Source organism: Cryobacterium sp. MP_M3 (assembly GCF_015752155.1).
Classification (GTDB): Bacteria; Actinomycetota; Actinomycetes; order Actinomycetales; family Microbacteriaceae; genus Cryobacterium.
This window is the reverse complement of record NZ_JADOVI010000018.1, coordinates 1-55,909: the sequence shown is the minus strand read 5'-3', so window position 1 is coordinate 55,909 and position 55,909 is coordinate 1. Positions and strand designations below refer to the sequence as shown.

Below are 55,909 nucleotides of genomic sequence, written 5' to 3'. Positions count from 1 at the left end.
GGCCACCCATTGAATGTCTGGAATGCAATCTCTGAAAAGGTCGAATCCAACAGGGCCGCGAGGGCTCCAAGAGCTGCAAGAAAACCCAGGACCACCCGAATTGGCACGCCGTAATCCGTAAGAAACGAATTGATCTTTGCTGCCATTGATGCAGGTTGAGTTGTAGTCGAAGTCACGGCTTCATCGTATGTCCCGGTCAAGAGGCAAAACGTCGCCAAAGCGTTGGATGCAGTCATTCGACCCGTTCTGGGGGGATGGCTGTTAAACGGAAGACTGCCGCCTCCGGCGAAAGCCCTGCGGGCCTGGGAACCGCTGCGCGGTCGCCTTCTTGCTTTTTTTATCTGTCTGGCCGTTTCACCGTAGTTCGCTCTGTGCCTGCGTTGCGGGCTTTCGCGGCATATCCTCGCTGCGCTGCGGTATTCCACGACCCTGCACTTCGGCACTCCCGCTCTCTATCGATTTCTCTTGCCAGACAGGCAAAAAAATCAGTTGATGGAGAGAGAACTCAATGACTAACAGCATCGCCACCGTAGGCACCATCGAGCACATCGACCCCAACCTTATCGTCGTGGAAGCGAACGTGCGCACGGAGGCTGCGCTGGGGCGGGAGTTCGTGGCCAGCATCAAGGTAAACGGGGTCCTGACGCCGATCCTCGCCCGCCGCGACGACAAGGGCAACGTCATCGTGCGGGCCGGTCAGCGCCGCACGCTCGCCGCCCGTGAAGCCGGACTGGTGACAATTCCGGCGTACATCGTTGAATCTGACGAGACGACCGTCGAGCGAATCGTGCAGCAGATGGCCGAGAACGATCACCGCGAGGCCGTCACCGATGCCGACCGGGTGGCCGCGTTCCAGCAACTCGCTTTCGAGGGTCTGACGCCCGCTGTGATCGCCAAGCGCCTCGGCAGCAAGCCCGCCACAGTCAAGGCCGGAATCGCTGTCGCAGAGAACGCCGTCGCAGCATCCGCCATCGTCAGCCACTCCCTCACCCTCGACCAGGCGGCCACACTGATCGAGTTCGAGGGTGACGATGAAACCGTGTCCGTGCTCATCGACATAGCAACCACCACCCCGGAGAAGTTCGCCCACGCAGCCCAGCGCGCCCGCGACGAGGCCCGCATCAAAGCGATCAAGGCCACCGCGACCGCCGACCTGATCGAGCGCGGCTACGAAATTCTCGACCGAGACCGTGGATCCTACGAAACCGACTACGTCAGCATCAGCTACCTGAGCACCGCAGATGACGAACAGGTCACCGTGCAGCACCTCACCGATGCTCCGGGCCGGGCCGCGTACGTGTACGCATACGCCAGCAGCGACACAGCCTTCGTGCGCTACTACCTGAAAGACCCCAAGGCCGCAGGATTCCGCAAGTCCAGCGGAAGCGGAGCCACCAGTGGCCCCATGACCGACGACGAGAAGGCCGAACGCAAAACCCTCATCGCCAATAACAAGCAGTGGGCCAGCGCCGAGGTCGTGCGCCGAGAATGGCTGGCCGAGTTCCTGAGCCGCAAGACCCTCCCCAAGGACACTGCCAAGGCCATCGCAGTGGGCCTGACCGTGCACCACGGAGTTGTCGGCAAGGCCATCCAGAATGGCAACGTCCTCGCCCACACCCTTCTCGGATTGGAGCGGGCCAACTACTGGTCCGCTGACAAGCTCTCCGCACTGGTGGATCACTCCCCCACCAAGGCGCAGCACGTCACGCTCGCCATCGTGCTGGCAGGCATCGAAGACAGCACCAGCAAGGGAACGTGGCGCTACCCGGACGCCCACAGCGCCCTCTACTTCGGGCAGTTGGCCGCATGGGGGTACAACCTCAGCGAGGTCGAGCAGATCGTGATTGACACAGTCGCTGAGAAAGCAGCTACCAAGGCAGCCGAGGCCAACGCCGCCACGGTCACACAGGACTAACCTCGCCTCAAGACCCGGCGTGACAGTCCCCCACTGTCACGCCGGGTCTTTCCTGTCCCCTGTCCCCAGGCCCCAGACCCCGGCATGGAAGCCGGAGCCTGAAACAAGCAGGCACACGTTCCTTCGGGCCGTGACGGAACAGCGGCGCAGCCGCCGTACCCATTCCCCCAGGGGAGCCGCTACGCGGCAAGGAGATATCAGAGTGATATCACTCTGAAAGCACGACGGCTAAGCCGTCAGAAGCGATATTGAGCCGCTGTGCGGCGCTGTTTGTTGAGCATTTTTGTCCTATCTGGCCAATCATCGTAGCTCCCTCCGTGCCTGCGTCACCCGCAGTGCCGGACGCGCCCTGCGGGCTTATTTCGCCCGTCACTGCGGGCACTTCGGCACTCCCGGTCGCTATCGATTTCTCTTGCCAGACAGGCCAAAAAAACAGTTGTTCACGAGGAAAGAGAAGCCATGGCTGAGTCGGACTACCGGTACGAGAACACCTACCCGAGGGAGCGCTACGCGGACGGGTGTGCCTGCAGCGGGTGCCGTTCGGAAGGTGCCGTAGATACCCAGCCCGGAGAAACCTGCACCGCGACCCGCTACGCCGACAGCTTCGCCTAATCGAGGGAAAAAAATCATGCTCACCATCACCCACAGCCACGCAGCCGGAACCATGATCGACGGCACCAGCAAAAATGACGGAACCGCCGAAGTCCTCAAGACCGTTGGTTGGCGTTGGGGGCGCAGCATCAGCGCCTGGTTCGTCCCCCAGTCCCGCGACCGCCTCCCCAAGCTCCACACCATCACCCGCACCCAGGAGGCCTTGGAAGCGGCCGGATTCGAGGTCGAAACCGACATCGACCACGAGCACCGCACGACCGCCGAGGTCGAGGCCGGAAAGATCGAGCGTCAGGCCGACCGGGTCGACGCCCTGGCGGCCAAAGCCGACCGCAAGGCCACGGCAAGCGACGACGCGTGGACCCGCGCCCGGAGCGCGCTTGACCGCCTGCCCGAAGGAGGAGAACCGATCAAGGTTGGCCACCACTCCGAAGGCCGCCACCGCAACGCGATCACCAAAGCAGATAACGCCATGCGTAAATCAGTCGAAGCCAGCGCCGACGCTACCCACGCCCAAGCGCGAGCCGACGCCGCCACCCACACCACCGACGCCCGCTACCGGCCCGTCACCGTGGCCAACCGCATCGACACTCTGGGGGCCGAGCTCCGAAAGTTAGAACGACGCATCATCGCCCCGCGCTACGACGACGCACACGGCTACATCGACGCCACCGACGCCCAGAAGCAGGCCCGAGCAGACCACCTCGCACCGAACCTCGCCGAAAAGCGCGACCAGATCGCGTACTGGGAAGCCGTGCGCGCCGCCCAGATCGACAGCGGAACGGCCACCAGTTACGACCGCAGCACCGTCAAGAAGGGCGACCGGGTGAAGATCCGCGGCCAGTGGCGCGAAGTCGTCCGAGCCAACCCCAAAACCGTCAGCGTCACCACCGGCTACAGCTGGACCGACACCGCCCCCTACGCGGAGATCCAGCAGCACCAGCGGCCCGAATAAACGCCGCCCCTCAGGCCGGCCCACCCAGGGCCGGCCGTGAGGGGGGTTACCCCCTCACACTCCCCCACCAGGTGAAGCCAGGCCACGGCAGCACCCGTGCTCGAGAACCATTCCACCCGCGACCAAGGAGAACAGCCATGATCATCACCTACCAGCGACCCGACACATTCGCCCCGCACCAGCTCGATCCGAACGCACCCGCGGCCGACCTCAGTCCCACCGGGGCCGAGTGCGGAACCACGACCTTCGATGTCGCCGGAATCCAGTGGCACTGCACGAGGGCACCCCACCCCGTCCAAGACGCGCATAGCGCCACAATCGCCCCCGGAAGCAACGGCCCCACCGGTGCCATTGCGATCGAGTGGACGTACCAATACGCCACCGACGAGCACCGCACCGACGTCGACGAAGCGCCACCAGCTCACAGCATCACCATCACCCTGTCGTTCCCAGACCGGGCCGCACGGGGCATCGACACTAACGCCGTCATCCGCACCATGATCAACGCCGGGCTCGACCATTTCTGGGAAGGCGACCTCGAGGACGTGACAGCCAGCTCAACCGCCAGGCCATAACCGTGGGGCCCGCCCTCCGGGGACCGCCGCGAGGGGGACGGCGCCCCCTCACACTCCCCCACCAGGTGAATCCGGCCCGGAGGCCGAACCCACACGGAGCCGGCTACGCCGGCCTGCTTGATTCAAGACTTTTCTTCCCTTGGTGGCCAATCATCGTAGTTCGCTTCCGTGCCTGCGTTCCCACAACCTCGCACGCGGTCGCAGGCTCCCTTATTTCGCACGAGATTGCGTGCACTCCGGCACTCCGCTCTCAATCGATTCTCTTGCCACCAAGGGCAGAAAAACGGTGGACGAGCACACAACCACTGCCCCCGAGAGCGCGGGACCCCGTGCAACTCACCGACTGAGGAGAGAGAACCCCATGACCACCACCATCCGCAGCGTCAAGATCAACCCGACCGAAACCATCACCACCCACGACCTGAACGAGAACAGCATCGGGACGGATATCAGCGCCGCCATCGGATGCCGGATGTTCGACGTCGTCGGCCTGGAGGACGAGATCGACCTCTTCGTTGACGATGAAGGACTCATCAACGGGTCAACCCTGAACCTGCCCGCGACCGTGCTCGCCCACCGACTCGGTCGCCCCACCGTTATTTTCGGCACCGCCATCGCCGTCAGCGTCACCGGGGACGGCGAAACCGTCGGCCTCACCGACGCACAGCTCGCCCGGATCCAAGAGTCTCTGGCGCAGAAGCCCGACGCCGGGACTGTCGACAAGCTCGTTGAAACCCTGTCCCCGTTCCCGACCGTTGTCAGCATGCTCCGCAACATCTAGCCGACACAGCCGGCTGGCCTCCGGGCCAGCCGGTGAGGGGCCACCCCCTCACACTCCCCCAGCAGGATCCGGCACGGAGGCCGGAACAACGGAGCCGGCTAACGCCGGCCAGTACCTTCGGATTTTCTTCCCCTTGGTGGCCAATCATCGTAGTTCGCTCCGTGCCTGCGGTCCCACAATCCCGCACGCGGTCGCAGGCTCCCTTATTTCGCACGAGATTGCGTGCACTCCGGCACTCCCGCTCTCAATCGATTCTCTTGCCACCAAGGGCAAAAAATGTTGGGCGAAGCAGGAGAGAGAAATGACCACCATGAGCATCCAGACAATCGAGACGCGAGTCACCAAAGACGACAGCGAAACCTGGGCCCGCAGCCGCCAGCTCGCCAACCGCGCAGAGGACCTGAAAAGTCACGCGCAGATCGGATACCTGCTCACCCACACCACGACCATCGAGGGCACCGACTACGTGACCTTCGTCGACACCCTCACCCGCGCAAACGACTAACGACCGGGAGGGGCGGCCCAGGCCAACCCTCCCCCGCGCGATGAAGGAACTCACCTTGACCGAGCGATTCTCCGCTTGCGCCGACCACCAGAGCTCGCACACCGTATGGAGGACTTTTCCGCGCCGTGTCAATGGCCAAGAACTGCCCCAGTGCCTTGTCGAGGTCGACTAGCCAGCTGTGCGGCCAAGCCGGCTGGCCCCTGGCTGGCCGGCCGGTGAGGGGCGACCCCCTAACACTCCTCTATTGCTGAAATACTTATACGCGCAAACACTGAATTCAGTAAACACGTATTCACGCGAATACGTTTACGCGTAACGTCGTGTTTCAGTAAACACTGAAACGCGTATTTACGTTAGGATAGGAATATGAAAGTAATCACCGTGACCAATCTCAAAGGCGGGTCGGCCAAGACGACCAGCACCGCATATCTTGCGCATGCCTTCGCAGCACAAGGCAAGAGCGTCCTGATTATCGATGCCGACCCGCAGGGATCATCTCTGCGTTGGAGTGAGCAGGGGGAGTGGGAGATCCCAACCATCTCCATGCCCGTCAAGAACCTGCACACCCGCCTCGCAGGCATCGTCCCGCCGACGATTGACATTGTGATCATCGACACGCCCCCGTTGGACGAGCAAGCCGGCATCGTGTACTCCGCACTCCGCGCAGCCGACACAATCATCGTGACAATGGCACCCACCATGCTCGAATTCGAGCGTCTGCCCGACGTGTGGGCGGCAATTGACGAGATGGAAGTGCTTCGAGACACGCCGCCGGTGGTAGCCGTGTTACTGAACCGCACCATCACCAACGCCAATTCGACTCCCATGTTCCGCGACCTCATCACCGACAGCGGCCGGAAAGTCCTCACGACGACCATCCCGCGAAGAGAGCCCATCGCACAGGCATTCGCTGCCCCCGTTACCGACCTCGGCAAGTACGCCGATGCAGCACGCGAAATCGACGCGCTTGGAGTGAACCAGTGAGCAAAGCAGAAGACATGAAGGCACGGGCCACGGCTCTCTCGAAAAGGCGCACAGCGACGCCGCCGACCCTTGCAGAGCAGGATGGACCCGACAACGCGGCAGAGACTCCGACTGCCCGCGCCCCCCAGCGCTCGGCGCCACGCGCCAAGCCAGTACGGGTCACGACCGATCTGGCCCCACAGAGCTACCGGGCACTTCTGGCCTACTGCGCAGAAATGGCGGAGGACTTGGGTCGAGCCAAGGTCCCCCACGTTGAAGTGATTCGAGCGCTCATCTCAGAACTGAACGCCAACACGGAACTGCAGGCGACCGTCCGCCAGGCAGTCACCAAGCAACTAAGTAAATAAGTAAATAAGTAAACGCGTATTCATGCGAGGGGGAACGCATACCGAAGCTGGCCGGCACAGAGGCCGGTCAGCAATTGAGCCGCTGCGCGGCGCTGCAGATCCCTCGATGCCTGCACCTGTCTGGCCGTTCACCGTAGTTCGCTCCGCGCCTCCCGTTCCAGGCTTTCGCGGCATATCCTCGCTCGCTCCGGTATTCCACGACCCTGCACTTCGGCACTCCCGCTCTCAATCGATTCCCTTTGCCAGACAGGCACAAAAAACTGTTGGTGGGGGAGGGTCGGAGAAATGAGCGGGTCAGTGGTCGTCTATACGTTGCCAGAGTGCCAGCCATGCCGGATGACGAAGATGAAGCTTGACCAGGTCGGCGTCAGTTACACGGTCGTCGACCTGTCCCAGGACGACGCCGCGGTCGAGCACATCAAGGCCCTCGGACACCTACAGGCACCAGTCGTCGAGACGGAATCCACCAGCTGGTCAGGATTCCAGCCCGAACTCATCACCGCACTAGCCAGCTAGCTCGCACCGCGGACAACAGCACGATCAACCGAAGGATCAGAAACCATGTCAACACAGCGCACGATTACCGGGAACCTTGCCGCTGACGTCGAAGTAGTGAAGGCCGGCAGTATCAGCATCACGAAATTCCGAGTCATCGAGAACACGGGGGAGTACCGCGCAGGACGGTACCTCGAGCACGTCGACCCAACGACACATTTCGTTGAAGCCAAGTTCGAGCTGGGCGAGAACGCAGCAGCCACACTCCACAAGGGGGACGCCGTGATCGTCGTCGGACGAGAGCACACCAATAGCTGGGGTCCCGAAGGGGCCAAAACCTTTGGCCGCGTCATCGATGCCGACTACATCGGCGCCGACCTCAGCCGCGCCGTGGCGCAGATCCGCCGCAACAGCAAGCCCGACCAGGAGTAGCCACGTCGGCTGGCAACAGCCAGGCCGTAGTCGCGTGACCAGGACGGCCAAGCTGCCGAAAACTGAACAGTCACTTTCTCGATTGACCCGGCTTCACCGGGCCACGAGCCCACAAGCAACGCCCCCGACCGTTTTCTCTCTCCCGGTCGGGGGCGTTATCTCTGCCCAGACTGCCAACACCCAGCGGGACGGTTGCGGGCAACCACCACGTGAGAGGTTCACCATCGCTAGCCCGCCGATAGCGTTCGGCGCTGTGGTGTTGGTAGCGGTACTGGCGTCAGCGCTCACCAGATAGACCCTTCGCAAGGGCGAGGAGCTGCGCGGGGGAGTGCGCGGCGCGCTACTTCCCTGTGGGGCGCGACGCCTGGGCTTCGGCGCGGTCAGCGCGGGTGCGCTCTTCGCGTTCGCTCGTGCGCGACTCATCAAGGTCTGCGCGCAGCCGGGTGAGTTGCTGCTCAAGGGAGTCCCTCACATCGGTGACGCGCTGCTCGGCGTAAGAACGGTCCCGCACAACCTCGGCCGCAGCGTTGTCGCGTTCGCTCGTGACCGTCGCCAGGCGACCCGTGAGCACGAGCGCTTCCTCCCGGGCGCTCTCGCGCTCCTCACGAACCTGGTCGAGCCGGTCGCGGGTACTCGCTGCGTCCGCCTCGGCCCGCTCGGCTCGCGCCACGGCTGCGTCGGCCTTCGCGATCGCTTCGCGCGCGGCCACTAGTGCCTCGTCCTTGGCTCCTGTTGCCGATGTGACGAGATTCCGGGCCTCGGAGAGCTGCGCGGCCATGGCCGTGTTCTCCGCTCTCAGAGCGGCGACCTGTGCCGCGAGGTCGGCGATCTCTGCGGTCGCGCGTACGTTGTCCTCACCTGCCAGGGTGAGGGCACCTTCCAGGCCAGACGCACGTTGCTCGAGCGCGGCCAGGTCGATGCGGAGCTCGTCGACCAGGGCGGTGGACTCCTCGGCTGCCGCGTCGGCCTCAGCACGTTCGGCCTCGGCCTTGCGGGTAGCGGTCTCGGCGCGGTGGGCTCGCGCAGCTGCTGACGCGACCTGCTCGGCCGCGTCAGCGGTGACGGCCTCAATCTGCGCTTCGGCTGCATCGGGGTCCGCGACCGTGCGGAGCTCGTCGACGAGGACGACGAGCTGCTGCTGCAGGTGCTCGACCATGCCGGCGACCTGGGACCGCAGGACGCTTGCCCGCTGGCGTGCGGCATCGACGGGCAGCTTGTCATCCTCGACAGTTCGCTCAACCCGGCCAGCCTCGGCGCGACGAGCACGCCACGCAGCGGCCCGGTTGTGGGCCGGGTTAGTGCAGTAGCCGGCGGGGCGGCCAACGCCGGGCGTGGCGTCCACAGGCTCGTCGCAGCCGGGGAAACCGCAGGTGCGCACATCAGTGATCTCGGGGATGCTCATGCCAATATCGTATCACTACTAACGCAATACGAAAACGAAACACGCAATACGATAACGGAAAAACGAAATAGGGTCATGCAACGGCTGTCATTTTTCGAAGTCGTCTGCACAAATTGAGAATGCTCATCTCGATGTCACTAATCTGCTCATGCTGGTGTCAGTGGACCCATCTGAACTCGACAGTGTGACCACCCCCGCGGGGTCAGGTGCTGGGGTGGCGGCGGCTCAGCTGCTGGTGGGTGATGTGCGCGTAGTGTGACCGGCATGGACGACGACCTGGGTGTGCCGAACTGTGAACGATGCTTGGTCCGCATGGTGATCGAGGGCACCGATGAAGGCCCGTTCTGGTGCTGCCCGGAGTGCGGTGTCGTTCGACTCGTGTGACGGTGCATGTCCTGGCGAAGCTCAGACGGTGACGGGTCGATCCCATTGCTGACGAGGCCCGGGGGAGAGGTAGCTACGGCCTGGGGAGCGGCCGGTAGAGGAACCCAGTGCGGGATGCTTGCCCGAAAGATTCGGTGGCGCCTAGTTGTACTGAGTCATGACGTTGGTGACATTCGGCTGATGGGAGTTGTTCCGATGCCGGTGTGTTCGCAAGCGTTCCTGGCGATGACGTCCAGGCCAGGGCCCAAACCGCTTCAAGAAAGAACTATTGACATTAGCCCTGCGGCTAATTAGATTAGCCGCATGAATACTCAACACGCAACACCGCCACCAGTGACGCGATTCCTTGCCCAGCCGGAAGGCCGAATCGCATACGACATCCAGGGCGCCGGTCCGCTCGTGCTTCTCGTACCAGGCATGGGCGACCTTCGATCCACCTACCGGTTTCTGACTTCTGCTCTCGTTGCCGCCGGCTACACGGTTGCGACCACCGACCTTCGCGGCCATGGGGACAGTAGCAGCGTGTTCTCCAGCTATGGGGATGCCGTTACTGCGAGTGACCTTGTGGCGCTTCTTGACGACCTGGGGAAACCGGCGGTCGTCGTCGGGAACTCCATGGGGGCAGGAGCGGCGGTGATCGCCGCGGCCGATCGCCCGGAGCTTGTCAACGGCCTGGTCCTGGTGGGGCCCTTCGTCCGTGAGCCGGCATCCAACACCCGCTTCAACCGCTTGTTTCTGCGCCTGCTCATGGCGCGGCCCTGGGCTGCGGCCGCGTGGAAGGCGTACCTGCCTAAGCTTTATGTAGGAACGCCGCCGACCGATTTCAGCCAGTACAAGAAGGACGTGATCGCGAGCATCAGGCGCCCCGGCTACACGCGGGCCTTCAGCCTGACGACGCGAACCGACCACGTCCAGGCCGGTGACAGTCTGGACCGCGTCACAGCTCCCGTCCTCATCGTCATGGGTGAGAAGGATCCCGATTTCAAGGACCCAAAGGCAGAAGCTGACTGGATCGCGCGCACGCTGCACGGTGAAGCGGTGATGGTCCCGGACGCCGGGCACTACCCCCAGTCGCAGCAACCGGAACGCACCTCGGCCGCCATCATCCGGTTCCTCAGCACCCTGAAGAACCATGCCTAGGCCCAGACTAGACACGGCCATGGTCGTCGATCACGCCGCTCAGATGCTCGACGAACGCGGCTCAGCCGGGTTCAACCTCGCTGCTCTGGCCGAAAGCCTCGATGTGCGTATTCCGTCCCTCTACAAGCACGTCGACGGGATGCCCGGCCTTCGACGCGGCATCATGATCCAAGCCAAGGCAAGCCTCGCCCACGCCCTCGGGCAGGCGGCCATCGGACGCTCCCGAGACGACGCGATCGAGAGGATGTCGTTCGCGTACCGCCGCTGGGCGCTCGAGCACCCCGGGCAGTACCCGATGACGGTGCACGCACCGGCACCCGGCGACGACGAAGACCTGAAGGTGTCCTCCGCGATCGCCGACGTCGTCTACAACGTCCTCGCCGGCTACGACCTCCGTGACGACGACGCGGTAGACGCCACCCGTTTCCTCCGGTCCGCGCTGCACGGTTTTGTGGCCCTCGAGACCAGCGGCGGCTTCGAGTTGCCGGTGGACCTGGAACGCAGCTTCATGAGGCTCGTCCAGAGCGTCGTCACCGCTTTGGCGAGCTGGTCCGGGTCATGACCAGGAGCGCCGCGCCCAAGGCAGAGCACCGGGCAAAGGCCCCATCCAGTCCGGTGAGCCCTATCCACCGGGTTGAGGGTGCCGCGGTCGCTGCGTCCGCCGCGACCCTTTTCATTCTGGGGGGATTCAGCTGGTGGTGGCTGCCGGTGTTGTTCCTGGTCTTCGACCTTTCCTTCATCGGATACGCCGTCAGCAACCGGGCCGGAGCCTACGGATACAACCTCGTTCACAACTACGTGGCCCCCGCGATCCTGATCGCCGTCTATAGCCTCCTTCACGTGATCGGGATCCCGCTGTGGCCACTGGCATTTATCGCCGGATGCTGGTTCTTCCACGTCGGCGCCGACCGAGCCATGGGCTACGGCCCACGGCCACCGAACTAGGACGATCCAGCACGTCTTCCAGCCGGACTTCCCGCCGAACAGGCACACGCAGCAGGCTCTCCCTCACGCGGGACCCCGCCGTTTCGATCAGAACTGCAACCAAGTTCGGACTCGGACATGGCGCTAGAAACCGCGCGCAACGATTAGCGCTGCCCGACTGTGACGCTGTCAAACGGGAACCTCTTCCGGGCGTGTTCAGGAGTAGAGGCTGAATCCGCCGTCGGTAGTGAGGACCTGGCCGACGATCCACCGTCCTTCGTCTGTTGCCAGCCAACCGATCAGCCGTGCCGGATCGGTTGGCTCGCCGAAGCGCCCAAAGGGCGTGTTCCGCACAGACTCCTGGATCTCTGCGAGTGGCCGATCCGTTGTCTCCGGGTCCAAGTAACCGGTATTGACCGGGCCCGGATTGATCGTGTTCAAGATGATTCCCTGCCGCAGCAGCTCACTGGCCACAGTCGGGGTGAGGCCGGCGAGAGCCGCCTTACTGGCCACGTAGGCGACTTCGCCAGGCATGGCGCCCTGGAGCTGGCCCGATGTCATCCAGAACACCCGACCGGTCGCGAATTCGTCACGAGGCCCCGTCGATGGCGCATGTTCTCCCGGGCTCACTGGCGAGTTCTCTCCCCCGCCCGCGAACTGTTTCGCGAACTCTCGCGTCAGGAGAATGGTGGAGCGCGCGTTCACCTGCCAGTGACCGTCGAGGGCCTCAGCGCTCATGTCAAAAATGGATCCGTCCCCGCCGCTCCTGGCATGGTTGCAGACCAAAATATCGACCCGTCCGGTGAGGCTGCACGCGGCTCGAATCGTTTCGACCGCGGAATCCAGCCCCGCGAGATCGATGCTGGCGTCATCGAACCTGGCCTGGTCGGTTTGGACGACACGGATGCCGGCGCGGACTTCGTCCAGATCATCGGCACCCCAGGGCTGGGAAACATCATGCGACGAGAAGTGCTGAATGAAAACGTGGGCACCGAGTTCCGCAAAACGACGCGCCACGGCGAAGCCAATACCTTTGCGGCGTGACACCCCGGTCACAAGGGCGGTCTTACCGAGCAGCGGCAGAGGCGAATTAGAAGTAGAAGTCATGAGACGGGCTCCAAGAAAGAAGTGAATGCAGCAGGAATGACGCGCTGATCCGCTGGGCAGCGGACTCCCCACTTGATTGCCACGGTCGGCCTCGATTCAACCCAGGCACCAGGGCCTCGCCCGAGCGTCTTCAACCACACTAACGGCGGCGGAAATCAACACGACTCCGAAATGGAACCTGAGGCGGAAGGACATGTGGGACGCCGCGGCGTACCGTAGAAAAGGAGACGAGAACGGGGACTCACATGTCGCATCGCACCACCACACCGCAGACCGCAGTCTGGTACTTCGTTGGCGCGACGTTCATGTTCGTCTCCCCGACGCTCATCTTCCAGGGATCTGATCTTCTGTGGCTGAGGCTGCTCACACTCGGGGTGGGCTTGGTCATATTCACGAGTGGGATCCTGGTGTGGACCCGAGAGCAGCGGCAGCGACGCGCCGCCCGCGACGCTGACAGCCCGGAGCAGCCTGGACGGGCCACCTCGGGATAGCCGCACGGCATGCGTGTCTCGACGGATGAACAAAACTGCCCCACGGGCCTTCGAGACCACGCCGTCGGCGTTCTGGTGACATCTCCGCTATCCGGGTGCCCGATCGGGCGCCCGCAAGGGAAGGCTATGCGGGAAGATGGCTCCCAGCCTCAGCGAGGGCTGGCGGTCACCATCTCAGCCGTATAGCGATGAGGGGGCAGGCCGATGAGCAGGGCGGCCACCAGCGCCGTTTGGCCGGCTATGGCTATGGCCGGCCCGCTGATTGCTGCGTCGCCACCACTGGTCATGAAGGTGTCAGCGAGCGACATGCCCATGTTGAACCCTGCGAACCAATGTAATGAAGCCGTCGCCCCGACCAGGAGCAGGCCCACCACGATGATTCGGCGAGCGGTGAAAAACCACGCGACTCCTCGAATACCGCAGAGGATTGGAAGCGTCACGGCCATGGCTCCCCAGAAGATGGCCCACACCACTAAGAAGACGTTGAGCGGCGCCTCACCGGCGGCAGACATCGCCGAGTAGATTTCGTCCAGGCTGAGGCCTGGAACCTTTGCGAGAGGATTCCACACTGAGATGTGCAGAACGCCTGCCACCACAATCAGTAGGGCGAGCAGTGTGAAGGGAAGAGCCACCAAGACTCGGCTCCGCACTGAAAGTTGCTGGGAGCCCGCCGGTCTTCTCTTGCTGCTGAAGGCAACAATGATGGCTGCCAGGGACGCGGGGACCGCGAGAATGCCGAGGAAGGGCATCACCATCACCATGGCCATGAGCACGAGGATCACACCGACACCGATAGCAAGCGCGAGTCCCGTGCGTCTGCTGGCAGAGTCGAAAGCGACGACCAACGTCCCCAAGCACGCAAAGAGCCCAAGCGTTGCGAGGAAAAAAGCGAGGACCTGTATCCCCAGTCCTAGCGGAGCAATTTCGAGCATTTCGTAGCCGCCCCAGAGAAACAACCCGAAGCCCAAAACTGCGGCGCTTCCAAGCAACGCGGCAGCCCAACGCATCCGATTGGCTACGAGGTTCGCTCTAGTGATGCCGGTCACGCTGGGGTCCGTGCGGTCAATCGTGATCGCGGCCATAACCGCACCACCGACGATTGACCATTGCGATAGCTCCAGATCGCGGGCACCGACCAAGTCGGCCAGCCACTCTTCGCGATAACGCTGGCGCACGAGCCCGGGAAGCGTCCAGGCCACCACGGCTACTAACGAGTCTGCGATGCTCATGCCCGGGCCGCCGATGCTTGTGCTGTTAACCGAGCTTGTCGCTCCCGAACTCCGGCTACGACAGCGAGGGCAGAGGCTTCAGCCCCGTCCGAGAGCAAATACAGCCGACGGCGCGGTCCAGTGCGATTAGAGTCCTCATCCCACTGCGAAGTAGCCCACCCCAAGCGTTCAAGCCTCTCCAAGATCGGGTACACACTTCCCGCGGGCCGTCCTGTCACCTTCACGATTCTCAATCCCCAGACTGGCTCACCAGCATCCAAGAGCACCTCGAGTACATCTGCCGTGGCAGGGGTCATACGACCTAAAGGCTTCATGGCGCTAATCTATCTATATAGATTTGGAGGCGTCAAGGTTTATCTTCCCAAGGACTCCGCCAGGGCAATCCGACAACCCTGGACGGGCGGACCAGCTTGGCCTCTATCGCCGCAGGTCATGCCTGCCTCGTCCCTATTGGCCTGGCCCACTCGATGATCAGACGCAAACCAGCCGCAAAGCTCGGCTCTTGTGGACGGTTGAGGAAGGCGTGGGAGGTCCCGGGGAGCACGTGGTAATCCACTGCGATCCCCGCGGCTGAAAGTTCCTGGGCGAACTGATCGCCCGACGCGCGCATTGAGTCGCGATCAGCGTCGACCATGAGCGTTGGCGGGAAGTCTTGCAGGGGGTGGGCGCCAGGAAATGCGTAGGCTTCAGACAGCGCGGTTCGAGTGCCTGCGTAGTGGAGATTCGTCAGATTGAGAAGCGTCGGCGTGTGGACGAAGCGGCGCGGTCCGCGGAGGCGACCCCGCAATTGGACCGACCGTTTCGGAAGCGCCGCGTGGAACAGCCCGTAGGCGAAGAAGACGCCTGCGAGACCGTCAGCCCCATCGTCCGCTAGACGCAGCACTGCGCCGGCCGATAAACACGCACCGGCACTTGCACCGCCCAGAATCACCCCGTTGGGCGCCCCGCGCTGCACCTCCCGCACGACGGCAACGACATCGTCAACTGGTACCGGATAGTGGACGGCCGGGCTCCACCGAAAACCCCTCGAAGACCGACGGATTCTCGAGACGGTCGCGAGCCGATAGGCAACGGTGACGACTGGAAATCCCGCTGCGGCCAGCGCTCGAGCGACGTCATGCGACTCCGGCTGGTCGAGTCCTCCTTTGAAGAACCCGCCCCCGTGAATCCACACGATCGGCGCGGAACTGACAGGCGTGGTGCCAATGGGCGGTGAATACCATCGCACGGGTATAGGCCCGTGAGGGCCCTGGATCGTGCTTTCGATCGAGTCGCTAGCTTTCGAGATATGGTCGAGCGGCTTCGTTCTCACCGGACTTGCACCGTGTGCGCAACGACTGAGTTTTTACGCGAGCCCGACATCCGCTTGTCAGCAGCACGGTCAACTTTTTCGTCACGACGAGGGCAGAGGCTGGCCCCCACACCATTGGCCGAGCTGGCGGATGCCGCCGGCACGACGAAGAATCGAATCACGCCAGCGCCGGTCGGCGGTTCCTCAGGCTGCGGATGCTGACGGCGGCGAGTGCCAGCAAAGCGACAACCGGACCTACCAGCAACGCAAGACGTTTCCCCATTTGTGCAGAGTATCGCGAGGTTGATCGCATCTGCCGACTGGCCCCACCGCAACATGCAGGAATGATGCCCGCAAGCCGGACGGTCAGCGACGCATGTCGAGCGCGAAAGTCGCCATTCCAGGGTGGAGCTCGTCGAGTGTCACAAGGGAACGGTCTCCGGGCATTTGTCCTTGTTCTATTGCGGCATTGTGAGGCTGAGCCAGCGTTCTTCGATGGCATAGCCGAGATGTTCATTCATGCGGATGCTGCCGGCGTTGATTTGAGCACCACCAGTGCCGAAGATCCTGACGCCCTCGTCGGCTAAGGCCGTGATCGATGCGGCCTTCACAGCAACAGCGAGCCCCCTGCGGCGGTACGAACGGTGGACGGACGTGAACTCGGTTTCCGCGCGCGTGGCAGTCAGGCTAATTACGCTGACGGCCGCGAGTTGTTCGTCAGTGATGGCACCAAATAGGCGGTACCCGGATTTCCACAGTTCGAGCACGTCGGACTCGTCGCGGTGTGGCACGGATGTCGCTGGCGTATACGGGTAGTCGGCGTGGTTCAAGGCTTCCAGGGCCGTGACTCGGGGCGCCCAGCCGGGATCGAGTTCCTCGATCAGGAATCCTTGTTCCGTTGCCGCGACGACGGCCGCGCCCAACACCGATAGGTCGGGTGGATCGCTGAGGCGCAGGCGGGCGCCCCACGATTCGCCCACGACGACGTATCCCGCCTCGGTTAGCTGCTGCAGGCGTGGATCGTTGAATTGGACTACCTGTATATCCGCGGTCACGAGGACAGTTTGTCAGAGTGGCTGTTGGCGAACGGCTATCGGGCGTCACCCTCGGTCGTCCGACGAAACCCTGAGTCGTGGGCATCATCGGTCCTGGCCAGTCCCTCGGAATGTGTTCGGGTAGTTGTCGAGCCAGGACCAGTGACCGACGGGCCAAGTGATCACGAACGCCCGGCCGACGACATTTGCCATGGGCACGAAACCCTTGCTGGGCGTGGTGGTGTGGAGCCTGCTATCCGCCGAGTTGTCGCGGTTGTCGCCCTCGACCCATAGAGAATCTGCGGGGACTGTCACGGTGAAGTACTTCTCAGGAGAACGCGTCGCCCCGGAAGATTTGAGGTAGGGCTCGCTGAGAGGCGCATCGTTGACGGTGATGTGGCCAGTGGCGTCGCAGCAGGCGACTTTGTCGCCGGGCAGGCCGATGACGCGTTTTATGAGATGGTCGTTCGTTTCTTGCGCGCCCAGGCCCACCTCGGCGAAAAACCATCGGATGCCATCGGCTACAGGATTGGCCGCCTCGGCTGTGCCCTGTTCGGTTGCACTTAGCCATCCGCCGGGGTCCTTGAACACGACCACATCGCCACGAGCGATGGTGATGAGGTCGGGGACGAGTTCGTTGACCATGATCCGGTCATTGACTTGGAGGGTGTTTTCCATCGATCCCGAAGGGATATAGAAAGAGCGAATGAGGAATGTCTTGATCAGGAACGATATGAGCAGGGCAACAAAGAATATGACGAGAAGGTCTCGGAAGAAGCGCACGATTCCGCGCTTGCGGTTGCGATCACCCTGGGTACCCTTGTCCCGCCTCAGGCTCATAGAACGTCGTGATCTGTCAACTTTCCCCCTGCGCTGATGCTACTGGGTTCAGTGTCACCCCTCCGCACTCCCCAACTCTTTTGCGGAACCGCCAACGGGAAGGTTCGGTGCGTCCGGTAGCGACGTCGGTCGAGGCACCTCGTCCGTCGGGCCCGGGGCTGGACCGGCGATGCGGCCGACTGCCATACTGGGCTCGGCGGGGAGGGGACCTGATGCCACGACTGGCGACATCCGTTCTGGGGAGCATCGCTCTGGTGCTCGGACTGGTGGCTTGCTCGCCAACTGAGACTCCAGCGGTCGACACGGCCGTTCACACGGATGCGCCGGCCCCGCCCGACCGTGCGGCCGACGTTGTCATCCCCGACGGTGTCATCGGCACGGCCGAGCTCACGTCGGCCTCGGGAGACAACACCATCTCCGGAACCGTCGTCGTCACGGCGGGTGGGGGCGGGTTCGACGTCGCACTGAAGGACTTCCACTCGGACGTCCCCGGAGGCTTCCAACTGTTCTTCAGCCCCTGGTCGGAGACCACGACCTGCCTGGCCGACATGCACAGCTTCTCGTTCGGCAACCTCTCCACGGACGCCGATCAGCCTGGGCTGACCATGGGCCCCAGGGACTTGTCCCGGGGCGACCCCAGCTACTACCTGACCGCCGTCATCACGGAGACCGACCCGACCACGACCGATCCTGACGGCTGCGTGCTCACTCCCCGGGCGGTCGGCACGATCACCTGGGACGTGCCGGACACCCGCCCCGGGCTGCTCGCCGTCGATACCGGCACCCGGTTCGGCGCCGGCGGTGCCACCGCTTCAGCCGATGGTGCCCCGCTCTCCTACCGTGCGGTCGCCGGCGACACGCTCAACGACATCGCCGACCGCTTCAGCATCACGGACGACGACCTCGGCTTCCTCAACCCGCTCACCAGCCGCCAGCTCCAGGCCGGCGACGAGCTGAACCTCCAGGTGGCGCTGCGCGGCGGCGCCTCGGTACCGCCGTCCTCGGGCTGAACGCCGTTCCAGGGACTGAACTGCCGCTGTCGCCCCCTATGGGGAATGACCGTTGAAACTTGTCCCTGTTCAAGCCATGGTTGACTGATCCCCATGGGGAAGCAGTGGAGCGGGGGCACCTGGCTGGCTATGGCTTTCGCGCTTCTAGGCCTGTCGCTGGTGTCGACATACTTTGCATTTATTTCCGGGTTCATTTTTGACCCTGATGATCATCCCAGCTCGTATTACGCTGCCCAGATTCCCAGCCGTCTGGGGGTGATGGTTGCGTCTGTTCTTATTCCGGCGTTTTCTGCGTGGGCATCCGTAATGTCTGTTCTTGCCACACCTCGCAAGACGCTAAGGATTGCGATCTCGGTGATTGCGCTGCTTCTCGCGCTGTCAGCTATCTGGTTGTGCTGGGTGCTTGGGATCGAGGCGATCCAACAGGCCATCGCCTTCGCCGACCATGTACCTTTCTAGGCGGATCGACGGTGGATCTGGTGAGGTTGAAATGACTCAATGACGCGCCATCTTTCCCGCCGAGCCTGACCACGGTTCTTTGCATCGTCCCCAAGTTGCTCCGTTGAAGCCACTGGCAGGAGTAGCTAGAGACGGCCGCGCGCGCGGCTGCACAGGCCCGGAGCATCGATGCTGTCCCTGACCTGGCGAACATCGAGATGCCGCCCGATTGACGGACGTCCACGGCAGCAGATTCGGCGCGAATTCTTCGAAGTTCCGAAGTGTCGGTGGAGTGGCGTTAGGGAACGTTATTCGCCCGCGAAGATCACGATCTCTTGGTTCGCTTTGTCGTAGACGAACTGCAGGGCGGTCGGTCCCGGGAACGCCGATCGCAGTTCGTCGGGAAGGCCCTCGTCGTCCGCCATCAACTGGGTCATCGCCGGAAACGGTCCCGCAGCACAACCGCCTCTGATCTGCCCCGAGAACGAATTTGAGTCGGAGTTCTCGCCGTCCGCCGCCAAGAAGACGTTCAGGCACTCGCCCTTTCCGCCGCTACTGAACCAGCCGCCGTCCGCGACGACCGCACGGAGCCCGTAGAAGTCATGGAAGGCCTGCACAGCATCGCCCTCAGCTGCGATGTTCTGGAACTTGCCGGGGACCTGATAGCTCGGATCGATTGACAGTCGGGCGACCTGGTCGGCTCCGGTCTGGAGGGGATCGGGCTGGACCCGCTCGACAAGAATGAGGGCGGCCGCGATGACGCTCACGATGACGGCGAGACCGAGCGCGATCAAAACGGTCGAGCGGCGGACACGGGCGAGCCAGCCCCCAACGGCAAGAGCGAGACGAGCAAGACGTCTTAGAGATTCGTGAGTCGGGCGGTCCTGCTCATCAGCAACGAGATGGGACTCTTCTTCGCTGCCGGACACGTCGGTCGGATCGATGGTAGGCGCAGGGGGCATAACCGCATCGAGAAGTTTCGGCGCCAGTTGCCGTCTCGAGTCCTCGAGTTCCCGAAGCCGTACTTGTGCTGGAAAGTCGTGACGGATGTCGGCATTAGGACCGTAGGCCCGTGCTTGCAGGCCCCGCAGTTCATCGTCCTGAGTCGCCCCCATACTGAAGATCCTCTCATCAACCACTCCGACGCGTAGACCGCCCCCGGGATACCGACTAGCCCGTCCCGTAAGCCGGACGGTGACCGGGCATTCCCCCACCGTTCCCGCTTTCGTGGAGTTCTGCAATCTCGGGTGACGCGTTTGCCCCGCCCGACATTAAGCCCGATGACCGGGCGTCATACGCACGAGGTTGAGCACGACAATGGATGTCTCGCAACCCATGGGATATGAAACAAGTGGGCTATGAGACTTCAGAGAAGGCGTGTCATTTGAATTCGCGGCCCGTGCGTCGGCAGACCTAGTTCCTTTTCGGTGGCCACGAGTTCGTGCTGAAAGTGGGACTCTGGCTCCGACTGAGCGAAACCGCATGTCGCGTAAAAGGGCGCGTTCCACGGAACGCCGGCGAAGGTTCTCAACGTAACCTGCGGATAACCGCGCCGTCGCACCTCGTCTGCGGCGGCGTGGACGAGCTGTCGGCCATATCCAAGCCGTCCGAATTCGGGCAGCACGGCGATCTGTTCTAGGTGCGCAGACTCATCAGCCTCAGTGACCTGAGCAAAACCGATGGTCCGGCCACCGTCTTCTTCAACGGCGAGCAGAGTGAACCCCGGCGTTTGGGCGCGTTCCTCTGCGGAAGTCGAGGCTGGCCAATTGGTTGCCTGAAGAAAATCAATCAGGAGCTCGTCGGCGCGGTTCTCGATTGCTTCGGTCGTTTGAAAGTCTTGATCCTCAGCCATTCGAATTTGGATACCCATGCCGCGAGCCTAACGACGCGTCTCGGGCAACGTTTGAAAGGGTTGGGTTGCCGCATGTTCCGTTACGAGGGGATGATGCCTTGATCACCAGGTGGCGGGCCCAACACTACGAGTGCTCGAGCTCCGGGGGTCCACCGCCTCGTATCCCATGGGTTACGGCACGCTTAGGTTACGAGACAAGGATGCACGGTGACCAACCCGCATCGCGCGCCTAGTCGAACGACGCGAGCCGATCCTATGTTTGCATGAGCCCGGACGGAGTCGAGCGGCATGTCACAGGTGTGAAGTAGAGTGTGAAGCATGACCGATCGAGAGCGCTACCGCCCGTTCACAGGTGATTCCGAAACCCGTGTCCGGCTGCAGACCGCCCCGCTGGAGCTCGTCCTTTTCCAGCTGAGGTGGCCCGAGCTCGCTTACCTCCAAAGCGAGAATCTCACGCCCATCGCGCAAGCGTTCGGCGTGACACTGTCTGAATATCCCCTCTACTCCTCGACACCAGAGATGACCTTTTCCGTTGGTCCCACAGGCGTGCAGCAGCATGAAGTGGGCACAGTGCATCAATGGAGTTCCATTGACCGAAAGCGGCACGTAAGTCTGGGAAGAACATTTCTTTCCATATATACGCAGGACTACCCGGGTTGGCCTGACTTCGCTGAGCACCTTCGGGTCGTATTGGATCTCCTCCAGGCGAACGTCGACATCCGCTACGTCGAACGCGTGGGAGTCCGGTACCTAAATAGGATCGCGGACCCCGAGCTCATGGGGAGGCTCGGAGAGCTTGTCACCCCTCAGGTGCTCGGGTATCAGTCGCTCCCGACGCCGGCCTCAGCCGACGTGGTGTTGCTTCAGAACCTCAACCAAGCGCAATTCTCCGTCGGCGGTGGGATATTGCAGGTTCGCTCCGGCGTCATGGCGCCTGGCACGACGTTAGATCCCTCGGTAGCACCCGTCCCTGGCCCATCATGGATCCTCGACATTGACGCCATGATCGAAGTCAATGCAGCATTCGACCTCGAAGGGGTCCTCGCGCAAGCGGGCCGAATGTCCGATGCCGCTTACGACTTTTTCAAGTTCATCATCAAGACGGGGTTTATCGACGAATTCGGAACGAGGACACCTCATGCAGACAGCAACCCAGCCTGATTCCCTGACACGTCTCACCCAGAAGCGCCCAAACCTTCAAACAGCTCTGGTCCTCACCACGACGGTCGGACTTGCATTTGTGCCGATATTCGGCATCGGATCCGAAACTAACGCAACCATGTTGCACAGGGCGCTCGAGCCGATGTTTCAGAGTTCCTTCACAAGCGACGGTACCGCAACGCCCATCGCATTCCCCTCTTGGAGCCCGGCCGCCCGTGCCTCCACACTGCCGTCGTTCAGCCCCCTGGAATCCAAGAGTGCCGAGAATTCTGTTGCTCAACTTCGAGACACGTCGGGACTTACAGCCGATCAGCTAGGCCGTCTATTTGGCGTGTCGAGACGCTCAATCCAGAACTGGATCGCAGGCGGCGCGATGGCGTCACAGCACCAAGAACGGCTGTCATTCCTCTTGACTGCTGTCGCAGAGCTAGGGGATTCCCCTGAGAACCGGAGGGCATCGCTTCTCAGCTCGTCGAATGGAATGAGCCTGTTTCACCGGCTCGTAGGACAGACACCCAGTGATGCCGTAATTCAAGCGAGCTCCCTGACGGTACGCGACCGGCTGGGCGCCTAAGGCATGCTCGCGGGCGAGGCGATTGTTTCCGTGGATCAGTTGCGACAAGGAGATGTCGTTGCGCTCGAATGGCTGCCCGTCTTGGCGGACGGCACTCCTGATCGTCGCGCGACCCCGCACGGCGTCGTTATTTTGAGCCAAACCTGTGACGTCGTTCAGGACAGTAAGCAATTGTGCTTGGTCGCGCCGGTTGTCCCCGCCGACGCTGCGATGCTCTCAGCCGCGCGCAAGGGACAACTACCCTTGCGGCTTTACCTACCTCCAGCAGGTTCCATCCCTGCCCAGCTCGCCGACGTAGAGCAAATGGCCTCCGTTCCGAAGTCGATGCTGCGGGATCGCTTACTCATTTCACGTCGAACAACGATGGAGCAAAGCGAAGTTGCGCGGAATCTCGCTGATCGAATCGGACGCGTATTTACCCGTTTCCCCTTCCCGGACGAGGTGTACCCAACCTTCCAGAAACTCCGCAAAAAAGCGCAATCAGCCGTGGGAGGAGCCGGAGCATTCGGATCAGTCCTCGACCACGTCGAAGAACTCCGTGTCGGGGCCGACCAGTGGACCCAAAAAGGACGGCGTCTCACATTGCACGTGATCATCCCGAGTAGACACCTCATCAACGCGGAGGACGCCGACCCTGGATGGGACTGGGCGGCCGCGAACGTCCACGGGCGCCGCAGAAACGAGAGACGCGAGAGCCTCACCTTAGATCGGATTTCGGAACTACTCGCCGCCAACCTCGCAGCATGGGGCACCAACCCGGAATCCGTTGACATGACGACCGTCCTCCGACTTTGGGAAGACTGGTGCGCGCAGCTGCAGTCATCTGTCCTCAGTCCTGTCGGCAATGCCGTATCGACGTTCAAAGCCAATCTCGTAAGCGACACCGATTTCTCCTACGCGGCATGGAGAGCATCCGAAAGTCTGGACCTCGAAGTACTTTCTGATTCGCGGTCCTCGTTCGCATAAGGCGGTTCGGAAATTGCCCACCCGTTTCTTGAGGCTGCGGGAATAGGGCGTGTGTTTGCACGTACGGTGTCGATGCGCGATGGGAGGGCTCAACTGCAACCATTTTGTCTCATATCTCTAGGGATATAAGACGTCTCATGCCCCAGCTTCGTCGCCTCTCAAGATTGGCAGAATCTCGCGACGCGGCGAGTCTCATAACAACGTCGCATAACCTCCTGCTTGAATTGCGGCACTCACCGTTAGTTATGAGACACACCAGGAGCAGAGTGACGAAGCTGATCGGCTACGCACGCGTATCGACGCGCCAGCAATCCACCGACCGGCAACAGGTCGACATCCTTGCCGCCGGCGTCCGCCGCGACGATCTCTACGTTGACCACGGCACCTCCGGCGCTCGAGCATCACGCCCGGACTTCGACCGTGCCCTCGACGCCCTCGAGGTCGGCGACACTCTCGTCATCACTACCTTGGACCGGCTGGGCCGGTCGACGCAGAACATGCTCGCCTTCGCCGAGGAGCTCCGCGGCCGCGGCGCTGGCCTCCGGGTGCTGAACCTGGGCGGCGGCGACGTCGACACAGCGACACCGATGGGGTCCATGCTGTTCACGATCATGGCGGCGCTCGGGCAGATGGAACATGAAATCAAGCGAGAGCGCGTTGTCGACTCGATCGCCAAACGCCGCGCGGCCGGCAAGGATCTGGGCGGTCGCCCGCGGATCATCACGGACAGCCAAATCCGCAACGCTCGCCGACTCATAGACGGCGGGGAGACAGCGGCGCAGGTCGCGCTCGACCTCGGGATGTCCCGAGCTACCTTCTACCGCCGAACGCGCGCCCTCGGATTTCTCCCAGATCAATCTGACAGCAAGTCCCTGACAAGCGACGACGCCGAATAGCGAGCACAGAACACCGCCAAAGACCACCAACAGTCACACCTTCGGCCCAGCTAAATGAATCTATGCTACGCGCGATCGGCGGTGTTTCAACTTTTGCCGATCGCCACCGTCGTTAGCCTGTCAAGAATGTCCTCTGGGCACAGACGAGCGCTTCGTAGTGCGGCTGCGATCCCGTCCCGACGGTCGTCAGAGACTTTAATGTTGCGGAGGGTCTGGAGAACGACCCATAGTCGCTCGGCTTCGGTCGCGAGGTCGACCATCACTGTTGGGGTAACTCTCCATGCATTGCCATCCGCCACTACCATTGCTTCTCTCTTCACGGTTGTTCGCGGGGAGATCATCACCGCTGCGTTGCGCGCGGGAATGGCAGCCGTCCTGTCGTCGGCTACAAGCTTCAGATGACCGTTTACCTGACGGACGTCGTCGATTCCGATCGTCCCGGCTGGTTTGTGCTCGCTCTTCGCCTCAAGCGTGATCCAGAGCTCGTTATCCCAGCACCACGCGGCATCTGTGCGTCCATCGCCTGAGGGTTTGAACGCCTCAGCACCTAGCAGCATGCCAAGCGAGGTGAGCGCCGGCTCATACGCTCTGTGGTCGATCTGCGAAAGCCCCTCAAACATGTCGACGAATGTCTGCTGGAGCTTGGCAGCGCTGCCGACTTCGTCGATGACTGTACTGAGACGCTGCACCGAGCTGGCGAGCGGCGCGCTCACAGCGGCAGATTCACGTCCGTCGAAGGGCAGGAATGCGTTCATCCAGGTCGCGGGTGTAGCCGCACGCACGGCCTGGTCCGCGAGAGCATCTGCAGCCTTTGCCATTGCGGGATCTCCAGCCGCTCGACTGGCCTTGTCCATGAGGACAGCTGAGCGGAAGAGTAATGTCGCCTGATATCCGCGCGCTTCCGGGTAGGAATTGAGCTCGGTCGCTGCTTCATGGGTCTTCGTGCTGGCTGAATGCCAGTCTCCATGCCACATCCTCTCGAGCGCTTCGACCTCGTGCTTGGCGGCGTTAGCAAGGCCGGGGGCGGCGGGCGCCACCTTGTATTCAACCTCGCTGCTGATCTCCGTGATTTCTGGTTCGGCGTTGGTGCGCCATTCCTTGCCCTGCGTCATGAACGCTGTGACGTTGTCACGAATGTTCTTGACCGACGCTTCAGATTGTTCGAGTCCAAAAAGCACCTCCGCCTGCAAGCCGGGGTTGAGTGTTTCGCGAACTTCAGCTCGAGAGAGATAGGTGGTCGTGTCCGCGTCCGCGATGATGACGAGCGCCCAATCTCGCGGACCGCGTGTGCATCGGCCGATTCCCTGCACCACCCGGCTGCGAACTCTCTCCTCTGACACAGCCGACGAGCGGGCGCGCGTTGCATAGAACTGCTCCTGAAGGTTGGTTACGCCGGGAAACCCGACGAGAGCCACAGAACGGCAAGCGTGTCCCGGAAGATCGATGCCGTCGTATCGGTTTGCTAGGAGAACGACAGCCTGGTCCGCTGCGGCGAAATCGTCGAATGATTGTTCGACGTCTCCCTTTCTGAAAACCTCCCAACCGCGCGGAATGAGGGTCTTTTCCGCAACGCGAGTTGCCGCGTCACTAGGAGTGATGATGATCGATTTCCCGACTGTAGCGATCAGTTCTTTCGTGAGCGTGTCCGAGTCGATGTCGGGAACGAGGTGCGGGAAGACCAAGAACCGACGTCCAGATTTGGGAGTGGGTGCTTCCGGCGGCAGTGACAAGCGCTTGATGAATGGCCGACCAAACGCTCGCTCCAACTCGCCAGCCGCACCAAGGGTCGCTGAGAGGTACACCCGTTGGTTTGCGTTCGCGAAAAGGTGATTCTCGAATGTTGGCGGCGTCGTGGGGCGGACCTCGACCTTTGACCATGACAGGTAGAGAGTGCACGCAGATAGGTGTTCGCTGATAGACGCGTATGCGTACTTCTGGCTGCGGGCGACCTTGTCAGTGGGCGGACGGTCACCGAAGAGACTGAGCGATCGCCCTATCGGTGCGAGCAGATCGTCACGCTGGGCGAGAAAGAGCGCATCGACCAACTGCCTCGTTCCGGCACCAGGACTATTCATGATGAGCTGGTTGTACCTCTCGCCACTCAGCATCGGTGCGACTGCCTCTAGGATCGCACTGTGGATATCCGGGTGGGATGACCGGGAGACTTCGACCGTGTAGGCCTTTGACACGTACTGTTCGCCAGCATGCGAGTCGTCAAAAACGATGACATCGGCCTCGATCAACTTCGGCGATACATTGAAGATCGAGCTATAAGCGACTACTGCAGTTGCCCTGCCGCGCTCGTAGTCTGCTTTGGCTGTTGAATCCCATTCCGTGAATGGTCCCGATAGATCGACCACCGCGATGCCCTCCTTCGCTGCGGCGGCCACAACCTGCTTCACAAGCTGCACTGTGGGGCAAGCGAAAATCGCACGCCCGAGTCCTTGCCGTCGCCTCCAATCTGCGATCAACAGGCCAGTGAGGGTTTTGCCGGTGCCTGTTGGTAGTTCAATCGCGAGATCTTTAGTATTTAGGCGCTTGGGCGCATATTCGCGCAATAGATCCGTCTGTTGCGACCACAGCGAGTCTGCATTGGCGCCAGTCCGAGGCAGTAAGGGAAACAGCTTTTCCGGTGTTTCGGCCGTTAGTTCCGGTGCGGTTCGCTTCTTGAACGCCATTACTTTGTCCCCCCGACAGTGCAGAGCAGCCGCCCTCCGTTCAGATCCTATCCGTCTCGGCGCCGGCGCTGAAGCCGCCCATCTTGCGCTCGTGGCCATCCGCTTTCCAGCGGATACATAGACAATTTCGCGGGCCAGAAGAATGTGAAACAGAATAAGACGAGCAAGTGAAAAGGGCCTCTTCGTGAACTGTTCAAGGGAAAGCGAGGGTGGTGGCCTGGTCGCTTCTGCCCCCTAACGTCAGCTCGCGGACACGACGCTTGAAGCCCGGTAGCCTCTTGCTATGAGTGAACATTGCGGTGGAAGCGGCTACGTACGGGGCGTTGTCCCTTTCCACCGCCAATGAAGTTCCTGGATCGCCTGGCTGCCCGGAGATGGGAGTCCATGCGAACGCAACGCATCGTTGCCCTCCAAGTCGAACTCGACGTACATGGTGAACGGTCGGCCGAACGTACGAGAACGATCGAGACCAAGGCTGCATACACAACGACGGCAGCAGCCGTTGTTGTTGCCGCCAGTCTCTCTCTCCTCAGCCCAGCGCACAAAGACCTTCTGGCAGTTGCGCCACTCATACTTTCCATTGCCACAATCGTCATTGCAACGAGGGCAATCCGCCCCCTCTCCCTCGGCGTAGTTTCAGCTCGACAGCTCCTCAACAAGTACGTCGATGCAGACATGCATCTCGCGGATTTGCAAGACAACCTTCTTGAAATCAGGGCACATGAAATCGAACAGCGCGACGCGCTGAATGTGAAACGAGCCAGGGCCATGGTCTTGGGCTTCAGACTCCTCACAGGCAGCGTGGTGGCTTTACTACTTGCTTCAATCGTCAGCGGAGTTCTCCCAACAGAAACGGATCCATATGTCCAAACCCGAGTCCCCCAGCCAACAGAAACCACCCGAGCGCCCTGAGGTTCAAGACGTTTTCACGACTCTGACACATTCCGACAGCGGCCATTCCAAGAAGTCAGATGATGAGTAAACCGGTTCCCGAGCCTCGACCACGACCGGATGTCGAAGAGGTCTTTAAGCGCATCCAAGAAGGCGAGAAGCCACCACCTCGGCCTCCCAAGAAATCACAGTGAGTTGCCTCCAAACGGGCATACATGGTGACCTCTCGTTTGACAATCGTCCGGCGGAGATGACTTGACCAAGGAGAGCGGCTGAGTATTTGAGGCTTTGAGCACCACCTGATCGCGCGGTTCAGCACCACCGATCGTGCGAGAGAGCACCAGTGATGATGTCGCTCAGCACCAGTGGCGTTCCCCATCACGCGCTGGCAATAACGGTGTGTTCCCGTATGTGATGAGAATTTGAGCCACCTGCCGGGGAGCTGGCTGCCCGCTGGCGGCCATCGCCTGGCGGCCATCGCCTGGCGGCCATAGACGGGCTCCGCAGTGGCAGCCTGTGGGCCGTTCCTCATGCCTGCTGACACACGGTGAAAAAAGCCTACTTAGGTGGTGCTCAACCACGCCGGGCGACTTACCGAGCGACGGTGCTCACCCGCACCACAAGCGGTGTCCACAGAAGCGAATATTCACGGCTACGGGTCAAGACCGTTGAAAGGCTCCACCACTGGTCAGAGACGTGACCAAGTCTTCACCCGCCCGACCCGGATCCAAGTCTTGTGTCAGGTTGAACCCAAGGAGCTGTCAAGAAGCAGCGTCGACCAAATCGAACACGACCGTAGCTAGGCGAAATTTACCGCCTGATCACTCGTCAGGCTGCGGTGTAGTTCAAATGGACGCTGCCGCCGCGAGGCAGTCCTACTCGTGCACGAGCCGGTAGCCTCGGTCTGGGCGTGTCCAAGCGCTTGAATTCTGGCTTGCACCGAACCCGAAGGTGGCTTCAATTGCCCGCACCAACATTGTCCATGAAAGAGATTCGTGCGCGCGCGGCACTGTTCGCTGCTGAGTGGGCGGGCTCCACTTACGAAATCGGGGACACCCAGTCGTTTTGGAACGACTTTCTTGCGATCTTCGGGATCGACCGTCGACGTGTGGCTTTCTTCGAGAAACGAGCCGCTCGCCTGTCCACCGGAAACCGCGGGCGAATCGACATGTTTTGGCCAGGCATGCTCCTCGTCGAGCAGAAGAGCGCAGGCCTCGACCTCGACAAAGCTGAGGACCAGGCGTTCGACTACCTTGCCGGACTCAGCGCGGAGGAGTTCCCCAACGCAGTAGTGGTCTCAGACTTCGCCCATATCCGACTGACACGTTTCGACAAGGGGGGTCGCGCAGAAACTCAACTCATCGAGACTAAAAATCTTGAGAAGGAGATCGACCGTTTTGCCTTCTTGGCCGGATATGTCAAGCGTGACTACACCCGCGCGGAAGAGGAAATCGTTAATGGCAAGGCCGTGAAGCTGATGGGCCAGCTCTACACGGAGATATCTGGCGACCATTTCAGCGATCATGAGACCTCCGTCTTCATGACTCGAACTCTCTTCCTCCTTTTCGGAGATGACACCGGGCTCTGGCCACGAGGGCTATTTCAGGACCTGCTTGAGCACAGCCGTGAGGACGGCGACAGCCTTGGCGGGACCCTCGACACCCTTTTCACAACATTGAACCGGCCCGAGAAGATGCGTTCTCCGCGCCTATCGGAGGATATCCAACCGTTCCCGTACGTCAACGGTGGTCTTTTCTCAGAGCACATAGAGATCCCACCGTTCGACGCGAGCATGCGACAGGCACTTATCGCCTGCTCACAATTTGACTGGGGTGCAATCAGTCCTGCCGTCTTCGGCTCCATGTTCCAAGTGGTCAAATCTCGTCTCGAGCGCCGCGCTCTGGGTGAGCACTACACCTCCGAAACGAACATTCTCAAGACCATTAATCCCTTATTCATGGACGGGCTCCGTGCGCAATTTGTTCGCGCGCACGGCAATGTGGACAAGCTAAGGACGCTGCAGAAGCAACTGGGGACAATGACATTCCTCGACCCTGCGTGCGGTTGCGGTAATTTTCTGGTCGTCGCGTACCGCGATATGCGGGCCCTGGAGCTGGACATTCTCCTGGCCATCCGCGATGTCACTAACAATGAGGTCCTCGCCGACTACGAAGCGGCCGATGATCTGCAGGTTAGCCAAAGCCAATTCTTCGGCATCGAAATCGAGGAGTGGCCGGCGAAGATCGCCGAGACCGCGATGTTCCTCGTCGACCACCAAGCCAATCTTCGTCTCTCCCAAGAATTTGGACGAGCCCCAGACCGGCTCCCGATCTCAGAAGCGGCGACTATCCGCATCGACAATGCCCTGAGAATCGACTGGGCAGAATTAGTACCCGCCACAGACAACACGATCGTCCTCGGTAACCCCCCGTTTGTCGGCATGGCCCGCATGGACGGACAGCAGCAGGAAGACAATCGCATTGCTTTCATGGATCTTCCCGAAGCGCGCGGACAGCGGAGCGGGCGCCTCGACTACGTTGGTGCTTGGTATGGGAAGGCGCTTGCCTACACTCGCGGAACCTCAGCTCGGACTGCTTTCGTGTCCACGAACTCGATCGCCCAGGGCGACCAAGCGCGCGCCATGGACCCAATGCTCCGCGCCGCTGGCTATGCCGTAGATTTCGGTCACCGTACCTTCCGTTGGACCTCAGAAGCCGCCAACGCGGCCGTTGTCTACTGCACCATCATCGGGTTCTCCCGTATCGGCACGGTCAAGCAGAAACGGCTCTTCGATTACCCGGATATAAACGGCCAGCCAATTGAGGTGCACCCAAAGGCGCTCGACTTCTACCTCATCGACTCCGATCAACCGGCGCCCGCGAAGAGAAGGCGACCTTTGGTCGCAGGACTCCCGGCGATGATCAAAGGCAGCCAACCAACAGACGGGGGCGGACTCATTGTCGAGCCCGAGGACTACGACGCAGTCATGGCCGACCCAATTGCCGCTAAATATATTCGCCCATTCCTGCAAGCACAGAACATGCTTCACGGTGACGCTCGCTGGTGTCTCTGGCTCACCGACGTAACACCGTCGGATATTGCTAGCTCCCCTGAGTTGCAGCGCCGCCTTGCCCTTGTTACCGCGGCTCGGGCACAAAGTCCCACGCCCTCGGTCGTTACTGCCGCTGGGACTCCTGCTCTCTTCACACAAATTCGCCAGCCCACAACCTCATGGCTTGCAGTTCCGTTCCACAGTAGCGAGAACCGGGACTACATTCCGATGGCCTACTATGACGCGACAAGCATCGCAGGCAATGGGGTTGGCCATATCGAAGGGGCGCCTTTGTGGATCTTCGCATTCCTGCAATCAAAAGCATTCACCATGTGGGTGCGCACCTTTTCTGGCGCTCTTAAGGGCGACTTCCGCATATCACCAGACCTGACGTATTCCGTCTTCCCACTCGTCAAGCCCTCGGGAACCGCTCTCACAAAAATGGAGGCAGCTGCTAGGGCGGTATTGGACGCGCGCGCACTATTCCCTGCAGAGTCACTAGCCACCCTCTACGGAAAGCTCTCAATGCCGGTAGTCCTCCGACGGGCACACGATCACCTAGACACATTGGTTGATGGGGTTTACGGCATGACAAAGCCCACTGATGCCCGTCGCGCTCAGATACTTTTGGCTAAACACCACGAACTCGTCGATGCCGAGCTTCTCGTGACGAGTGCACCCGTCGCGCGTAGAACCTTGTGACCGAAAATTGACTATTTGCACCCACCGCTCACTGTGCAGATTTGCATGCGTACCGTGGGCTGCTGCCCGAAGTCGTTGCTTGGCTACAGCGCCGCGACAGGGCGAGGAAATATCACCCGCGTTCGACGGCGGATGCCCAGACCCAGCTGCGGTGTGCTCATCTGTGTTCCCACGCGACGTAGACGGCTTTCCTCATCCAGGCGTGCGCACGGCCATGGATGTGTGTGGATAGTGCTGGGTACCCCTCCGAGCTACTTCAATCGGCTGCGCTGAATGCGGGGTCTACCCCTTCGTGGCCGCAGGCTCGATCAGGGACGGGTCCTCGCGATTGAGCGTGCGGACATTGTTGACGGTGCGAGCGACCGGGTATGCCGTCACGGTCTTCGCGACCGCCACGGAGCTGCGGTCAAGCATGGAGAGTACTTCCTCCGTGTCCGTGATCTTCTCGGGCCGCAACCACTGGTCCCACACGTCCGGGGTCAAGAACACGGGCATACGGTCGTGGATCTGCCCGGACGCGTCCCGGGCCGGCCGGGTGATGATCGTGAACGTGATCTTCCACACGTCTCCCTCCTGGCGGGCCGCGTAGAGACCCGCTGCGGCCAGGAGGTCGTTGTCGCTGTGGAGGAAGTAGGGCTGCTTGCCGTCGTCCATCTGCTGCCACTCGAAGTAGCCGGCCATGGGCACCAGACACCGTTGGCTGGTAAACGCGCTGCGGAACATGCCGTTACTGGCCACCGATTCCAGGCGTGCATTAATCGGCGCCGGGCCACCGGACTTGGCCCAACCTGGCTTCAATCCCCACGACGCCAAGCCCACGTCTCGCTGCACTGTTTCGTCGTGGATCCACTCGCGAACGATCGGCGCCCGGTCCGTGGGGGCAACACTGTATGAGGGCTGCCACTCGACGGCGTCGTCGCCGGTGGCGTCGAAGACGCTCAGCAGCTCATCTGTCGTGCTGGGGACCACGAATCTGCCGCACATGATGGTGACGCTACCTCTCCCACGGCCTCGTCAGCAATGGGATCCCCGGCCTCCTCTGGGCGGCATCGAGAAGGAAACGTCAAACGTGTCGGACGAATCTGCACGCCGGGCAGCACCAGCAATGATCGTCAACGGTGCCCTCAATTGCCATGGGCATCGAGCATCGTTCGCAGTTCGGAACCCCTGGGGGCGTTGCCGTATTCCATAATTGCCAAAAGCTAATCATAACGTTTATGAGCACTTCTGATAGAATGGAGTAACAACGAAGGGGTTTTTTGTGGCTGGTGGATACGATGTTCGGGCGCTGTACCCGGAGCTCTTTGAGGGTGTGGATCCGGACACCGCGATGCGGGTTGTGAGCAACTTCGGAAGCGATGCGCACGAGGGACGCGAGGCGTCACGGCGCGACGTCGAGCTAGCGCTCCTCCTGGCGATGGAGAAGATTTCGCGCGAGCAGTTCAGGGCTCTTGCCCGAGCCGAGATTCGACCTGGACGAACTGACACGCCCTGATGCCGTCCGGGGAACAATTCGATACGTCCTACCCGGATTTTCTGTCGACGCTGTATCCGCTCGGGGAGACAGGCGGAGTTCATGTGATGCGAAACACCGAGGGAATCCGCGACCGGGTTGAGTTGCAGCGGTTCGAAGATTTTCTCGTCGATGACGCGCGAGATGCTATCCAACGCGGGGCCATTCCGATCGAGCGGTCGTTTGACTTGGCGCACGCCCGGCAGCTACATACGGCGATGTTTTCGGAGTTGTACCCGAACTGGGCGGGCGTGGTCCGGCCGCACGGGATGGTCAAGGGCGATCATGCTTTCGCCGCACCGAATCAGATTCAGCAGTACTGGCGAAACGCCGCCGAGGCGATCCGTAATGCGGATCTGCCCGGCATGCCGAGGGAGGAGTTCGTGTCCATGGTTGCGTTCGTCTACGCGAACATCAACCAGGCTCATTTTAGCCGGGAGGGGAACGGACGTACCGGCAAGCTCTTCCTTGACCAGGTGGCCGAGCAGTCAGCTTTCACGCTGAACTACTCCCGTGTCGACCGGGGGCTGTGGAATGAGCAGTCGAAGCGGTCCCAGCCGGCAACGGGGTATCTCGCGGTGCGTCCCGCGGAGCTGGTGGCTGTGTTCGACCAGATCGCCGTCGACCGAGCACAGCCGGCGCCGGTCCAGACGATTCCTCTCGCGCCGGAGCTGCAGCGGATCATCGACGTGCACAAACGCAATCTCCCGACGAGTGCCACGACGATTGGACGGCCGGCACAGGGGCGCACCGCCGAGGCGCGAGGATACCGGGCGCCGGACCAAGGGCTAGGCACCGAGACGGATTACGGGAGGTAGCGGGTCGTGAGGGTTGTTGGCTATGCCCGCGTTTCCATGCAGGATCCGAACCTGGATTCGCAGACCGACGCGCTCCGAGCGGCGGGGGCCGAGTTCATCTATTCGGACAGGCTGACGGGCAAGAATGCCGCCCGACCGGGCCTGGCCGACTGTATGGAGTTTCTGTGCCGTGGTGACACGTTGCTGGTCCGTAGCGCCGACCGGTTGGGCCGGTCGATGGCCGACGTCGTGTCGATCGCTTCCGAGTTGGGGACGCGGGGTGTGGAGTTCAAATCGCTTACCGAGCCGTTCGACACCACCGCGGCGGGCGGCGAGTTGTTCTTTGATATTTGTACCGCTTTCGCGCAGATGAATGGCCGCATCATTTCTGACCGCACCCGCGCTGGCCTCGCTTCCGCGAGGGCCCGCGGCCGGCTCGGCGGGCGGCCTGCCGTGATGACCCCGGAGCGCATCGAGATCGCCCGACGCATGCGCGCCGAGAAGGCGACCTGGGCGGCCATCGCCCAGGCGTTGCAGGTTGGCATGTCGAGCGTGCGCCGCGCCCTCGCTGACGCTGACCAGCACGATTTGAAGGAGACAATATGACCGACGCTGCCGCCAGTGACGACGATGGTCTTGACGCCATCGCTGCAGGGATGCTCGCGGATGACTTTCGCGCAAGTGAGGAGCAGCGCAAATTCGACCGCATGCTTGATGACCACATCGACGGCGTGACTTACGTCGAGCGTGATGGTGCGACGTACACCGAGGATGGTCGGCTCTACGAGGAGATGGATCACACTGGGATACCAGGAGCCGGCGCTGAGTTTCTTGCGGAGCTGCGTGCGAAGGCCATTTACGCGGGAGAGCGGCCGCCTGCCTCGCTTGCCGAGGTTCACTCAGAAATGGCGCGACCTGAGGTTGATCCATCTACGGACGATCACGGCTCTCCTGCACTCGATCCCGAGCTGCAGCGCATTGTCGATGTGAACAAGCGCAATTACCTCACCCCTGCGGCCTGGAGCCGCGTGCGTGGGAAGCACGCGGCACCCGAGGGCCGTGAATACAGGGCGTCGACTCCAGAACAGAGCCGGGGCCTAGACCTAGGTCGGTGAGCCTCATTAGGCCGATAGCTTGTCGTCCCAAGTTGTGTTTTGCACGTCCCAGTCGTCGACGCTGGACCGTAGGTAGCGGACGGACTTCTGCGTGAACGTGACGAAGGCGGGGCCTTCTCCACGGTCCCGCAGTCGTGCGAGTTCCTTGCTACTGAGTCCCAACCGCTCGCCCGCTTCCGCGGGGGTGAGCGCGCGTCGTTGTGGTTCGGCGATCGTCGGCCGGCGGTTGGCTACTCCCATGAGTGGGACCCCTCATCTGTCGCAGTCGCCGGCGCCGTGCGTAGCTCGTCGGACCGAGCCGCTACTAGGGCTTTGATCTGGTCGGGGCGAAACCCCGACCAGCTTGCTGCACCGTCGACGACGACCGGAGCGGCTCCGTAGCCGAGCTGTTTTACAGTGTCGACGGCGCACTCGTCTGTAGCCAGGTCGACTACTACGTACGGCATTCCCGTGCTGTCGAGCACGTGCTTGGTGAGGTCGCATTGTTTGCACCCCGGCAGCGTATAGACGGGCAGTGGGTCATTCATGATTTGTTCCCTTCTCAGTGCGGCAGACCATCGACGTCAGACAGCAAGGGGCCTGAACTATGTCGATATTTCGGCTATCAGCCGATGGCTCGCCATCGACTGGTAATTAAGCTCGTTGTACGCAGCGGAGCGGGAGTCAAGGGCGGCCGTAGGTCGGATTCCGTAGGAATCTGCGGAGCACCCTTTACGCCCGTGGGAGCGGAGTGCAACTCGGTCCCACTGAGAAGCAATTCATGGTCAAAAGCGCTTTTCACGGCACGACAAAGCCCCGCCGAGCTACATGCTCAGGCGGGGCTTACTGTGTCGGCTGGAGCTTGGTAACTGTCAGTCGTGAGGTGTTGCGGTGACTGCTGCCGCAGCGCGCGGCTTCCGAACCTTCGGTGCTGATTGTCCGGGTGCGCGAACGCTCGTTGCGCGGAGACTCTTGTCGCTCCAGCCGGCACTCAAGGCCGCCTTCCACGCTGTCGCGTGAGTGTTGGCGGCTTCTTTTAGACGGACCTCCGCCGCCTTGATGGCTTCCTTGAGCCGGGCGTCCGCGGCGTCGTATTCGTTCGCGGCTACGGCTATGGCCGTTACCGCAGCGACACGAGCCGAGACGTCGGTTTCAATCAGGGCGCGGGCTCGCGCGGCAACTTCATCGGTGTTCAGATTTGCTTCACTCATTGAACCGAGATTACCGGCAGAGCCACGCTCTTCGAGACAGGCGTGATCAGTTGCTCTGGATCACCGGGCTTGTCATCGAGCGCCAACAGGGTGAAACCATTTTTGGAGCAAGCTATAGAGTTACCCATGGTAACTCGCTTTCGAATTTGGCCGCGGGGCGTCCTCTTCGGCATACTTGTCGTATGGTCCCCCCGGATTTGGGGGTTCGCTGCGCTGGGCCAAAGGGAGTGGGTGGGACATGAGCGACACGAATGAGGGTCGCCTGTTCGGCCGCAAGCGTCGCAAGAATGCGGACACTCCGCGCAAGAAGTTCTACAGCGTGTACGTCTCTCCTGAGGAGGACGCACAGTTGCAGGCTCGTGCCGTGGTTCGCGACGTCACCGTGCCGCGGTTGTTGTTCGAGTCGGCCATGAGCGCTCACATCGAGACGTCGACCGATCGTAAGACGGCAATCGTTGAGTTGTTCGCGGTGCGCAAACTCCTGGCCAGCATCGCGAACAATGCCAACCAGCTCGCCCGGTTCGCGAACACGGAGAGCCAGTTCCCCGCTGAGGCTGAGTCGATCATCGCGGAGTACCGCGCGATCGTTCCTCGCTTGTCTGCCGCGATAGATACGCTGGCCGACTCATGATGCCCAACATCACCCGTGGTGGTCAGATGGGTGGCCTTATGGTCTACCTGGCCGGGGATGGAAAATCGAACGAGCACGAGGAACAGCACCTCGTCGCTGGCAATTCGGCCATCGTTACGATGCACGGCTACGGCGTTTTGGACACGGAGACGGCGCTGGCGATTGCGAAGGAATTGGACGAACCGCGGGTGAAACTCGGCGTCGAGGTCACACGACAGGCACGTCTCACCGACCCGGAAACCGGGGAAACAATTACGACGCGCGTTGCGGCCGACGTGTGGCACTGCTCGCTGTCGCTGCGCGCCGAGGAAGGGCAACTCTCCGACGAGAAGTGGGGAGTCATCGCGCAGGATTTCGTCGACCGGATGGGCTTCACTGAAGCTGGCAGTGGCAAGGCTGACTGCCGTTGGGTTGCCGTGCGTCACGGGCTTTCAACGAACGGTAACGACCACGTGCATATCGCGGTGTCGCTGGTCCGCGAGGATGGCACGAAGGCGCCGACACATAATGACTTTAAGCGTGCTCAGGGCATCTGCCGTGACTTGGAACGCGACTACGGTCTGGAGCAGTTGGAGTCGCGCGAGCGTGGCATCGGTGAACGCGGGATCAAGCCTGCTGAGCAGGCACGGGCCCAGCGTACCGGGACTGAGGTCGAGGCTCACAAGCTGGAACGTATCGTGCGTGCAGCGTCAGTGGCGTCCCTTGATGAGGGCGAGTTCGTGCGCCGGGTGCGTCGCGGTGGAGCCCTCGTGCGCCCGCGCTTCGCCGCTGGCCGCGACGACGTTGTGGCCGGCTACTCAGTCGCACTTCGGCCGCAGGGAAAAGAACCTCTGGTTTGGTACGGAGGTGGCCGTCTCGCCCGCGACTTGACCCTGCCCCGCATGCGTGAGGGGTGGCCAGACAGCCCCCAGAGCGCCCAAGGTGCAGTCGACGAGTGGAGGGCCACGAGCAAGAACCCGTGGCAGTACCGTCCCGTCGCTCCCGGCCGGGAAGAGAGCACGCCGGATCCGAAACTGTGGAAGCAATACACCGACGACATCAAGCAGCTCCGCGTACAGATGCGGGAGATTCCTTTCGAGGACCGCGCCGGTTGGGCGCACCTGGCCCGCGACACCGCCGGAGCGTTTGCGGCTTGGTCACAGCGCGTCGAGGCCACCCCTGGACCGTTGGCCCAGACTGCACGCGACCTGTCCCGCACGGCGCAGATCCGCGCGTACGAATCAAAGCCGAAGCCCGCAGGCCGGGTGTCGGTTGCAGGAGCGACGATGATGTTGCTGCAGGCGTCTACGCAGGGTCAGGGAACGATGGCCGAGGCGATCATGCTGCGCCAGCTCGCGTCGACTGTGAAGGCAGTCATGGACATGCACACGGCGATCGGTGAGGCGCAGCGCGCGTCGCAACTGGACCGCACGTTGCGGGACCAGTACTCGCAGGTACGCGACCGTCTGCCGGCCATCGTCCGCCCCGAGACGCAGCCCGGTAGCGCGATGCCGACGCCGGCCGAAAGCCTTGACCCGGAGCTAGCCAAAATCGTCCAGGCAGCCCAGCGCGGCCAGGTCGTCCCCGGAACGGGCACGCCCGTTCCGACGCGCATCGAGTCCCACAAGCCAAAGACCACCGTCACGCCGAACGAGCGCGACGGTTACGACAGATAACGAAGGGTGCATCACACATGGCCGAAGAATCAGACGGCATAGGCGAAGCATTCGATGGGCAGATGCGTGTTGCTCTGACCGTAGCCACGCAGATGGCTGAGCGTTTCGCACGGCTCCGCGAGGAGCTGGCCAGGAACGCGCAAGCGCGCACGGAGCAGCAGACCAAGGAACTGCAGGCGCGCTTTGACGCCGAGCGCAATGCGGCACGAGCCAGCCTGGCTCCGGTGCAGATCCAGGAGTGGTGGAACACAGCCGGCGTCGACGACATTGCCACGGCCTACGAAACAGCCGATGCCTGGCGCACCGTGGATCCAGACATCGCGCGCACGTCCGACCACATGCGCCAAGAACTGGCCGACCGGTACGGCATCGACGTGAACAACCTCGACGCCGACCCCGCCGCAGTACGCGAGGCCCTGAGCCGAGCGCAGCAGGAACGCGGCATCGCAGCGGAGAGCCGAGGACAGAGCGGTAAGGACTACGCCGAAGCGGCATCGCTGCTGACGGTAGCCGACCAGTTCGACCGGAGGGCCGAAGAACGCGACCGTGAAGATGAGCGCACCGAGCACGCCAACGAAGATCCAAACGCGGGGCTTTCACGGGAGGAACTGACCGGCAAGGCTGACGTTGCTCGAGACGACGCCGCGTACGCCTACGACAGCGCAGAGCGCCGCGGGTCGTTCGCGGCCGACATGGAAAAGTCAGGTGTCGACTCCCAGCTGCAGAAGGTTCGCCTGGTTACCGACCGAGAGAACGGCACCCACCCCGATGCGGCTGTGGCGACCAGGCCGGGCAAGCAGGCCAAGGCCCGCAACCGCGCCAAGGCATCCGGGCTGCAGCGCGAGCGTGGCGGCCTCAGCCGCTAACTCGACAGGCATTGAAGACGGGGCCACTCGCTGTGCACCGTCCATCCATTCTGGGACGCGCTAGATGGTGGGCTTGGTTTTGACGACCTCGATGACAATCGGGAGGGTCGAAATGTTGGCGCGTTAAATGCACCTGAGCGCGAATTCTCAACGGGCGGGTCTTACGGGCACTTCCCGCTCAAGCGCGACGCGGAACTCAGCCGTTGTCAATTTCCCTACTCGTCTGCACAGATTTCCGAACTCGCGTGCACAGCTCATTCACGCCACCACGGACCTTGACCCTGTGCCCATGAGGGTCCCCTTATGACTCAGCACCAGCGCCGCGGCCGTCGGGCGCGATGACGGGGCTTTGGAGACGCGGCGACGGCCTCGTACTCGTCGCTTGAGTGGTGCTCGTCTCAATACAGCAACGATCTGGTCGCCCGCGAGATGAGACGGCATAGTGGCCTGATGAGCAGAGTGATGATTCGAACTTGGTCGCCCGCAATTTTCACCGCGGTCATTTTCGTAGTTGTTCTGACTCTGATTGCCTTCGTCCCAGAACTCTGTCCGGCTATGGAGTCTGATTCGCTGAGTTGTGGGTCATCGGATCGAGATGCCGCTGCCGTGGTTGGCATGGTAGCCGTGGGCATTGTATTTGCCGGCGGGGTCGTCCTGGCCTTCATCGCACCTTCGGCTCGTGCACCCAGCATCGCCAGTGGTACGACGATCGCGTTGGTGATCGTTGGGGTTGTTGGCTCTGTTGCGGCGATTCTGTCTTCCGGCTTTGTGATTGGCTAATGAGTTTCATCGCAGGCCTTGAACGTTTCCTGCGAAGTCCTGTCAGACCGCTCGTCGGCATTCAGCGACGACAATTCGGCCAACTGCACCTCCAGTGTCGGTCGGTCGGTCGAGAGTTTTTACCACGCTTCGGGGAGATCGACGATCTGGGGGTCATCGAGGTCCCCAAGCCGTCCGACGTTGCGGCCCTCTCGCTCCTGATCAATTTGACGGGATCCGTGCCCGTGCGATTGAACCCGCTCTTGACGGTGGAGGATCTCGACGACGACGCCGTCAAGAAGACACCGGCGTATCGGGCTCCCGGCCAGTAAGCGACGCCACGGGCCGGGGCGACCCGCGTGACGCTTACTCGGGCCACAGGCCCGCAACGACGGCGACCAGCTTGCAGCATGGACACCGGTGACAGGACTCGAGTCCCTCGGCAGGGTCCACGCCGTCGTTGGTCATCTCGGCCCAGCACGCTGGGCACACAGGGCCGTCACTGTCGAGGGCCAGATCCTTCATCTCCCCGGTCTGCGGCATTCGTGGGGCCGGTACCGCAGAATCCGTCTCGCGCGCATCGTGCGCCGCTGAGCGCGTGGCACGCCTGCCGCGAAGCAGCGCAGCTCCCCCGCGACGCCGGCTGGCGGCGCACCGGCTGGCGCGGCGGCGCGGGGCGCGGGCACTGTGCCATGCTGGCCGAATAAATGATCGGGGGCTCTCATTGGTGCGTGGCCACGGCGACGAAGACATTTTCGCTCGAGCGCAGCGTGATCCGGCCTTCCTGGCGGCGGTGCGGGTCGCCTATTCGGGCGACCAGCACGTGCTCAACGCTCTCTGGTGGGCGGCACACCCCGCGGACGCAGCACCGGATGGCACACCGTCCCCGACCAACCAGCTGCGCGACCTTCAGATGCGCGTTTTCTCTGCGAACGGCGACTCCGTTGGCGATCCACAGGCCACCCTCGCCCTGCGGGAGCTGCAGGCCACGGTTGCCGCCGACCGTGCTGCGATTGCCATCGCGGTCAGGTCGGCAGAATCCGGGGCTGTCACCCAGCCGGCCCGCTCCCCCGGCCCACCGGCGGCACCGAGTGTGGCTGGTCCCCAGAAAGTGCACGAGGTGAGTTCCGTGGGTTCGTTCCAACAGCTTGTTGAGGAGCCACTCGACGAGACCGCGCTGCCCGGCGGAAGACGCAGCCGCAACGCCCTCCTGATTCTCGGCATCCTTATCGCACTGGGTGTCGGTTTCGTCGTCGGCACTCAAACGGATGCCTCGCTCGTCACCGCATCGCCTCCCGCCCCCACTGTGACCGTGGAGGAAACGTGCGCGCAGGTGAGTGACGTTTTCACATTTATGCACAATGTGCACGGTTCGCTCCTCGCAAAGCCCTCATTGCAGCAGGAGTTCGAAGGAGCCGCCCGGCTCGTCGCGCGACTGACGGCCCGAGTGGACACCGTGCCCGGCTCCGCGGTGGCCGACCAGGTGGAGGCCTTGAAGGACCTGTTGCCGTCGGCGGCCAACCAGCCGATCGATCCGCTGTCGCCAGAGTGGGGTCAAGCCCTGACCGGTGTCAGCGCGGCCTGCGGCGCTGCCGGGTTCGAAATCAGCGTGGACGCCTGGACGGGCGGCTAGACAAACTACCCGGCAAGACCCCTGAGGATACGCGACCACGGTGACGCCACTCCCCCGGGACCTCGGAACCTCGGCGAATTGGCGCCGAATCTGCTGCCGTGGACGCCCGACTTATGGGCGACCTGGCCCCCCTGAGGAATCGCAACGATGCAAGAGTGTCCGGTCCTCGTCGACCCAGTCCAGCCCGCATCCGGAGCCACACCTGCTTGCCGCCCGTTACTGCTGCTGCCGGAGAGCGATCTGCTACACCCGCGCAATCGCTTGTGATTTAGGGCCGGATATCCAGAGTGATCGGTTCAGCTTCCATGGGTCCGCCACAGAGCTCCGAGCCGCCGACGCGTTTCCATTCAAAGATCACATCGCGCTCCGCGAGCACCTCACCGTTTGATGCGATGGCACGAACCGTTGCCCGGTCAGGAACGTCGAGCATAAATGACGTAGTCCAGGTATCGCCGTCGACCTGGGTCACGTTGGCATCCGTCACGTCTGCGGTGGGAACCGGTGTGGGTTCATTCGGGTTCTCGAGCCCCTTCAAGCGCTCTACCGTACCGTCTCGACAAGGGCTGCCGTCGCAGAGCAGCTCAATGGCCTTAACGCCGCCAGTGTCGCCCGTCAGCTCAATTGACACTTTGCTTGCCCATCCAACCGCAAGACAATCATCGCCACCATCAATAGAACAACCAGCCATCGATGTGCTCAGCGCGAGGATCGCTACCAGGCGGACGCGGGTGCATATCATTTCGCGAGTGTAGCGAGCGCTGCGGGAATCCAGTTCACCTCGTTACTGAATCGTCACGGCCGCTTGTCTTACTGCTTAGTGGCATTTCACTTTGGTGATTTTCACGTCAGTCGCGGCATCCTCGTGGATTGGCAAGGTTGCAATGGCTTTGTCGCCTTTGGCGAGAGAGCCAGTGAACCCGTTACTGAATCCGACTACGACACCAGACTCGTCCATGGTGTCTGCCCTGACGTACACGCCGCTGGAGCAAGAATCGTATGCGTAGATCTCAATCTGGCTGCATCTGCCTTGTCCGCACCGTTCCTCGTCGACGAAGCGCGTCGCAACGCCGTCGCCGCGATCTTTGAAGCCCTCGGGGAGTTCTGGCGGGCTGAGAGCAGGAGTGCCCGTGCTGTCGGGCCCGGGTTCAGCAAAGCCCGAACAGCCGGTCAAGAGCAACAGTGACGCGGCCACCGCGAAAAGGCCTATTGAGCAGCGATTCATCTGGTTCCCCCCAGGTCGATTGGTGTCGACACTACTAGCGCCTCACACCGGCCCACATCCCCAGGATCACGACTTGGTGACGATGGGCTCGACAGTACAGACCACGTGGGAGGCTCTGCGTACCAGACCTCGAATCCCAGTACTCATAAGGGGGATGCCGAAGGTTTCGCTCTTCCCGACGCATCCGCAGTTCCCGGACGACTCGTTCACGCAGGGTCGCCGTCCGGACGAATACGCTACAAAGCTTCTGTCCAATGGCATTCAACGAAGAGGATGAAATGGCTGCCGCAACGTCGACACGAAAACGGTTGATGGGTCTCGGCGCTGCGTTCCTTTTGACCCTGGCATTGCCCGGCTGCTCGGTTTTCTATGCGTGCCCGGCAATCGCGTGGAACAACACCGTAGAGGTCAAGCTCGAAGGCCAAACACAAGACGTCAGCGTCGTGGAGTTGTGCGCGGACGGCGTGTGTTCGGTACCCGCACCGGTCCTGCAGCAGTCAGACGACCCCGTCGGTCTTGAAACCCTCGATCCCCAGCAACTCGAGACGTTTACGCCAGAGCCTTCAGTAACTCGAATCCCCTATTTCGCTACCAAGATCGATGACAGCACCTGGAGTATCTCGATAGAAATGGCGGCTCCTGACAAAGCGGTCCTGCGTGCCCTCTCGGAAAGCGGAGAGGTCCTCGCTGAGCGGGACGTTTCACTCAATTGGGTTCGCGTGGGCGGTACACAACGATGCGGCGGACCTGCCGAGGCCGGCCCAATCAGCCTCACCATTCCATCCTGAAGACGCTAACGTCACCCAAGTCCGGAGCGCGCCCGCAGAGGGTTCCGCCTGCGGACACAGCGGTCGCTGAGCTACACCGACCCAGAGGCCTCCCGAGGCGTCACTCTGACGTCGGGGAACATGCCCGCCGGGGGTGCCTCGTAGGGCAAAGGCTCACCCGGCTTGTTCTGATCTTCGGAGTCTGCGAAAGGCCCATCGGCGCTCATCAGGAGCGGCATGTGATGGTCGAGGTGATCGCGCCACCAGGTACTTGACCCGGTGGCCCCATCGAGGCGCAAATGCTCCCACGAGCGCCACAGCGCCTCGAGGCGGGCAATGGCTTCGGGTGACCTCCACCACTGCGCTGACCACCTGCGCGATGCACGGTTGGAGGGGCCCACCACGCGCGTGTAGGTCAGTCGCAGTTGCTCTCGGAAGAACTCGTCGACGGAACCGAAAACGAGTGTGTCCGGCTTCGCTGATTCATCGTCCTCGGTCACGTCCTGGTCGTCGTCGAGGTCGTCGTACCCGTCAGACATCCTTGGCCTCCTCCTGCTTGATCGCTGTACTGGCATTCAGCCACGCCTGAGTCGACGCAGCTGCGCCGGCCTGAGTGTGATCGACCGGCGCCGGAGCGGCCGGGTCGTGAGCGGCAATCGAGGCCCGCACGGCGTCAGCTTGTTCACCTTCCATCCACGGGACGGTAGCCACCAGAGTGGCCGGGGCGCCGGACGCAAACACCACGGCGCGGCCGCGAGGTAGCGACGTGAGCTCCGACACCTCGAAGGTGTGCTCTCGGCGGGCTTGGAGGGACGTGGAGCGCTGTCCCTTACCGAATGAGACGGACGCCGTTCTAAGGGTGAAGTCACCGATGAGCTGGGAGAGCTCACCGAGGAATTCGGCTTCCGCGACACCGCCGCCGTAGACCTTCACGTTGGACGCGGACCAGAGCTTGCGCATTCCTTCGCGGCCCCAGACCTCGACGCCCTGTGACCAGGACTGCAGGATCGTCATCAGGACGATTCCGCGGGAGCCGTAGTGCGAGTACAGATCCGGCAGGTTGCGCCAACGGCACACGTTCGCGGCCTCATCGAGGACACCGAGCATGGGCACGGCTAGGCGGCCGCCTGGCTGTGTAGTCGCTAGCTCCTCAGCGGCCTCGACCGTGATCGCGGTCAACGCTGTCACGAGGGGGCCGGCGCTGCCCTGCCCTTCTTTGGAGAGGCTGTAGAGGGTGTCTTGGCTTCGCACGAACGCGTCGGGGTCAAACTGCGGCCGACGATCGCCCTCGGCGTTGCCGCCGATCGGCGTTACCCAGCGGGCGATGCCGCTGATCTTCAAGCAGTCGACCATTTGGGCCGCGGTGCCGTAGACGCTGTCGCGTCGTTTTGGCTCGCCATTGACTTCGCCGGCCACGGCGTCGGCCATGCCGACATAGCCGTGGTCTTCGAGGATCCGCACCGGTTCCTGATCGCCCGGTTTGGTGGTCCAGGTGAATACTTGCGTGATCGGCTTCTGGCCCAGTGCTGCCGCGAGGAGGAAACCGGCGAGAAGGTTCTCACCGGCCCGGTTGAAGTATGAGGAGTTTTCGCTGCTGCCGCCGCTCAGTGTCGACGACGAGAAGTGGGTGGCCATCTTCGCGGCGCGAACGTCGTCCGTGACGTAGGACAGCGGGTTCCACCACCAACGCGGCTCCTCCCGGGCAATGCCTTGCGGGTCGAACGCCCACACCTGTGACCCGTTGGCCGATCGCACGTCACGAGTCGCGTCGAGTACGTCGCGCTTGTTCGACGTTGTGAGTACCGCGCCAGGTGCGCTCAGGATCGCTGGGATCGCGCGACTGGTCGACTTGCCGGTACGAGGACCCCAGATGTCCACGTGCATGTCCTCAGGAGAGCCGTAGAGCCATTGACGTCCGGCGACGGTGACTCCGATCGGGACACCCAACCAGTTGGTCACGCCGAGTCGCTGCGCTGTGGCGCGTGCGCCTTTGGTCGTGAGCGCCGATAGGTCTTTGCCGCGGCCCATGTAGCGGGCTGCGCTGTCGACGCGGCTGCGCTTGGACCGGCGCCGGTCGACCATGACGGCCACAAGGATCACCACAGTCAGCACGAGAACGGCTGCGGTGACGGCGACCCACGTCGCGGCCATCGGCCACGTGTACGTGCCCTTCATTGTGCCGAAGACGACCTCGAAAGGATCGGACGGCAGGTTGGGGTTCACCGCGTCGATCTTGGACCCGAGAGCCATCGCGCCCCACATGCCGCCGCCGAGCACGACGATGACGCCGATGAAGACCCAGATAAGGACGCCGTCACTACCTCCGGCGTTCTGTTTGCGCCGATCTGTTGTCTGGCTCACACCGACACCTCGCGATCAACGACGCCCGTCCGCGAGACGTCGTGCCAGAGCTTGTTGGTGTCGTTGATGTGCTTTTCTGCTTCCGTCAGTTCGACCGAGAGGGGGATGCCAGGACGGCCGCCGACCTTAATGAGGAACTTGCCGCGCCCAGGCGGGTCGGCTTCTGTTCCGCTGACCGGATCCCACGCGGGAGGATCCTGCCAGCCCTGCAGCATGTCCTGCTCAGCGCCGGACATGTTGATTGCACTGTTGAGTAAGGGCATTTCAGAGGCGGGGAGGCCGCCGCAAATGACCATGCCGGAACGCTCGACGAAGCCCTTGGCTTTCATCCGGTCTTCTTCGTTGCTGAGGGACATGAGGTCGCTCATGGTGTGCGAAATCATGGCCATGCCGACGCCGCGCTGTCTGTTGAGGCGGGTCAGGGCATCGACTCGGTCGACCATGCCACGGCCGGCGCGGAGTGCCCGCCACAGCTCGTCGAGGATGACGAAGTAGTGCCGCCGTGGTTCCAGCTCGGCGTCGGCGAGAGCGGTGGCCACGTTGACCGTTCCAAAACCTGCCGACCAGCACGCCAGCAGAACTGCGGCCTGCAAGTCCATTTCCGAGTCGTCAATGCTCGAGACGTCATAGACCACCGGGCGGTCACGCTGCATCCGGACCGTGGTCTGCTGGGAGAAAAGCTCTCCCAGACGACCACCGGAAACGAGGCCGATGAGTGACGCTTCCAGGTTCTCCGTAATCTCCTGATAACGGCTGAGATCACCGCGATCAAGGGCTACGGCACGCAGCTCGGCGGGAGCGGCTTGGATCAACTCGAGAAGGTCTTTCAGGACTGGAATTCCGTCGTGCGTTGCGTCCAAGAGTTTCAGTGCAGCGTCAATGATGGTCTCCTCACGGTCAGTCGGCGGCTCTCGGCGCATGATCGTCAGCAGAGCCGACACCATCGTGAGTCGACGCCCGTGGGCATCTTGAAGTACCTGGGTCGCAAGGCGCTCATTGCGCGTGATGTTGTCGGCGTGAATCGGAAGCGAGCCCACGAGCTGGGCACTCCGCTCACGAATGACCTGAGCTGCGATGACGTCATCAGGTAAAGCCGCGTCGCGCAGCTGCGTCAACTCGGCTTCCTCTTCCTTGATCGCTGTGCGTTCAAGGTCAGCGGCCGCCCGGAGCAGCCCCGCAGCTTCGCCGGCTTCTCCGGGATCCAGAATGTTCAGATACCCGCGGCCGCGGCCGAGGGTAATGACCTGCCCATTCATCTCTCGAATGAGATCCACGTAGTCAGGCTTCAAATCACCAAGCACAAGGGGCTGCACCCCGTAGCCGGCTAGGCCGGTCGCCATCCGACGGATAATCGTCGACTTCCCCAGACCGGGCTTGCCGAGAACAAACGCCGAGGGGTTCGAAATGAGGTTCGCGCGCTGAAACCATGAAATAGGGTCACAGCACACGGGCCCGCGAGTGATCAAATGTCGCCCTAGCGGCACACCGATCATCGGGGCACCCGTGCCGACTCCAAACGGCCACAGCCCGCAGACCTGCACGGTCGTGCCGCGCCACTCCGGGGCGGCCGAAATCACCATCGTTTCGCCGCCACCGCGACCCATCCAGCCGCGAGGCGGAGGCCGCCGCGACACCGGCATCGCGGGGATTGCAGCTGCCGCCTTGGCCGCCGCCTGACAAAGGGCTAGGAGCGACTTAGCGAGTTTCTTGAACCAGCTAGCCATCAGAAATTCCCTCGTAGCTCGGCAGGCAGTTTCAGGTGTTTGGGCAGGACCAGGCCGAGCGGCAATGCCGCCGCGAACGCAGAATCCTGGCCACCCGTGACGACTCGCAATCGCAGTCGGGCAGTTGCAGAAAGGTTGTCCATCGCGGCGCGTGCGTCCGCGAGGCGATCGACGTCCATCACCGTCGCGGTAGCGAGCAGCCCGAAGTTGACCAGGCCAGCCCCGGACGCTTCTTCCTGAGCCGTAGCCAAGGCCGCACGCGTCCCGACCACCGCGCGGGCCGAAGGACGATCGCTCGATGTCTCGTTGAAGCTGGCAGCTCGCACGTCCGCCTGCACGATCGCAGCGGCCCGGCCCGCATCGATCGGGCGGTACAACAGCGTGACGCGCTTTCTGGCAATGTCACGGTGAGGCGCGAGGAATCGCGTCAAGATGTTCGCTTGCACGATGCCTCGCGGAGCTTCCGTCATCTGCCAGGTAACCGACAGGGCACTGTCGTGCCGGTACGAGTCCCAGTTGGCCTGATGGCCGGACGGCCCTACATCGGGCCACCGCAGGCCGGTGCTCTCGCCGGCCGCATGCGCGTCGTCGATCAGCGTCGCCACTTCGGGATCGTACGCAATGCGGATCACCTCGCACAGCTCCTGCGCCGACAAGGGCCTAGCGGCCCCGGCGCCCGTCGCGGAAAGTCCCTGTGTGATGCCCGGGAGGCGCGATGCAAGCTCGCGCGCCATCTCGTCGGCGTCACGACGTCGGCCGTTGGCACGGGTAGCCGCGCTGAACGTCACTGAAACGTAGGCGCGCACCGATGCTGAACCGGACGGGTACGTGGCTACAACCTCGTTGAGCATGGCGCGAGCGAATGCGGGAGCATCAGGATCGAGATTGCTGGCAACCTCACCGCGCAGCCGAGTGCCCGTATCGGGTGCTGTCTCGATCGTCACCGCAGCGGCGACGATGCCTGCCTCGTCCCCAAGGTTCGCGAGCCAGTGGCCCCAGTCCGCTACCCAGCCGTCGACCTGTTCTTGGTCGACTAGCGCTGCACCGTCAGGTTCCGTCCCAATCACCACTGTGTAGTCACCCGAGGAAGGTACGTGCAGCAGCGCGAAGGGCCGCTGATAGGAGTCAAGATGTTCACTCAGCTGGGACTGGGCGGCAAGGCCGGGAAGCTGGTTCGTTCCCCACTTGGTGCGTCCCAGCGGGCCCGAACGATAGATGTTCGCTCCCGACGTACGAGCGCGCATGAAGTTCAATCGGTTGGTGGCACGGACGATGACGCTCTGACCGTGCTTGTCCTTGATTGCCACCGTCGATAGGAATACGGCCATCGCGAGGAAAACGCCGATCGCGTGCATCAAGTCCGACACCATCACGGTCATGATCGTTGCGATCAGGCCAAAGAGCAGCACTCCCGTGCTGATCGAGCCGAGGCCGAGCAGGCCCGGCGACGTGGGCTGTCGCCAGTTTCCGTATGTGCGGATATTTGAGTTAGACACTGTGTTTCCTTAGCTTCCCGTTGGGCCGCTACCAGCGGCATCCTCAGTTGCACCCTTGACCGCCGATGCGGCTTTCTGTCCTGCCGCGCCCGCTTTCTGCGCGGCGACCAAACCAATCCCTACTGGTCCGCCAGCAGCAGCGGCTCCACCGCCTGCTGCGGCACCGCCAGCGGATGCGGCTCCGCCACCTGCTGCGGCCCTACCGCCTGAGGCTGCTGCTGCGCTGGATGCGGGTGTCGTCGAAGCGGTCTTTTTCGCGCCAGTTGCATTGCTCGAAGAGTCGCTGCCACCGCCACCGCCACCGCCCATACCGCCGCCTGAGTTGGCTTTCTTGATGGCTCCCGATGCCACTCCGGCAAGAGCACCGCCCGCGGCGGCGGCGAGGGCAACTCCAGAGCCGCCGCCTCCTCCTCCGACTTGGGACATCATGGGAGCAACGAACCGCATCAGGGCGGGGAGAGCGACAAGCGCCATTATCATCAGCGCGAGCCCGGTGAGGATCTTGACTAGACCGGTGCCGTCGTCCTCAAAAATGTTGCTGGATGTGAGTTTGAACGCGGCTGCGTAGACGATTGCCGCCGCGGGCTTGTAGAGAATGAACGCGATGAGCCACCCCACGCACTTCTTGAACCAGGCGCGCCCGGTTTCTGTGTTCGTGAAGCTCGCCGAAATGGGGAAGATGCCCGCGAGGAGAACGAGCATGCCGCCGCGGATGACCATGAGCGCAATCTGGACGTAGCTGCAGAGAATGGTGATGGTGCCGACGATCAGAAGGCCAATAAGCCCAATCGGACTCTGCGCGGTAACCGCGAGCATCAATGTGATGTTGGTCCGGAAATCGAGATCGTTCGCAGCGCCCAGGATCCACACGGCGAACCCGTCAGCCGCGGCAACGGCAAGCCCTATGGCTGTCAGCCCGGCTGACGACACGACTATGAGCGTAAGTAAGGCTTGCAGCAGGTCTTTGCCAGGCTGCATGCGCTGTGTCCATGCCATTCGGAGGCCGGCGATTATGACCGAAAGCACAGCGAAGCCGGCGACGTACCACCAGAGCGAATCCTGGATGAATCCCACAGCATCGCCCGCTCCCGGCGCACCAAAACTTGGGATGACCGCGGCAACGATGGCACCGGACGCCGAGATAAGAATGACGGCTCCGAGGATCGTCCCGACGCGCCCCAGGTGGGCGCCTGCCTCGCCCCGCCGATGGTTCAACGCAAGCAACCCGCCCGCGGCAATCAGCGACATGATGCAGATCGCCAAGGCAATCCACACCACCCAGCCAAGAATCGTGGTGAAGCCCTCAGAGCCGGGCGCACCCGCGGCTGACTCATTGATTTGGGCTGTGCCGTCGCTCGTCAGGTTGGGAGTGGGAAGCGCCACCCAAAGAGAGCCCAGCGCCACGACTGAATTGCCGACACCATCTATGACGTTGTCGACGAGCTGCTTCAACGCGTCCTGAGCTGCACCAGCGGCCACGGCGCCGACGCCCGATTTGACTAGGCAAGCCGCGTCGCCGATTGAGCACATTAAGCGCCCGCCCAGGGGGTGTAGCCCCCTAGATTCTCGAGCCCGGCGGGCGCAATTGGCATTGTTCCGTCATCTAACAGAACAACCTTCCAATCGCCCTCCACCCAGAGCAGCTTGACCGGTCCGCTTGCGAGCTGCCCATCACTGAAGTTGAGCACCAGGTCAACGGTTGCGTTTTGAGAGTCGTAGGAGGTGATGGTGAATCCCGCGATTTGGGCGCGGACACCGGACGGTTTGTTGTTCCCGCCCGCGAGTGACTTTTCCGCCGCTTCGCGGCCGGCTCCCGGTGCTATTAGGGAAGTCTGCTTCTCGTACATCGTGGCGTCTGTGCCGAGGGCAACGTAGTTGGCAGCGGCGAAGAGTGCACCTGTTGCGGTGTGCGCGTAGCAGCTGCGGAACCCAGATGAGTCGGTGACGCCCGGGCCCGCTCCCTTAGGGTCAGTGGGTGCGGCGGAGGTTCCGACGAGGACCCAGGTCGTTTCGGGTGCTTTGTTCAGCGACGAAGTAGCTTCGTAACCCTTCAACCCGCAAGCACTCGGGTCGCTGTCGACGGGAGTCGCGGGCGTCGCGGAGGTCGACGAGCTGGGTGACGTTGTTGGTGCTGCGTCGTTCTTGCCTCCGACGAGATTGCTGATGAGGACGAAGACCGCGCAGATTGCGATGACTCCGACCACTACCAGGGCAAGTACAAACCGTCGGCTGCGGAACGGATTTTGTTCTGACTGATCGGACATAAGTCCCCTTCCAATTTCCTGTGGCGGGTCGGTCTTAGCTGATGAAGAAACCGACGAGTGACGCTGCGGAGGAGATGACGATGACACCGGCCATTGCCGTGCCGAGAGAGCCGAGTGCTGCGCCGCCCTCGCCACGACGGCTTTCGATGGCGAGCTTCGCACCGATGATCATGACGCCGATGATGGCGACACCCAGGGCGACCCATTTGACCCAACCCATAACCTGCTGGAACTGTTCAGCTCCAGGAGGGGTGCCGTCAGTCGGCGTGGGGATGTCCTGTACGAACGAGGCGACGGTGGACAGCGCCTCGTGCGCGATGAGTAGTGATGACATGGTGTTCCTTCTGGTTATGTGGTCGGTGCGATCAGGGCGGTGACCGATGTGGCCAGCGCTCGGACTTCTTTGGGGGATGAGTCGAGGTTCACTGGCTCTCCGAGCCGCCAAGCCTCGACCCAGGGAATTTGCCAGACCTGCGGGACTCCGCCCGAGACGACTTGCGCCAAGTCACGCAGGGGCTTAGGAAGCTTGCCGCGTGAGTCGGCAATGATGACCAGGCCCAGCAGCCGGACTGTTGGGACCGACCCAGAGGCCCATTCCGTCGCTGCGCGTTGTGCAGCCTCAAGCCCGTTCGCGTTTGATCGGGCGACCAGGATGACATCCGGTCGCGACCCATCAGTGGCGATCGGCCAGGCGTGCCCTGCCGATCGTGAGCCGGGGACCGCTGCGGACAAAGTGCTCTCACCGGCACCTCCGTGAACGCCGAGCCACCACACGTTAGCGGGGCGATTGACGTCGCGGCGCGGGAGCCTGTGACCGATGTCGGGTTCGGCGACGCCCGGCTGGGGCGTCGTCGGTCGGGGAAAATCTCGGGACTCTGCAACGGCCGGGATGAGGGCCTCTTCGCGGTCGATCGGTCGTGCGAGCCAGGGGTGTTGGGCGTCCGACACAGGTTCTCCTTCGTTTCGCAGCTTCAAGTCTGCCCTTTCCCCCCGACATGCCACGCCATAATTGGTCGTACGCACCCGACCAACACTGTAGATAGGAAGCGATGTTATGACCCCTATAGTAGCTTGTAAATATCCGTACAGTTCTATACGTATACTTACGTATCTAGAATGCTCATATGAAACGTATTGGAGCATTTGACGTGTCTGCACTCGATGACATGTTCGCGGACCTGCCAGCGACACTCTCGCCGGAGCAAGCGGCTGAACTGTTCGGCGTGACCGTCATCACGATCCGAAACCTGATCACCAAAGAAAGCGACGATCCCCTGCCGGCCATCAAGATCGGCAAAGTTTGGGTCATCCTCCGCGATGACTTCAAGGCATGGGTCCGTCGTCGAAGCAACAACATCACCGACTAACCCAGAAGTGAAAGGCCGACCATGGCTCAGCACGAATCAGACCAGCCCACCGTCTACGCGACCGTGCGGGCCGATTCGACCGGCGTTCTCGACGTCGACGGAGTCCAGCACGACGTCACCGGAACAGACGATGCCAATGTGCGCAGCCAGATCCTCAACCAAGTGACCGGTCGCGCCCGCATCCACGGGCGTCCTGTGCTTCTCGTCACGGACGACGAACTAGGCCAAGGCAGACTGCACGTCCACCCAAACGGAAAAGTAGAGGCAGTGGGCGAGTTCGTCTATAACGAACACGGCACCACACCCGCCCAAACCGTGACCGCAGCCTCCGCACAGCCGCTCCGCCTGCCTCTGACGCCAAGTCGGGTCGCGGTGGAGCCCATTGTTACCAGTGAACGCCGCACTGCACGAGCATCGTTTCTTGTTCAGGAGACGCCCCAAGAACCCGCTTCCACAGGCTGGCGTGGCCTATTGAGCCGTGCCGGTATCCACGTCGCCCCCTCCGCCGAAGAGATGGCCGAGCGCGCGGACGTGCACCTGGTCAGCCAGCATTGGGCAGGGCCGCGAACTATCTCCATGGCCAACGGCAAGGGTGGGGCGAACAAGACTCCAACAACCGCGCTTCTCGCGGGCGTATTCGCCCGCTACGGCGGATCCGGGGTCCTCGCGTGGGACAACAACGAGACGCGCGGAACGCTCGGCTGGCGCACGGAACAAGGTGGCCACGATTCCACCGTGCAGGACCTGCTGCCACAGACCGAGCGCCTGTTGTCACCGGGAGCCCAATCGTCAGACCTGGCGCACTACGTGCACCACCAGACCGGAGACAAATACGACGTACTCCGATCGAACCCCATCGCCCTGTCGGCGGATCAGAAGATCACCCGAGCGGAGTTCACGTCGCTGCACCAGGTTGCCAGCAAATACTTCCGTCTCGTTTTCGTTGACTCCGGCAACGACGAATCCGCGCAGCGCTGGCAACAGATGATCGACCAGACCCATCAGCTCGTCATCGCCACCACCGCGCTCGGAGAGCACGCCGAGGCCGGCGCCCTGCTGCTTGAAGCCCTCGCGCAGCGCGACGAGCGTTCTGCGCAGCTCGCAGCCAACGCGGTTGTTATCGTTTCCCAGTCCGAGAAAACAGGCACCGGAGCGCAGGCCATCGCAGACGGCTTCACAGGGCTCGCTCGGCGCGCTGTCACCATCCCCTATGACGACGCACTGCACAGCGGAAAGATCCGCTACGACGCTCTCAACCGAGCAACACAGCGGGCCTGGCTCGCAGCAGCAGCAGCCGTCGCGGAGGGCCTGTGAGGGCCGTAGCCGCCCTCCTCGCCGCCACGGTAACCATTGCCGGGCTCTCCGCGTGCTCAGCACCGAACGCCGGCACACCGGCACCCACCGCCGCATCGACCTCGAGCGCGGCTCCAACCGCAGCGGCACCGACAGACGGCCTGGACGATGGCCTCGACATTGCTACGGCCACCCCCGCTGATGAAGCGAGCACCGCGGCCGCGGTAACTGTCGCAGAGAAGCTGATGACCGCGTTCGCACGCCCCGACGTGGACGAAACGACGTGGATCAACGGCCTCTACCCCTACCTAACCCAGTCGGGAGGCGCTGCCTACGCCAACACCAATCCCGCCAAAGTCCCCGTGAGCGAAATCACGGGGGCAGGATCAGTCGTCGACGGGGCGAACGAATACGCGCTCCTCGTCACGGTCCCGACCAATATCGGGCCGTATGTGGTCTCCCTCACACGGCAAGCTCCTACGGACCCGTGGTTGGCTGACCGAATCACACCCCCCGCGAGGTAGATCAGCATGTCGCAAAATGCTTCTCCTGCACTCGCGTTTCTGCTGGTACCGGTCCTGGTCATCGGGGGGTTCTTCGGCTTCATTCTTCTGCTCACCGGGAGCCAAAGCGGCAACGCCGCGGCCGGGTGCGGCACCGGCACCGCCTCGACAGTTGACGTTTCACAGGTGCCGCAAGGACCCATCGCCGGCTACAACCAGGCCCAGCTCGTGGTCGCCGCAGGCATCATGAACGCCGCCCAGCAGCTTGGCCTCAGCGCGAGAGCTCAGCAGCTCGGCGTCATGACGGCCATGGGCGAATCGAGCCTGCAATCGCTCACCTACGGCGACAACGCCATCAACCCAGACGGCTCCATTGCCGACTCCATCGGCCCCTTCCAGCAGCAGAGCAGCTGGGGAACAACCGAGGAACGTCTTGACCCGTTCACATCGGCCACAACGTTCTTTCAGCGGCTCCCCACCGTCGAGAACTGGGAAACGATCGAACCCACCCTCGCGGCCCACGCCGTCCAGGGCAACGCAGATCCGTACTTCTACACCACGTACTGGGACGGAGCCGGACAGATCACCGCGGCGCTCAATGGCGACACCACTGGCACCAACACGACTACCGCAGTGAATCCCGCTCCAGGCTGCTCCGACGGCCCCATTGGCTTCCCGCTCGCACAGCCCTTCAACATGAGCGACAACTTCGGCCCCCGCGTCTCGCCCGTTGCCGGCGCTAGCTCCTATCACCCTGCCGACGACCTCACAGGGGCCTGCGGGGCCCCGGTCTACGCAATCCAGCCCGGCACGGTAGTGGTCTCCGATCGACTCACGCTCTCTGTCAAAAGCCCAGAGGGCTACACAGTCTCCTACCTTCACAGCTACGCAAACGATCGACTCGTAAGCAAGGGTGACCAAGTCACCACTGGACAGACGATCACCCTCATCGGCAACGAAGCGCCCAGCACCGGCTGCCACCTCGATATCCGGGTGAACCCTACGTGTCAGGGTGAGTTGAGGCCAGTAGCTCAGAGCAATTCCGCCGTTTGACGTAGGGCGAGAATCAGGAAGTCCCACCATGTCCAGCTCA

General features: G+C 62.4%; 59 protein-coding genes (1 of these 59 cut by a window edge). 34 read left to right on the top strand and 25 right to left on the bottom strand.

Going from position 1 to position 55,909, the window contains the following annotated elements:
- Positions 1–146 carry the beginning of a hypothetical protein gene (locus IWX89_RS16215; RefSeq protein ID WP_196904578.1) on the bottom strand. It extends 283 nt beyond the left edge of the window, so 146 of the gene's 429 nt are visible here — the first part of the coding sequence; its start codon is at positions 144–146; its stop codon lies beyond the left edge, outside the window.
- Positions 147–508: 362 nt separating this feature from the next.
- Here IWX89_RS16215 and IWX89_RS16210 point away from each other — a divergent pair, with 362 nt between their 5' ends.
- From IWX89_RS16210 to IWX89_RS16175, 8 genes are all read left to right on the top strand, one after another.
- Entirely contained in the window at positions 509–1,915 is a 1,407-nt protein-coding gene (locus IWX89_RS16210) for a ParB N-terminal domain-containing protein (protein ID WP_196904577.1), read from the top strand.
- A gap of 628 nt (positions 1,916–2,543) precedes the next feature.
- Positions 2,544–3,479 carry a DUF3560 domain-containing protein gene (locus tag IWX89_RS16205; protein WP_196904576.1) on the top strand — a complete coding sequence of 312 codons (936 nt, stop codon included), beginning with the start codon at positions 2,544–2,546 and terminating at the stop codon, positions 3,477–3,479.
- A 137-nt stretch (positions 3,480–3,616) separates the two neighbouring features.
- Complete coding sequence (locus IWX89_RS16200; protein WP_196904575.1) at positions 3,617–4,054, top strand: hypothetical protein; 438 nt, start codon at positions 3,617–3,619, stop codon at positions 4,052–4,054.
- A 361-nt stretch (positions 4,055–4,415) separates the two neighbouring features.
- A complete protein-coding gene (locus IWX89_RS16195) occupies positions 4,416–4,835 on the top strand; it encodes a DUF3846 domain-containing protein (protein ID WP_196904574.1) in 420 nt (139 codons plus the stop codon).
- 301 nt (positions 4,836–5,136) lie between these two features.
- Positions 5,137–5,340 carry a hypothetical protein gene (locus IWX89_RS16190; RefSeq protein ID WP_196904573.1) on the top strand — a complete coding sequence of 68 codons (204 nt, stop codon included), beginning with the start codon at positions 5,137–5,139 and terminating at the stop codon, positions 5,338–5,340.
- 366 nt (positions 5,341–5,706) lie between these two features.
- Positions 5,707–6,324 (top strand): ParA family protein, encoded by a 618-nt coding sequence (locus IWX89_RS16185; RefSeq protein WP_196904572.1) that lies wholly within the window; start codon positions 5,707–5,709, stop codon positions 6,322–6,324.
- 632 nt (positions 6,325–6,956) lie between these two features.
- Positions 6,957–7,187 (top strand): glutaredoxin family protein, encoded by a 231-nt coding sequence (locus IWX89_RS16180; RefSeq protein ID WP_196904571.1) that lies wholly within the window; start codon positions 6,957–6,959, stop codon positions 7,185–7,187.
- A 45-nt stretch (positions 7,188–7,232) separates the two neighbouring features.
- The gene (locus IWX89_RS16175; protein WP_196904570.1) at positions 7,233–7,598 is read left to right on the top strand and encodes a single-stranded DNA-binding protein; all 366 of its coding nucleotides are present in this window, start codon (positions 7,233–7,235) and stop codon (positions 7,596–7,598) included.
- 340 nt (positions 7,599–7,938) lie between these two features.
- Here IWX89_RS16175 and IWX89_RS16170 read toward each other — a convergent pair whose 3' ends face one another.
- Positions 7,939–9,000, bottom strand: coding sequence for a hypothetical protein (locus tag IWX89_RS16170; RefSeq protein ID WP_196904569.1), 1,062 nt, complete (start codon positions 8,998–9,000; stop codon positions 7,939–7,941).
- Positions 9,001–9,687: 687 nt separating this feature from the next.
- Between IWX89_RS16170 and IWX89_RS16165 the strand changes: the two genes are divergently transcribed.
- From IWX89_RS16165 to IWX89_RS16155, 3 genes are read left to right on the top strand one after another with little or no spacing between them, the layout of a single operon-like run.
- Positions 9,688–10,524, top strand: a complete 837-nt coding sequence (locus IWX89_RS16165; RefSeq protein ID WP_231383404.1) for an alpha/beta fold hydrolase — start codon at positions 9,688–9,690, stop codon at positions 10,522–10,524.
- Positions 10,525–10,543: 19 nt separating this feature from the next.
- Positions 10,544–11,086, top strand: a complete 543-nt coding sequence (locus IWX89_RS16160) for a TetR/AcrR family transcriptional regulator (protein ID WP_196904568.1) — start codon at positions 10,544–10,546, stop codon at positions 11,084–11,086.
- Between the two features lie 53 nt (positions 11,087–11,139).
- On the top strand, positions 11,140–11,469 hold the full coding sequence (locus IWX89_RS16155; protein WP_196904567.1) for a DUF4260 family protein: 330 nt from the start codon (positions 11,140–11,142) through the stop codon (positions 11,467–11,469).
- 195 nt (positions 11,470–11,664) lie between these two features.
- Here the strand turns inward: IWX89_RS16155 and IWX89_RS16150 are convergent, their stop codons facing one another.
- Positions 11,665–12,555, bottom strand: coding sequence for an SDR family oxidoreductase (locus IWX89_RS16150; protein ID WP_196904566.1), 891 nt, complete (start codon positions 12,553–12,555; stop codon positions 11,665–11,667).
- A gap of 245 nt (positions 12,556–12,800) precedes the next feature.
- Here IWX89_RS16150 and IWX89_RS16145 point away from each other — a divergent pair, with 245 nt between their 5' ends.
- Positions 12,801–13,046: a hypothetical protein gene (locus tag IWX89_RS16145; RefSeq protein ID WP_196904565.1), complete on the top strand. Its 246-nt coding sequence runs from the start codon at positions 12,801–12,803 to the stop codon at positions 13,044–13,046.
- Between the two features lie 149 nt (positions 13,047–13,195).
- Here IWX89_RS16145 and IWX89_RS16140 read toward each other — a convergent pair whose 3' ends face one another.
- The 5 genes from IWX89_RS16140 to lepB form a co-directional block, all read right to left on the bottom strand.
- Positions 13,196–14,275, bottom strand: a complete 1,080-nt coding sequence (locus tag IWX89_RS16140) for a hypothetical protein (protein ID WP_196904564.1) — start codon at positions 14,273–14,275, stop codon at positions 13,196–13,198.
- Entirely contained in the window at positions 14,272–14,571 is a 300-nt protein-coding gene (locus IWX89_RS16135; protein WP_231383411.1) for a helix-turn-helix transcriptional regulator, read from the bottom strand. Before IWX89_RS16135 ends, IWX89_RS16140 begins: the two co-directional genes overlap by 4 nt.
- 134 nt (positions 14,572–14,705) lie before the next feature.
- Positions 14,706–15,449, bottom strand: coding sequence for an alpha/beta hydrolase (locus tag IWX89_RS19140; protein ID WP_374220531.1), 744 nt, complete (start codon positions 15,447–15,449; stop codon positions 14,706–14,708).
- Between the two features lie 575 nt (positions 15,450–16,024).
- Positions 16,025–16,621: a GNAT family N-acetyltransferase gene (locus IWX89_RS16125; RefSeq protein ID WP_196904561.1), complete on the bottom strand. Its 597-nt coding sequence runs from the start codon at positions 16,619–16,621 to the stop codon at positions 16,025–16,027.
- Between the two features lie 84 nt (positions 16,622–16,705).
- Complete coding sequence (gene lepB, locus IWX89_RS16120; protein WP_196904560.1) at positions 16,706–17,440, bottom strand: signal peptidase I; 735 nt, start codon at positions 17,438–17,440, stop codon at positions 16,706–16,708.
- Between the two features lie 212 nt (positions 17,441–17,652).
- Between lepB and IWX89_RS16115 the strand changes: the two genes are divergently transcribed.
- Positions 17,653–18,450: a LysM domain-containing protein gene (locus tag IWX89_RS16115; protein ID WP_196904559.1), complete on the top strand. Its 798-nt coding sequence runs from the start codon at positions 17,653–17,655 to the stop codon at positions 18,448–18,450.
- Positions 18,451–18,543: 93 nt separating this feature from the next.
- Positions 18,544–18,909 (top strand): hypothetical protein, encoded by a 366-nt coding sequence (locus IWX89_RS16110; RefSeq protein ID WP_196904558.1) that lies wholly within the window; start codon positions 18,544–18,546, stop codon positions 18,907–18,909.
- Positions 18,910–19,196: 287 nt separating this feature from the next.
- Here IWX89_RS16110 and IWX89_RS16105 read toward each other — a convergent pair whose 3' ends face one another.
- Entirely contained in the window at positions 19,197–20,003 is an 807-nt protein-coding gene (locus IWX89_RS16105; protein ID WP_196904557.1) for a hypothetical protein, read from the bottom strand.
- Positions 20,004–20,254: 251 nt separating this feature from the next.
- On the bottom strand, positions 20,255–20,758 hold the full coding sequence (locus IWX89_RS16100; RefSeq protein ID WP_196904556.1) for a GNAT family N-acetyltransferase: 504 nt from the start codon (positions 20,756–20,758) through the stop codon (positions 20,255–20,257).
- A 300-nt stretch (positions 20,759–21,058) separates the two neighbouring features.
- Between IWX89_RS16100 and IWX89_RS16095 the strand changes: the two genes are divergently transcribed.
- The 3 genes from IWX89_RS16095 (at position 21,059) to IWX89_RS16085 (ending at position 24,337) form a co-directional block, all read left to right on the top strand.
- The gene (locus tag IWX89_RS16095; RefSeq protein WP_196904555.1) at positions 21,059–21,901 is read left to right on the top strand and encodes a TIGR04255 family protein; all 843 of its coding nucleotides are present in this window, start codon (positions 21,059–21,061) and stop codon (positions 21,899–21,901) included.
- A gap of 577 nt (positions 21,902–22,478) precedes the next feature.
- Positions 22,479–23,441, top strand: a complete 963-nt coding sequence (locus IWX89_RS16090) for a hypothetical protein (RefSeq protein WP_196904554.1) — start codon at positions 22,479–22,481, stop codon at positions 23,439–23,441.
- A gap of 266 nt (positions 23,442–23,707) precedes the next feature.
- Complete coding sequence (locus IWX89_RS16085; RefSeq protein ID WP_196904553.1) at positions 23,708–24,337, top strand: recombinase family protein; 630 nt, start codon at positions 23,708–23,710, stop codon at positions 24,335–24,337.
- 86 nt (positions 24,338–24,423) lie between these two features.
- Here the strand turns inward: IWX89_RS16085 and IWX89_RS16080 are convergent, their stop codons facing one another.
- A complete protein-coding gene (locus tag IWX89_RS16080; protein ID WP_196904552.1) occupies positions 24,424–27,015 on the bottom strand; it encodes a helicase C-terminal domain-containing protein in 2,592 nt (863 codons plus the stop codon).
- Positions 27,016–27,357: 342 nt separating this feature from the next.
- On the opposite strand from IWX89_RS16080, the gene IWX89_RS16075 reads away from it, so the two are divergent.
- Entirely contained in the window at positions 27,358–27,927 is a 570-nt protein-coding gene (locus IWX89_RS16075) for a hypothetical protein (protein ID WP_196904551.1), read from the top strand.
- Between the two features lie 961 nt (positions 27,928–28,888).
- Positions 28,889–31,660: a class I SAM-dependent DNA methyltransferase gene (locus tag IWX89_RS16070; RefSeq protein ID WP_196904550.1), complete on the top strand. Its 2,772-nt coding sequence runs from the start codon at positions 28,889–28,891 to the stop codon at positions 31,658–31,660.
- A gap of 282 nt (positions 31,661–31,942) precedes the next feature.
- Here the strand turns inward: IWX89_RS16070 and IWX89_RS16065 are convergent, their stop codons facing one another.
- Entirely contained in the window at positions 31,943–32,644 is a 702-nt protein-coding gene (locus IWX89_RS16065; RefSeq protein WP_196904549.1) for an SOS response-associated peptidase, read from the bottom strand.
- 277 nt (positions 32,645–32,921) lie between these two features.
- Here IWX89_RS16065 and IWX89_RS16060 point away from each other — a divergent pair, with 277 nt between their 5' ends.
- From IWX89_RS16060 to IWX89_RS16045, 4 genes are all read left to right on the top strand, one after another.
- The gene (locus IWX89_RS16060) at positions 32,922–33,155 is read left to right on the top strand and encodes a hypothetical protein (protein WP_196904548.1); all 234 of its coding nucleotides are present in this window, start codon (positions 32,922–32,924) and stop codon (positions 33,153–33,155) included.
- An 86-nt stretch (positions 33,156–33,241) separates the two neighbouring features.
- Positions 33,242–33,991, top strand: coding sequence for a Fic family protein (locus IWX89_RS16055; RefSeq protein WP_196904547.1), 750 nt, complete (start codon positions 33,242–33,244; stop codon positions 33,989–33,991).
- A gap of 6 nt (positions 33,992–33,997) precedes the next feature.
- Positions 33,998–34,576 carry a recombinase family protein gene (locus IWX89_RS16050; protein WP_196904546.1) on the top strand — a complete coding sequence of 193 codons (579 nt, stop codon included), beginning with the start codon at positions 33,998–34,000 and terminating at the stop codon, positions 34,574–34,576.
- Complete coding sequence (locus IWX89_RS16045) at positions 34,573–35,085, top strand: hypothetical protein (protein WP_196904545.1); 513 nt, start codon at positions 34,573–34,575, stop codon at positions 35,083–35,085. Before IWX89_RS16050 ends, IWX89_RS16045 begins: the two co-directional genes overlap by 4 nt.
- 6 nt (positions 35,086–35,091) lie before the next feature.
- Here the strand turns inward: IWX89_RS16045 and IWX89_RS16040 are convergent, their stop codons facing one another.
- The 3 genes from IWX89_RS16040 to IWX89_RS16030 form a co-directional block, all read right to left on the bottom strand.
- Positions 35,092–35,325 (bottom strand): AlpA family transcriptional regulator, encoded by a 234-nt coding sequence (locus IWX89_RS16040; protein ID WP_196904544.1) that lies wholly within the window; start codon positions 35,323–35,325, stop codon positions 35,092–35,094.
- Positions 35,316–35,612 (bottom strand): glutaredoxin domain-containing protein, encoded by a 297-nt coding sequence (locus tag IWX89_RS16035; RefSeq protein ID WP_196904543.1) that lies wholly within the window; start codon positions 35,610–35,612, stop codon positions 35,316–35,318. The genes IWX89_RS16040 and IWX89_RS16035 overlap by 10 nt, the downstream gene beginning before the upstream one ends.
- A gap of 324 nt (positions 35,613–35,936) precedes the next feature.
- Positions 35,937–36,275: a hypothetical protein gene (locus IWX89_RS16030; RefSeq protein WP_196904542.1), complete on the bottom strand. Its 339-nt coding sequence runs from the start codon at positions 36,273–36,275 to the stop codon at positions 35,937–35,939.
- A 238-nt stretch (positions 36,276–36,513) separates the two neighbouring features.
- Between IWX89_RS16030 and mobC the strand changes: the two genes are divergently transcribed.
- From mobC to IWX89_RS16000, 6 genes are all read left to right on the top strand, one after another.
- On the top strand, positions 36,514–36,906 hold the full coding sequence (gene mobC, locus IWX89_RS16025) for a plasmid mobilization relaxosome protein MobC (protein ID WP_196904541.1): 393 nt from the start codon (positions 36,514–36,516) through the stop codon (positions 36,904–36,906).
- Positions 36,903–38,561, top strand: a complete 1,659-nt coding sequence (locus IWX89_RS16020; RefSeq protein ID WP_196904540.1) for a relaxase/mobilization nuclease domain-containing protein — start codon at positions 36,903–36,905, stop codon at positions 38,559–38,561. The genes mobC and IWX89_RS16020 overlap by 4 nt, the downstream gene beginning before the upstream one ends.
- Before the next feature lie 17 nt (positions 38,562–38,578).
- Positions 38,579–39,427, top strand: a complete 849-nt coding sequence (locus IWX89_RS16015; RefSeq protein WP_196904539.1) for a hypothetical protein — start codon at positions 38,579–38,581, stop codon at positions 39,425–39,427.
- 450 nt (positions 39,428–39,877) lie between these two features.
- Positions 39,878–40,207: a hypothetical protein gene (locus IWX89_RS16010; RefSeq protein WP_196904538.1), complete on the top strand. Its 330-nt coding sequence runs from the start codon at positions 39,878–39,880 to the stop codon at positions 40,205–40,207.
- Entirely contained in the window at positions 40,207–40,518 is a 312-nt protein-coding gene (locus IWX89_RS16005) for a hypothetical protein (protein ID WP_196904537.1), read from the top strand. The genes IWX89_RS16010 and IWX89_RS16005 overlap by 1 nt, the downstream gene beginning before the upstream one ends.
- 266 nt (positions 40,519–40,784) lie before the next feature.
- Complete coding sequence (locus IWX89_RS16000) at positions 40,785–41,819, top strand: hypothetical protein (protein WP_196904536.1); 1,035 nt, start codon at positions 40,785–40,787, stop codon at positions 41,817–41,819.
- A 268-nt stretch (positions 41,820–42,087) separates the two neighbouring features.
- On the opposite strand, the gene IWX89_RS15995 is transcribed toward IWX89_RS16000, so the two are convergent.
- Together IWX89_RS15995 and IWX89_RS15990 are read right to left on the bottom strand one after the other, a co-directional pair.
- Complete coding sequence (locus IWX89_RS15995; RefSeq protein WP_196904535.1) at positions 42,088–42,558, bottom strand: hypothetical protein; 471 nt, start codon at positions 42,556–42,558, stop codon at positions 42,088–42,090.
- A gap of 75 nt (positions 42,559–42,633) precedes the next feature.
- Complete coding sequence (locus tag IWX89_RS15990) at positions 42,634–43,011, bottom strand: hypothetical protein (RefSeq protein WP_196904534.1); 378 nt, start codon at positions 43,009–43,011, stop codon at positions 42,634–42,636.
- Between the two features lie 284 nt (positions 43,012–43,295).
- Here IWX89_RS15990 and IWX89_RS15985 point away from each other — a divergent pair, with 284 nt between their 5' ends.
- A complete protein-coding gene (locus tag IWX89_RS15985; protein ID WP_196904533.1) occupies positions 43,296–43,829 on the top strand; it encodes a hypothetical protein in 534 nt (177 codons plus the stop codon).
- 71 nt (positions 43,830–43,900) lie between these two features.
- On the opposite strand, the gene IWX89_RS15980 is transcribed toward IWX89_RS15985, so the two are convergent.
- From IWX89_RS15980 to IWX89_RS19045, 8 genes are all read right to left on the bottom strand, one after another.
- Entirely contained in the window at positions 43,901–44,347 is a 447-nt protein-coding gene (locus tag IWX89_RS15980; RefSeq protein WP_231383402.1) for a DUF4913 domain-containing protein, read from the bottom strand.
- Complete coding sequence (locus IWX89_RS15975) at positions 44,340–46,085, bottom strand: TraM recognition domain-containing protein (protein WP_307836599.1); 1,746 nt, start codon at positions 46,083–46,085, stop codon at positions 44,340–44,342. Before IWX89_RS15975 ends, IWX89_RS15980 begins: the two co-directional genes overlap by 8 nt.
- 80 nt (positions 46,086–46,165) lie before the next feature.
- Positions 46,166–47,893, bottom strand: a complete 1,728-nt coding sequence (locus tag IWX89_RS18625; RefSeq protein ID WP_374220530.1) for an ATP/GTP-binding protein — start codon at positions 47,891–47,893, stop codon at positions 46,166–46,168.
- The gene (locus IWX89_RS15960) at positions 47,893–49,389 is read right to left on the bottom strand and encodes an SCO6880 family protein (protein WP_196904531.1); all 1,497 of its coding nucleotides are present in this window, start codon (positions 49,387–49,389) and stop codon (positions 47,893–47,895) included. The genes IWX89_RS18625 and IWX89_RS15960 overlap by 1 nt, the downstream gene beginning before the upstream one ends.
- 9 nt (positions 49,390–49,398) lie before the next feature.
- Complete coding sequence (locus IWX89_RS15955) at positions 49,399–50,841, bottom strand: hypothetical protein (protein WP_231383401.1); 1,443 nt, start codon at positions 50,839–50,841, stop codon at positions 49,399–49,401.
- A 77-nt stretch (positions 50,842–50,918) separates the two neighbouring features.
- A complete protein-coding gene (locus IWX89_RS15950; RefSeq protein ID WP_196904529.1) occupies positions 50,919–51,653 on the bottom strand; it encodes a hypothetical protein in 735 nt (244 codons plus the stop codon).
- Positions 51,654–51,687: 34 nt separating this feature from the next.
- Positions 51,688–51,987, bottom strand: coding sequence for a hypothetical protein (locus IWX89_RS15945; RefSeq protein WP_135102651.1), 300 nt, complete (start codon positions 51,985–51,987; stop codon positions 51,688–51,690).
- A gap of 14 nt (positions 51,988–52,001) precedes the next feature.
- Positions 52,002–52,796, bottom strand: coding sequence for a DUF6668 family protein (locus IWX89_RS19045; RefSeq protein WP_307836598.1), 795 nt, complete (start codon positions 52,794–52,796; stop codon positions 52,002–52,004).
- Between IWX89_RS19045 and IWX89_RS15940 the strand changes: the two genes are divergently transcribed.
- The 4 genes from IWX89_RS15940 to IWX89_RS15925 are packed head-to-tail and all read left to right on the top strand — an operon-like array spanning position 52,778 to position 55,869.
- Positions 52,778–53,020, top strand: a complete 243-nt coding sequence (locus IWX89_RS15940; RefSeq protein WP_196904528.1) for a helix-turn-helix domain-containing protein — start codon at positions 52,778–52,780, stop codon at positions 53,018–53,020. The genes IWX89_RS19045 and IWX89_RS15940 overlap by 19 nt on opposite strands.
- 21 nt (positions 53,021–53,041) lie before the next feature.
- Complete coding sequence (locus IWX89_RS15935; RefSeq protein WP_196904527.1) at positions 53,042–54,334, top strand: ATPase; 1,293 nt, start codon at positions 53,042–53,044, stop codon at positions 54,332–54,334.
- Positions 54,331–54,837, top strand: a complete 507-nt coding sequence (locus tag IWX89_RS15930) for a hypothetical protein (RefSeq protein ID WP_196904526.1) — start codon at positions 54,331–54,333, stop codon at positions 54,835–54,837. The genes IWX89_RS15935 and IWX89_RS15930 overlap by 4 nt, the downstream gene beginning before the upstream one ends.
- A 6-nt stretch (positions 54,838–54,843) precedes the next feature.
- The gene (locus IWX89_RS15925) at positions 54,844–55,869 is read left to right on the top strand and encodes a M23 family metallopeptidase (RefSeq protein ID WP_196904525.1); all 1,026 of its coding nucleotides are present in this window, start codon (positions 54,844–54,846) and stop codon (positions 55,867–55,869) included.
- Positions 55,870–55,909 lie beyond the last annotated feature (40 nt).

Excerpts from the sequence above, each read along its gene's own strand:
- IWX89_RS16015 (WP_196904539.1), top strand. The coding sequence starts at position 38,579 with ATGGCCGAAGAATCAGACGGCATAGGCGAAGCATTCGATGGGCAGATG.
- IWX89_RS15945 (WP_135102651.1), bottom strand. The coding sequence starts at position 51,987 with ATGTCATCACTACTCATCGCGCACGAGGCGCTGTCCACCGTCGCCTCG.
- IWX89_RS16030 (WP_196904542.1), bottom strand. The coding sequence starts at position 36,275 with ATGAGTGAAGCAAATCTGAACACCGATGAAGTTGCCGCGCGAGCCCGC.
- IWX89_RS15940 (WP_196904528.1), top strand. The coding sequence starts at position 52,778 with ATGAAACGTATTGGAGCATTTGACGTGTCTGCACTCGATGACATGTTC.
- IWX89_RS19045 (WP_307836598.1), bottom strand. The coding sequence starts at position 52,796 with ATGCTCCAATACGTTTCATATGAGCATTCTAGATACGTAAGTATACGT.
- IWX89_RS16140 (WP_196904564.1), bottom strand. The coding sequence starts at position 14,275 with ATGAGCATCGCAGACTCGTTAGTAGCCGTGGTGGCCTGGACGCTTCCC.
- IWX89_RS16090 (WP_196904554.1), top strand. The coding sequence starts at position 22,479 with ATGCTCGCGGGCGAGGCGATTGTTTCCGTGGATCAGTTGCGACAAGGA.
- IWX89_RS16005 (WP_196904537.1), top strand. The coding sequence starts at position 40,207 with ATGAGTTTCATCGCAGGCCTTGAACGTTTCCTGCGAAGTCCTGTCAGA.
- IWX89_RS16055 (WP_196904547.1), top strand. The coding sequence starts at position 33,242 with ATGCGAAACACCGAGGGAATCCGCGACCGGGTTGAGTTGCAGCGGTTC.
- IWX89_RS16080 (WP_196904552.1), bottom strand. The coding sequence starts at position 27,015 with ATGGCGTTCAAGAAGCGAACCGCACCGGAACTAACGGCCGAAACACCG.
- IWX89_RS16160 (WP_196904568.1), top strand. The coding sequence starts at position 10,544 with ATGGTCGTCGATCACGCCGCTCAGATGCTCGACGAACGCGGCTCAGCC.
- IWX89_RS16105 (WP_196904557.1), bottom strand. The coding sequence starts at position 20,003 with ATGGGGGCGACTCAGGACGATGAACTGCGGGGCCTGCAAGCACGGGCC.
- IWX89_RS16040 (WP_196904544.1), bottom strand. The coding sequence starts at position 35,325 with ATGGGAGTAGCCAACCGCCGGCCGACGATCGCCGAACCACAACGACGC.
- IWX89_RS16110 (WP_196904558.1), top strand. The coding sequence starts at position 18,544 with ATGGGGAAGCAGTGGAGCGGGGGCACCTGGCTGGCTATGGCTTTCGCG.
- IWX89_RS16195 (WP_196904574.1), top strand. The coding sequence starts at position 4,416 with ATGACCACCACCATCCGCAGCGTCAAGATCAACCCGACCGAAACCATC.
- IWX89_RS16150 (WP_196904566.1), bottom strand. The coding sequence starts at position 12,555 with ATGACTTCTACTTCTAATTCGCCTCTGCCGCTGCTCGGTAAGACCGCC.
- IWX89_RS16190 (WP_196904573.1), top strand. The coding sequence starts at position 5,137 with ATGACCACCATGAGCATCCAGACAATCGAGACGCGAGTCACCAAAGAC.
- IWX89_RS16210 (WP_196904577.1), top strand. The coding sequence starts at position 509 with ATGACTAACAGCATCGCCACCGTAGGCACCATCGAGCACATCGACCCC.
- IWX89_RS16185 (WP_196904572.1), top strand. The coding sequence starts at position 5,707 with ATGAAAGTAATCACCGTGACCAATCTCAAAGGCGGGTCGGCCAAGACG.
- IWX89_RS16095 (WP_196904555.1), top strand. The coding sequence starts at position 21,059 with ATGACCGATCGAGAGCGCTACCGCCCGTTCACAGGTGATTCCGAAACC.
- IWX89_RS18625 (WP_374220530.1), bottom strand. The coding sequence starts at position 47,893 with ATGGCTAGCTGGTTCAAGAAACTCGCTAAGTCGCTCCTAGCCCTTTGT.
- IWX89_RS15950 (WP_196904529.1), bottom strand. The coding sequence starts at position 51,653 with ATGTCCGATCAGTCAGAACAAAATCCGTTCCGCAGCCGACGGTTTGTA.
- IWX89_RS16175 (WP_196904570.1), top strand. The coding sequence starts at position 7,233 with ATGTCAACACAGCGCACGATTACCGGGAACCTTGCCGCTGACGTCGAA.
- IWX89_RS16145 (WP_196904565.1), top strand. The coding sequence starts at position 12,801 with ATGTCGCATCGCACCACCACACCGCAGACCGCAGTCTGGTACTTCGTT.
- IWX89_RS15985 (WP_196904533.1), top strand. The coding sequence starts at position 43,296 with ATGGCATTCAACGAAGAGGATGAAATGGCTGCCGCAACGTCGACACGA.
- IWX89_RS16200 (WP_196904575.1), top strand. The coding sequence starts at position 3,617 with ATGATCATCACCTACCAGCGACCCGACACATTCGCCCCGCACCAGCTC.
- IWX89_RS15980 (WP_231383402.1), bottom strand. The coding sequence starts at position 44,347 with ATGTCTGACGGGTACGACGACCTCGACGACGACCAGGACGTGACCGAG.
- IWX89_RS16065 (WP_196904549.1), bottom strand. The coding sequence starts at position 32,644 with ATGTGCGGCAGATTCGTGGTCCCCAGCACGACAGATGAGCTGCTGAGC.
- IWX89_RS16075 (WP_196904551.1), top strand. The coding sequence starts at position 27,358 with ATGAAGTTCCTGGATCGCCTGGCTGCCCGGAGATGGGAGTCCATGCGA.
- IWX89_RS16135 (WP_231383411.1), bottom strand. The coding sequence starts at position 14,571 with ATGACCCCTGCCACGGCAGATGTACTCGAGGTGCTCTTGGATGCTGGT.
- IWX89_RS16115 (WP_196904559.1), top strand. The coding sequence starts at position 17,653 with ATGCCACGACTGGCGACATCCGTTCTGGGGAGCATCGCTCTGGTGCTC.
- IWX89_RS16010 (WP_196904538.1), top strand. The coding sequence starts at position 39,878 with ATGAGCAGAGTGATGATTCGAACTTGGTCGCCCGCAATTTTCACCGCG.
- IWX89_RS16100 (WP_196904556.1), bottom strand. The coding sequence starts at position 20,758 with ATGGGTATCCAAATTCGAATGGCTGAGGATCAAGACTTTCAAACGACC.
- IWX89_RS16035 (WP_196904543.1), bottom strand. The coding sequence starts at position 35,612 with ATGAATGACCCACTGCCCGTCTATACGCTGCCGGGGTGCAAACAATGC.
- IWX89_RS15925 (WP_196904525.1), top strand. The coding sequence starts at position 54,844 with ATGTCGCAAAATGCTTCTCCTGCACTCGCGTTTCTGCTGGTACCGGTC.
- IWX89_RS16170 (WP_196904569.1), bottom strand. The coding sequence starts at position 9,000 with ATGAGCATCCCCGAGATCACTGATGTGCGCACCTGCGGTTTCCCCGGC.
- IWX89_RS15995 (WP_196904535.1), bottom strand. The coding sequence starts at position 42,558 with ATGATATGCACCCGCGTCCGCCTGGTAGCGATCCTCGCGCTGAGCACA.
- IWX89_RS16020 (WP_196904540.1), top strand. The coding sequence starts at position 36,903 with ATGATGCCCAACATCACCCGTGGTGGTCAGATGGGTGGCCTTATGGTC.
- IWX89_RS16045 (WP_196904545.1), top strand. The coding sequence starts at position 34,573 with ATGACCGACGCTGCCGCCAGTGACGACGATGGTCTTGACGCCATCGCT.
- lepB (WP_196904560.1), bottom strand. The coding sequence starts at position 17,440 with ATGAGCCTGAGGCGGGACAAGGGTACCCAGGGTGATCGCAACCGCAAG.
- IWX89_RS16070 (WP_196904550.1), top strand. The coding sequence starts at position 28,889 with ATGAAAGAGATTCGTGCGCGCGCGGCACTGTTCGCTGCTGAGTGGGCG.
- IWX89_RS16205 (WP_196904576.1), top strand. The coding sequence starts at position 2,544 with ATGCTCACCATCACCCACAGCCACGCAGCCGGAACCATGATCGACGGC.
- IWX89_RS16180 (WP_196904571.1), top strand. The coding sequence starts at position 6,957 with ATGAGCGGGTCAGTGGTCGTCTATACGTTGCCAGAGTGCCAGCCATGC.
- IWX89_RS15935 (WP_196904527.1), top strand. The coding sequence starts at position 53,042 with ATGGCTCAGCACGAATCAGACCAGCCCACCGTCTACGCGACCGTGCGG.
- IWX89_RS16165 (WP_231383404.1), top strand. The coding sequence starts at position 9,688 with ATGAATACTCAACACGCAACACCGCCACCAGTGACGCGATTCCTTGCC.
- mobC (WP_196904541.1), top strand. The coding sequence starts at position 36,514 with ATGAGCGACACGAATGAGGGTCGCCTGTTCGGCCGCAAGCGTCGCAAG.